Source organism: Enterovibrio sp. FF113, from assembly GCF_041439165.1.
In the GTDB taxonomy this organism is placed as follows: Bacteria; Pseudomonadota; Gammaproteobacteria; order Enterobacterales; family Vibrionaceae; genus Enterovibrio; species Enterovibrio norvegicus_A.
The window spans coordinates 57,672-115,342 of sequence record NZ_JBGONO010000016.1 but is presented as its reverse complement, the minus strand read 5'-3'; the positions used below and the strand labels follow the sequence as shown (position 1 = coordinate 115,342).

The following is a 57,671-nucleotide window of genomic DNA, read 5'->3' as shown; positions in this document are numbered from 1 at the left end:
CAAGGAAAAGCTTAAGTAAATGTAAATTGTCGCATTAACTGCCTGTACAGTGCCTGAGAACAAAGGCATGCAGTAAATGACCCCTTTCAAACTGTGGCTACTTATGCACTTTCAGTGAGTTATTACGCAGTCATATATCTCTAATCTAACGTTTATAATCGATTTATATGATGAAAGTTACCCATAAATTCCAATTTAAATGCTTAAAAATTGCCCTTTTAGGGTTTTTTATACAATTTTTCACTTTTTATTGAGTCTGCATTGAAGTATCCGTTCAACTTATCTCATAGGGTTGGTTGAACATGCTGGTTTTCTACTATTTGTTAGATACATGTGACTTTTTCTGTCGATTTTGTGGCAAATTACTTTGATGCTTGGTAATGTTCCAAGCAATTCTCCGTCGTCCACTCAAGTTTTTAGATGAAATACGACTTAGTTTTCTTCTCGATTTAAGAGTGCCGGAGAGTGTCATGGATGCAAGCACAGGATAAATTGGAGTATCTGCATGTATAAGAACAAAATCACTCAGGCCCTGTTGTTGGGCGCAGGAATGGCCGTATCGGCAACGTCTTTCACTTCTGTGGCAGCAGAAGTCCCCGCGGATGTAAAACTCGCACCGGTTCAAGAGTTGGTTCGTGGTAACGGCACTGAAGTTGCTTCGCTTGACCCGCACAAAGTCGAAGGTGTGCCAGAGGCTCATGTTCTGCGTGATCTGATGGAAGGTCTGGTTATTCAAGACGCATTGGGTAATACCATTCCAGGTGCCGCAGAGTCTTGGACAACAGAAGATAATCAAACTTTCACGTTTAAAATTCGCAAAGATGCCAAGTGGTCGAACGGTGACCCGGTAACGGCTCAGGATTTTGAGTACAGCTTCAAGCGTGCAGCCGATCCTGCAACAGCGTCGCCATATGCTTGGTATATTGAATACACCAAGCTTAAAAACGCAAAAGATGTCATTGCTGGTAAGAAGTCAGTAGATGAGTTAGCGGTTAAAGCTGTCGACGATCACACCCTCGTACTAGAAACCGAAGTGGCATTGCCGTACTTCGTGAAAATGTTAGCGCACACTACTATGTATCCGGTTCACAAGGCTTCAGTTGATAAGCATGGTGACTCATGGACTAAGCCTGATAATTTTATCGGCAACGGTGCATATAAACTGAGTGACTGGGTGGTGAACGAGAAGATCGTTCTAGAGCGAAATGGAAGCTATTGGGATAACGAAGATACTGTTATCGATAAAGTCAGCTTCCTGCCTATCGAAAACCAGAACGCGGAAATGAACCGCTTCCTATCCGGTGAAATCGACATCACGTATGAAGTGCCTAACGAGCAATTCCGTCGTCTTGAGAAACAATATCCTGATAACGTTGTTGTTTCACCAAACCTTTGTACTTACTACTATGGTTTCAACACGCAGCGCGCACCGTTTGATGACAACCGGGTTCGCAGTGCACTGTCTTACACCATCGATCGCGATATCATCGCCAAGGCTATCTTGGGTCAAGGTCAAAAACCAGCGTATGCACTCACTCACAGCGGCATTACTGGCTTTAACCCTGAGACACCTGAATATGCAACGATGAATCAAAAAGAGCGCATTGCAGAAGCGAAGGTATTGCTTACAGAAGCAGGCTTCGGTAAAGGCAATCCGCTTGATTTTACGCTGCTTTATAACACCAGTGAAAACCACAAGAAAATTGCAGTTGCGATTCAGTCAATGTGGAAAAAATCACTGGGTGACTTCGTCAATGTGACCTTGGAAAACCAAGAGTGGAAGACCTATCTGGATAGCAGTAAGCAAGGCGACTTTGATGTTCGTCGTGCAGGCTGGTGTGCAGACTACAACGAAGCGTCTACGTTCTTGGCGATTGCGATGACAGAGAATGGTTCTAACGACCAGAAGTACTCGAGTGCAATCTTTGATAAAGCGATGAACGATGCAGTGACCGTTGCAAAAACGGAAGCTGAGCGTAATAGCTACTACGCAATTGCTGAAGCGCAACTTGCCAAAGACATGCCAATTGCTCCTATCTATCAGTATGTCCAACCACGTCTGGTTGCGACATCCGTAGGCGGCTACCCAGATAAAAACCCTCAAGACAATATCTACACCAAAGATATGTTCATTATCGCAGAATAATAACAGGGTCACTCCATGCGCCCGTGGCTTGGCTGCGAGCGCATGTTTTTTTGAGCATATGTGAGATGCTTTATGTTTAGATTGATTTTTACTCGAACACTGGAAGCAATACCAACATTGTTGGTATTGATCACCATCTCCTTTTTCTTGATGCGTTTCGCGCCGGGAAATCCATTCTCTTCTGAAAAAACACTGCCTCCTCAGGTAATGGAAAACATCAATGCGAAATATGGTCTTGATAAGCCCGTATTCGAACAGTACACAACGTATCTAGGTAATATTCTGCAAGGCGATTTCGGACCGTCATTCAAATACAAAGACTATACAGTGAATGAGCTGGTTGCTACGGCCTTGCCTGTTTCGGCAAAAGTGGGTTTCTACGCCTTTATTCTGACGGTGATTGTAGGTGTCACTATCGGCACCATTGCTGCGTTGCGGCAAAACAGTTGGGTCGACTATCTCATTATGTCTACGTCCATGTTCGGGGTGGTGCTGCCTTCCTTTGTTTTGGCGCCGGTACTGATTTATGTCTTCTCCATCGGCTTGGGATGGCTGCCTGCGGGCGGTTGGAATGGCGGCGCAATTGAATTTATGGTCCTGCCAATCCTTGCCATGTCTTTCCTTTATATCGCGACATTTGCCCGTATTACGCGTGGCAGCATGATTGAAACGTTGAACAGCAATTTCATCCGTACCGCGAAAGCGAAAGGGTTGAGCATGAGCTACATCGTAGTGAAGCATGCGCTTCGTCCTGCAATGCTGCCGGTAGTGTCCTACATGGGCCCAGCGTTTGTCGGCATTATTACCGGCTCAGTGGTTATCGAAACAATATTCGGCCTTCCTGGGATTGGTAAGCTTTTCGTTAACGCCGCTTTCAACCGTGATTACTCATTGGTCATGGGTGTCACCATCTTGATTGGTACGCTGTTCATTATTTTTAACGCCGTTGTGGATATTTTGCTGGCGTGGCTTGATCCAAAGATTCGTTATTGAGGTTTGAAATATGCTATTAAAAAAAGAAGAAAATAACGAAGCTCTCGAGAATTTTTCGGCACAACTTGAAGTAGAAGGTCGCAGCTTGTGGCAAGACGCGCGCATTCGTTTTATGCGTAATAAAGCCGCAATGACGAGTCTAGCCATTTTGCTCTGTATCACCTTGTGGGTGATAGTCGGTCCATTGTTCGCGACTTATGCGTTTGATGATACGGATTGGTATGCCATGCATGCGGCTCCTTCATTGGGTGCAGAAGGACACATTTTTGGTACTGACGCACTAGGCCGAGACATTTATGTTCGTACCTTGGTTGGTGGCCAAATCTCGCTGATGGTTGGCCTAATGGGCGCCTTTGTTGCAGTACTGATTGGCACCGTTTACGGGGCTGCATCTGGTTACATTGGTGGTCGTACAGACCGTGTCATGATGCGTATTCTGGAAATATTGAACGCAATTCCATTCATGTTCTTAGTGATTGTATTGGTGACCTTCTTCGGACGAAATATCGTGCTGATCTTCGTCGCTATCGGCGCGATTGCTTGGCTCGATATGGCACGTATTGTGCGCGGTCAAACGTTGAGTTTACGAAACAAAGAGTTCATCGAAGCTGCCCACGTGAGTGGTGTCAGTACACGAAACATTATCCTCCGTCATATCATCCCGAATGTGCTAGGCATTGTGGCTGTGTATTCAACGCTGCTTATTCCAAGCATGATTTTAATTGAATCTTTCTTAAGCTTCTTGGGCTTAGGAGTACAAGAGCCAATGACCAGCTGGGGTGCGCTGTTGCAAGAAGGTTCTCAAACGATGGAACTGGCGATTTGGCAACTGGCGTTTCCAACCTTGTTCATGGTAACCACGCTGTTGTGTTTCAACTATGTGGGTGATGGTCTGCGTGACGCGCTAGATCCAAAGGATCGATAAGGAGGAAGTATGAGCCTATTAGATGTTAAAGATCTGCGTGTAGAATTCAAAACCCAAGATGGTTCTGTTACCGCAGTTAACGACCTGAACTTTTCACTCGAGCGTGGCGAAACGCTTGGCATTGTGGGTGAATCAGGTTCAGGTAAAAGCCAGACCGTGTTTGCGATTATGGGTCTACTTGCGAAAAATGGTGTCATTAAAGGCAGCGCTAAATTTGAAGGAAATGAAATTCTCAATCTGTCTGAAAAGGAACTGAACAAGATCCGAGCAGAGCAGATTGCGATGATTTTCCAAGATCCCATGACGTCGCTTAATCCGTATATGAAAGTCAGCGATCAGCTGATGGAAGTATTGATGCACCATAAGGGCATGGGTAAAACAGACGCATTTGAAGAATCTGTTCGTATGCTGGAAGCGGTGAAAATCCCTGAGGCGCGCAAGCGCATTACCATGTACCCGCACGAGTTTTCAGGCGGTATGCGCCAACGTGTGATGATTGCAATGGCGCTGTTGTGTCGTCCAAAGCTCTTGATTGCTGATGAGCCAACAACGGCATTGGACGTGACGGTTCAGGCGCAGATCATGGATCTGCTGAACGAACTGAAATCAGAATTCAACACCGCGATTATCATGATCACGCACGATCTGGGTGTGGTTGCAGGTTCGTGTGACAAAGTGCTGGTAATGTACGCGGGCCGTACGATGGAATACGGCAATGTGGATGATATCTTTTACAAACCTAGCCACCCCTACACTGAGGGCTTGCTAAGGGCCATTCCTCGCTTGGATGTGGAAGGCGATGTGTTACCAACCATTCCGGGTAATCCACCGAACTTGTTGAAGCTACCACCGGGCTGTCCATATCAAGATCGTTGCCATCGTGTTTCTGTCCGCTGTAAGAGCGAGTCACCGATTCTGACGCCATTTTCTGACGGTCGTCTTCGTGCGTGTTTTTCTGATCAGGGGACGTGGTAATGGGTGCAATGAACAAGAACTTACTGCTGGATATTGAAGATCTAAAAGTCTATTTCAATATCGCATCGAAATCACTGCTACCGTGGGCAAAACCTTCGGTACTCAAAGCGGTTGATGGTGTGAACATCAAACTGTACGAAGGGGAAACCCTTGGTGTCGTTGGTGAATCAGGGTGCGGAAAATCGACCTTTGCTCGCGCTGTGATTGGTTTGGTGGAAGCAACAGAAGGCCAAGTTGTGTGGTTGGGTCAAGATCTCACAAAACTGGGCGTCAATGATTTGCGAGAGAAACGCAAAGAAATCCAGATGATTTTTCAGGATCCGCTGGCATCGCTTAATCCGCGTATGACCATTGGCGATATCATTGCTGAACCGCTGAAAACTTTCTATCCCGAGCTATCTAAGGATGAAGTGAAGCAGCAGGTGCAAACCATGATGACGCGTGTTGGTTTATTGCCTAATGTGATTAACCGTTATCCGCATGAATTTTCCGGTGGCCAGTGTCAGCGTATTGGTATTGCGCGTGCGCTTATCTTAAAGCCAAAGCTGGTGATTTGTGATGAGCCTGTATCGGCACTGGACGTGTCTATTCAAGCGCAGGTAGTGAATCTACTAAAAGAACTGCAACAAGAGATGGGTCTAAGCCTCATCTTCATTGCGCATGACTTGTCCGTGGTAAAACACATCTCTGATCGGGTATTGGTGATGTATCTAGGGAATGCGGTTGAATTGGCCGAAGGGAAAGCACTGTTTGATAACCCACAGCACCCATATACGCGTGCGTTGATGTCAGCAGTGCCGGTTCCTGATCCGATCAAAGAACGTAACAAGAAGATCCAGTTGTTGGAAGGTGAATTACCCTCGCCAATGAATCCACCATCAGGTTGTGTATTCCGTACGCGTTGCCCTCAGGCAACAGAAGCGTGTGCGCAGAAAAAGCCAATGCTAGAAGGCACGGATTACCACTCAGCGGCTTGTTTGCAAGTTCATCTATAACCGTAGAACTTAACCAACCAGAACGAATCCACAAAAAAGCCTTCCAATCGGAAGGCTTTCATTTTTAATCTGGTTTTTTGTTGCGATTAGGCTTGAGGGTACCAGTAACCTTGGTTACACAGATCAAGCAGAAGCGCGAGCAGCGCAGGGTTGCTAGCCATCTCACCCAAGTCTTCACCAGTAAACGCTTCCTGATCGCAAAGGAGTCTCGCTGCAGCCTCGCAGCCTTCGGGTAATTCAATCGCTTCGCCGTTGACGTAAATGACGGATAAATCATTCTCGTGATACAGCGCTTTCATACCTGACACTTTTTCCAGCACCATGTTATCTTCGACGAATTGGAATAATTCATCTGCCTGCCATGGTGGCTCTGCTGCCATGATGTCCAGTTCGTGACGAGACTGACTCAATTGCTCACCTAACCAGCGAGCTTTGATTTTCGGGTCGTTGATCAGTTTCATTAGCATGTCATTGAGCGCCTCGGATTCAGACGTTGGGATCATGCCGTGCTCATCACGAGTTTGTAGGTTAGGGTCATAGAAGTGAACGTCACCCAGCTCATTGGTCAACACATAATCCGCAAGAGTACTTAGCAGTTCTTGCTTCTTCGGTGAACGGTAGCCAATTGAGTAGCTCATCGATACGTCGATGGTATTCCCTTCGTGCGGGAAACCAGGTGGGATATAAAGAATATCTCCCGGTTCTAAAACGTCATCGATGATCGGGTCAAAGCCTTCGATTTGGCGCAGACCTGAGTCATGGTTGGCGTCTTTGTATTCGCCTTTTTCACCCACACGCCAGCGACGCTTACCCATGCCTTGAATGATGAATACATCGTATTGGTCAATATGAGGGCCTACGCCGCCATTAGGCATTGAAAGGCAAATCATCACATCGTCAAACAACCAATTTGGCAGAACACGGAAAGGTTGAGCCAATTCGCGAAGCCCTGGGTGCCAATGGTTAGCCGCTTGAACGATTAACTGAGAATGTGTGTCGGGAAATTCGTCAAAGCTTTCGAATGGACCGTGCTGCGCCTTCCAATTGCCATCCAGATTCGTCACAAAGCGAGAATCGATTTCCTCTTCCATTGCCAGACCTGCAAGTTCATCTGGGCTAATCGGATCTTCAAAGTCGACAAAGCCTTTTTTGATCACAACCGGCTGTTTGTGCCAGTAGGTGGTAAGGAATTCGTTTAAGTCAAAATTTAGCTGATACATAGGAGATGCACGGTTTCTTTAAGTGAGGGGGCGATTATATACCCATGAGCCATAGAGGGGCAGGATTGCAAGAAATAAAAAGCCCGCCTAGTCAGCGGGCTTCTTTCTCAGGGTGTTTGCTTACAGCTGATCAGTCAGCTTGATCGCTTCACCAATGTAGTTAGCTGGGGTCATTTTCTTCAGACGTACTTTTTCTTCTTCAGGAAGATCCAGACCATCGATGAAGACGCGCATGCCTTCGCCGTCAACACGCTTACCACGCGTTAGCTCTTTTAGCTTTTCGTATGGCTTTTCAATGCCATAACGACGCATAACAGTTTGTACAGGCTCTGCCAATACTTCCCAGTTTTTGTCTAACTCAGCTTCAAGCGCAGCTTGGTTTATTTCTAATTTGCTGATGCCTTTTAGCGTCGACGTGTATGCAATGATCGCATAGCCACAACCCACACCTAGGTTACGCAAAACCGTAGAATCGGTTAGGTCACGCTGCCAGCGAGATACCGGCAATTTTTGTGCTAGGTGGCTAAAGATAGCATTAGCAAGACCTAGGTTGCCTTCTGAGTTTTCAAAGTCGATTGGGTTAACTTTATGCGGCATGGTTGAAGAACCAATTTCGCCTGCAATCGTTTTTTGTTTGAAGTGACCCAGTGCGATGTAGCCCCAAACGTCACGATCGAAATCAAGAAGGATGGTGTTGAATCGTGCAATCGCATCGAATAACTCAGCAATGTAGTCATGCGGTTCGATTTGCGTGGTATACGGGTTCCACGTCACGCCCAGTGATTCAGTAATGAATTCTTCGCTGAATGCGTGCCAGTCGATTTCTGGGTAAGCAGAAAGGTGAGCGTTGTAGTTGCCTACAGCACCATTGATTTTCGCCAGAATTTCAACGTTTTCGATTTGCTTGTACTGACGCTCCATACGGTATGCAACGTTAGCCATCTCTTTACCCATGGTAGAAGGAGAGGCGGGTTGGCCGTGGGTGCGAGACAGAAGAGGGACATCGCGATATTCAGCCGCCAGTGATTTAATTGCATCAATAACGTTGCGAATTTCTGGCAACAGCACTTGCTCGCGCGCTTCTTGAAGCATCAGAGCGTGAGACGTGTTGTTGATGTCTTCTGAGGTACACGCAAAGTGAATGAATTCATTCACTGCATGTAATTCGGCATTGTCAGCCACTTTTTCTTTCAGGAAATACTCAACCGCCTTAACGTCGTGGTTGGTCGTGCGCTCAATGTCTTTAATGCGCATCGCGTCGGCTTCGCTAAATTCGGCTGCGATTTTGTCCAGAATGGCGTTTGCTTCTGGGCTGAATGCCGGTACTTCCTTGATAGCATCTGTTGCTGCCAGTTTTTGTAACCAACGAACTTCGACGATTGTGCGGTACTTCAATAAGCCAAACTCACTGAAGATTGAACGCAACGCAATCGTTTTCGCTCCGTAACGGCCATCCACCGGTGAAACAGCTGTCAGCGCTGACAGTTCCATGGTCTCTCTCCTGAATTATTATTACGAATTTCGGGCTAAGATGATTTTGGCCTGCTCAATCATTTGTTTGCGGCCAAAGATAAGATGACGGCGCTTGCCGCCGACCTGACGCCATAATACGGCGCTGCGGATCCCAGATAGCAGTAAGGCACGGACTTTATGTTGCACGCCCGTTTGCTGCAATTGAGCTGGGTTACCAGTGACCTGAATTCGTGGACCTAACGGACTAATCGTATCCAAATATACACTGGCAAGGTTGCTGATCATTTGATCATCAAGCAGGTCAAAATGTTGCACCTGACGCTGGACGTTTTCCAGGCGATCAGACAATTGCGCGAGGCTATCACGACGGCCTGAAAGCTTACGTTCCAGTGCGAGCAGGTTAATGAGATAACGCGTAAGTTCGCTGCCACCAGGGCTGTTATCTAGTTCGCTAATGAGCGTGTTTAAACCCACTGTGAGGTTTTCTTCATTGCCGAAAACCTCCAGTGTGGAAGCAGGGTTAGTGACAATAATACTCTTCAAGCTGGCGCTGAGTGCATCTGGGTCACAGCTGCCTGTACGTGATATTTCCTGCACCAGTTTGACGGATTGACAGATACTTGCGAACGCGATGGTTCGATCAAATAAAGTATTAGCCACTGACGATTGCTCCTTAAATTCGCTGCTCAATGATGCCACCGCCTAGGCAAACATCACCGGAATAAAATACCGCTGATTGACCTGGAGTTACCGCAGCTTGCGGCTCATCAAAGATGACTTTGATTTGGTCTCCATCAATGGGCTCGATGGTACATGATATGTCTTGTTGGCGGTATCGCGTTTTTACGGTGCACTTCAATGGTTCGGTCATCGTATGACGATCGACCCAATGCAGTTGACCAGCAATCAACCCATCTGAAAATAGACGTGGGTGATCATGACCTTGTGCAACAATAAGCACGTTACGCTCGACATCTTTATCAACGACATACCAAGCCGCTTCTAGACCACCACCGCCTTTTTGCCCGCCAATATGCAAGCCTTTACGTTGACCCAATGTGTGGTACATCAAGCCTTGGTGTTCGCCTATTGCTTGACCTTCAGTGGTTTCGATAACACCCGGTTGTGCGGGTAAATATTTCGCCAAAAAGTCAGTGAATTTGCGCTCACCGATAAAGCAGATACCGGTTGAATCTTTCTTCTTCGCGGTGATCAGATCTTGCTCTTCTGCAATACGGCGTACTTCCGGTTTCTCTAGCTCGCCAACAGGGAACAGGCTGCGTGCAACTTGCTCGTGGCTCAGCGTATACAAGAAGTAGCTCTGGTCTTTGTTGTTATCGACGCCGCGAAGCATCTGTGCCGTTTCACCTTCCTGTGTAGGGAAGGTGCGGCGGACATAGTGACCCATTGCAATGTAATCAGCTTCTAGCACTTCGTCGGCAAATTCCAAGAAGGCTTTGAACTTGATTTCTTTGTTACAAAGAATGTCTGGGTTTGGCGTGCGCCCGGCTTTGTATTCAGTCAGGAAGTGCTCGAAGACGTTATCCCAGTATTCAGCTGCAAAGTTGATGGTGTGCATCTCAATACCAAGCTTGTCACAAACGGCTTGTGCATCGGCCAGATCTTCCGCTGCCGAGCAGTACTCGTCGTTATCGTCTTCTTCCCAGTTTTTCATGAAAAGGCCTTCTACCTGATAGCCTTGTTGCTTCAGTAAATAGGCGGACACTGAGGAGTCGACGCCGCCGGACATACCGACAATAACTTTTTTGCTGCTGTTATCTGACATGACGAAATTTCTAGCTCCAATTAAATCGGTGGCAGAGTTTACCAGAATCCTTTACGCGGTTACAGATGGGATGTTAGTCACAGTTTCACTCACGCGAAGGCGGTGAAACTTCTCGCCATTCACCAGGTTGCAGACCTTCAACGGTCCATCCTGCCATTTGATAACGCACCAAACGTAACGTCGGATGTCCAATGGCTGCGGTCATTCGACGAACCTGACGGTTTCGTCCTTCTTCTAACGTGATAGCAAGCCAAGTGGTTGGCACGGAAGGGCGGTGACGAATGGGCGGGTTTCGAGGCCACAATTCAGGCTCTTCCATCACTTCAACACCTGCTGGCAACGTCCAACCGTCATTGAGTTCCACGCCTTCACGAAGCTGTGTTATTGCTTCATTTGAAGGAATGCCTTCAACTTGTACCCAGTAGACTTTGGGTGACTTGGATTTTGGCTGAGTAAGACGTGCTTGCAAAATGCCGTCATTAGTAAGCACAAGTAGCCCTTCGCTGTCTTTGTCCAAGCGGCCGGCTGCATACACATCTTTGACAGAAATATAGTCTGCCAACGTCGAATCACTAGGCTCGCCGGTGAATTGTGTCAGGGTGTTGAAAGGTTTATTGAATATGATGACCTTTGTTGGCCCTTTTGGCCTTGCAGGTTTATCGGACCGACGACGTGAAGTGCGTCGGAAATCAGGGTTTGAAGCGGGCTTATTCACGCTTCTTTTCGATGTAGTTTTAAACGTCATGAAGTACTGTCAATCAGGTCTGGTAACAAATGAGACCTTGGTATTATACATGGAATAATGTGATTGGCGTGTTGCATGATTTACAGTATTCTTTTGCTCGCATGTTATACCAAACAGAACAATTACCTGACGTGCTACATCAGACTGTTAGCTCAATCTCAGCCTGTTGGGAAAATCGCAGCACGACGGCAAATTGTTCTGTTTGGTAAGCGCTAAATAGAAAATGGACGCTAGGAGAATTAAATGGAAAGCAAAGTAGTCGTACCAGCAGGTGAGAAAATTGCAGTTGAAAACGGCAAATTAGTCGTTCCTAACAATCCAATCATCCCTTACATCGAGGGTGACGGTATTGGTATTGATGTTAGCCCTGCAATGATCAAAGTTGTTGATGCGGCAGTAGAAAAAGCTTACGGCGGTGACCGTAAGATCTCCTGGATGGAAATCTACACCGGTGAGAAATCAACGCAGGTGTACGGTGAAGACCAGTGGTTGCCTACTGAAACACTGGATTTTGTGCGTGAATACAAAGTATCAATCAAAGGCCCTCTGACTACGCCAGTAGGCGGCGGCATTCGTTCTTTGAACGTGGCACTGCGCCAAGAGCTTGATCTGTACATTTGTGTTCGTCCAGTTCGTTACTTCTCTGGTGTACCAAGTCCAGTGAAGCAACCTGAACTGACTGACATGGTTATTTACCGTGAGAACTCAGAAGACATCTACGCAGGTGTTGAGTTTAAAGCAGGTACTGCAGAAGCCGATAAAGTTATCAAATTCCTGAAAGAAGAAATGGGTGCAACGAAAATCCGTTTTGACGAAGAATGTGGTATCGGTATCAAGCCTGTTTCTGAGCAAGGCACTAAGCGTTTGGTTCGCGCGGCGATTCAATACACGATTGACAACGATCGTGATTCAATGACGCTAGTTCACAAAGGCAACATCATGAAGTTCACCGAAGGTGCCTTCAAAGATTGGGGCTATGAAGTAGCAAAAGAAGAGTTTGGTGCAGAGTTGTTGGACGGTGGTCCATGGATGACGCTGAAAAACCCAAACACTGGCAAAGAAATTATCATTAAAGATGTCATTGCTGATGCGTTCCTACAGCAAATCCTTCTGCGCCCTGCAGAGTATGATGTCATTGCAACCATGAACCTAAACGGCGATTACATCTCTGATGCATTGGCTGCTCAAGTTGGTGGTATCGGTATTGCACCTGGTGCAAACATCGGTGACGGCATTGCATTGTTCGAAGCAACGCACGGTACGGCTCCTAAGTATGCAGGCCAGGACAAAGTAAACCCTGGTTCTTTGATCCTTTCTGCAGAAATGATGCTTCGCCACATGGGTTGGACAGAAGCGGCTGACCTCATCATCAGTTCAATGGAAAAAGCGATCAGCAACAAGACTGTGACTTATGACTTTGAGCGTCTGATGGACGGTGCAACACTGCGTAAGTGTTCTGAGTTCGCACAAGACATGGTCGATCAAATGTAATCCATCATTCATTTATTGAGTGAGCGTTTTGATTGAACAAACCCAGCCTCGGCTGGGTTTTTTTGTCTCTGTGTACTTGCCAACTAAAGATTGTGTGTTCAACAAGTATTTGTTGGCTTTTAAATAGGTGCGTGAACGCGTGTCGCTGCCCTAAAACATCATGATTTATATGCGTTGAAAATCATCAACAAAACAGGAAAGCAATAATATCTCTTGTAAACAGACTGACGTTGAAGACTAGATTGAAGGTTACGCTGGGATATGCAGACTCATATGAAGCGCTAGGCCTGCAGCGTGGGAATATTGGGTATAGATGTGGGTGATGAGCGATTAATGGCGAGAGCGTCGTTTTAGGGGGCTTTGAAAGTAAAAAGAGCGAACTTGAGTTCGCTCTTTAAATGTCGACCTTCGGGCAGCAAAAAGATTGTAGCAACACTATTTTATTTTAGGGCTTCGTTTTCTACTGGAACAATTTCACTTGCGTGATAGCCTTTGGGGCCCTCTTGCACTTCATAGTTCACTGTTTGACCAGCTTTCAAAGTGCGATATCCATCCATCTGGATTGTTGAGTAGTGCGCGAAGATATCACCATCACCCTCATCAGGGCAGATAAAACCAAACCCTTTAGCATTGTTAAACCATTTAACCGTACCAGTTGCCATGCGAAACATCCCTCTTGCATTCAAATTGCATAACTATGAGTAAAACCAACATTTGCAATCATGTTACTCAATCGTAATTGATGCTGTATGTTTTTACTTCAATTCCCACTCTAGTAGAAAGATTTAGACAGTCAAGCGTCTGAACGTCTATATAACAACATTTTAATAAAAATAACCAGTGATGTGACGGAAGGATGATATGAGTATCATTTTGGTAGAATTTGTTTCATTAATACGACCATGTGTTACATGTAATACTTTGATCTAGGAGTATAATTTACAAACCCATCAGTTGAAAACACTACCATGACGACATCTATGCTCTTGGGGTGTATTGATAATGTTATGAAAAATATGAATTTAAACTTGGGAGTGTGCTTTAGTGGCTTAATGACTAAATACACCAGTTCAGATATATTCCTAGGGTGAATAATTCATGCTGAAACATTAATTACGAAAATTAACTTTATATTCCTCGAGACATTTTGTCATTTTTGAGGCATTGAGATGTAATGTGTTTTTGTATGGAATTTTTGACATGCTAGGTGGTTCACTTTGTAGTGCTGCCGTGGCTTACATACGAATTGCAAAATTTGCAATGCGAGTGGTGTCGCTTCATATTGGGTGAGACAAGGTGAATTTCAGTGAGAGGGTTCGAGCAACATGGCATTGTTATGGTTGCTGGAATACAATCTGTGGATTACGTTTTAAGTAGTGGTAGCAAATCTTGTGTTTGATATCTCAATCTACAAACCTGACGTATAAAACCTTGTTTTGTAAAGAACACTTGAGCTACCTTAAAGATTGTAAGCAGTTATGAGCAAAAAGTACGAATGGATAGTTCCGGATTCTGATGTAAAAGAAGCGGAAGAAACTAAAGTAAAGCCGCCATCCTTATATAAAGTGATGTTGAATAATGATGATTACACCCCCATGGAGTTTGTTGTAGAGATTTTGCAGCGTTTTTTCACCATGGACATAGAGAAAGCAACGCAAGTGATGTTAGCAGTTCATTACGAAGGAAAGGCTGTTTGTGGCGTTTACAGTGCGGAAGTTGCCGAGATGAAAGTCGCCCAGGTAATGATGTACGCAAAAGAACATCAACACCCATTGTTGTGCACAATGGAGAAAGCCTAAGAAGGAGAACTTGGTTTTCTCCGGCACGCCATAATGTGGTATTTGAGGGAGGTGCCTTATGCTAAATAAAGAACTCGAAGCAAGCCTGAACGGGGCTTTTGCTAGAGCACGTGAAAAACGTCATGAGTTTATGACAGTGGAACATTTGCTATTGGCGCTTCTGGAAAATGTGGCTGCTCGCGAAGCTTTGCTTGCGTGCCGCGCTGACCTTGATGCTTTGCGTAAAGAGCTAGAAGCATTTATTGAACAAACAACACCGCTCATCCCTGTCGATGACGACAATCGCGAGACTCAGCCAACCCTGAGTTTCCAGCGCGTGCTTCAGCGTGCTGTCTTTCATGTTCAATCTTCAGGTCGCAGCGAAGTGAGTGGCGCTAATGTGCTGGTGGCTATCTTTAGTGAACAAGAGTCCCATGCGGCCTATTTGCTGAAGAAAAACGATATTAGCCGACTCGATGTTGTTAACTACATTTCCCATGGCACGACAAAATCTTCTAGCAGTGATGATGAATTGCCTGGTGCTGATTTGTCATCAGAAGAAGCGCCTGTTGAGGGTGGAGAAGAGCGTCTTGAAAATTTCGCGACAAATCTAAACCAACTTGCCCGTGTGGGTGGTATTGATCCTTTGATTGGTCGAGACAAAGAACTTGAGCGAACAATTCAAGTACTTTGTCGTCGCCGTAAAAACAACCCGCTACTCGTCGGTGAAGCTGGCGTCGGTAAGACGGCGATTGCTGAGGGGCTAGCATGGCGGATTGTTGAAGGCCAAGTGCCGGAGATTATTCAAAACTGCGTCATTTACTCGCTCGATATAGGCTCTTTGTTGGCGGGTACTAAATACCGTGGCGACTTCGAAAAGCGTTTCAAAGGCATTTTGAAGCAGCTTGAAAAAGAAGAGCATGCGGTACTATTTATTGATGAAATTCATACCATCATTGGTGCTGGCGCAGCGTCAGGTGGTCAGGTAGACGCCGCTAACCTAATTAAGCCACTGCTTTCTAGCGGCAAACTTCGTTGCATCGGTTCGACCACTTATCAGGAATACAGCAGTATTTTTGAAAAAGAGCGAGCACTTGCGCGTCGCTTCCAAAAGATTGATGTGATTGAGCCTTCGATTGATGACACCACTAAAATTTTGATGGGTCTGAAATCGAAATACGAAGCTCACCACGAAGTGAGATATACCAACAAAGCGATTCGCGCTGCAGTTGAGCTATCAGCGAAATACATTAATGACCGTCATTTGCCGGATAAAGCCATTGATGTGATTGATGAAGCGGGAGCTCGCTGCCGTTTGGCGCCTGCAAACAAGCGTAAGAAGACGGTAGGCGTGGGTGATATTGAATCCATGATCGCCAGAATGGCGCGTATCCCTGAGAAGTCTATTTCTTCATCGGATCGCGAAGTGCTTCAATCGCTTGAGCATAAATTGAAAATGCTGGTGTTTGGGCAAGACGATGCCATTGGTGCGCTGTGTGAAGCGATTAAGCTAAGCAGAGCCGGTCTGGGTGCAGAAAACAAACCAGTAGGTTCATTTTTGTTTGCGGGCCCGACAGGGGTAGGTAAAACCGAAGTGACGGTGCAACTGGCTCGCGCTATGGGCATTGAGCTTCAGCGTTTTGATATGTCTGAGTACATGGAGCGTCATACTGTCAGTCGTTTGATTGGTGCGCCTCCTGGCTATGTTGGCTACGATCAAGGCGGTTTATTGACCGATGCTGTGATCAAACACCCTCACAGTGTTGTGCTGCTTGATGAAATCGAGAAAGCGCACCCTGATGTGTTTAACTTGCTTTTGCAGGTGATGGATAACGGTACGCTGACGGACAACAATGGCCGAAAAGCAGATTTCCGAAATGTCATCCTTGTGATGACGACGAATGCGGGCGTAACCGAAACGGTTCGTAAATCGATTGGTCTGATTCAGCAAGATCATAGCCTTGATGCTATGGCTGAGATCAAGAAAATGTTCTCACCAGAGTTCCGTAACCGTCTCGATAACATCATCTGGTTCAATCATCTTGATAAAGAAGTCATTCTTCAAGTGGTTGATAAATTTGTGGTCGAACTGCAAGCTCAGCTGGATGTTCGCGGCGTGTCTTTGGAAGTCACCGACAAAGCGAAATTCTGGTTAGCAGAGAAGGGCTATGACAAGTCAATGGGCGCACGTCCAATGGCTCGTGTGATGCAAGAACACGTTAAGAAAAATCTGGCCAACGAGTTGTTGTTTGGGTGTCTGGTCAATGGTGGCACGGTGAAAGTGGACGTGAAAAGCGATGCACTGACATTTAGCTTCAGCGATGAGATGGAACCTGCCTGATACAACTAGGTAGATTTACAGATTATAAATATGACAAAACCCGGCCTGAAAGCCGGGTTTTTCGTGTTCGCGAGACGTGATGATTAGCGCGCGCGGAAGATAATGCGTCCCTTCGACAGATCGTAAGGCGTCATTTCAACGGTAACTTTGTCACCGGTAAGGATACGGATGTAGTTTTTGCGCATCTTACCAGAGATGTGAGCAGTTACTACGTGGCCGTTCTCTAGTTCTACGCGAAACATGGTGTTTGGCAGGGTGTCCAGTACGGTACCTTGCAATTCAATTACGTCTTCTTTTGCCATTTAATCCTCTTAGGCTATCAATCAGCCAATTTTTGACTGGCAGATAATGCCTTGATTCGTTAAGTCTGTAAAGTTCAAGGCCGAAATTTTACTCTTTTGCTCTCTGGCTGACCAGTAAAAATCGGCTATCGGTTGCGGTTTGGGCTAAATACTTCATTATGTGAAAGCCAAAGTGGGCATTCTGGCCGATTGACGTTGGGGTGATGTTTACTTTAAACCCTAGGGAGTTTGTTGCCATTGTCCCGCGACAAAACGCTGATGGGGTTTGAATTTTTGTTTATAACGCATTGCATCGCATTCATCTATTTGAAAACCTAAATAAAGCCAAGGCGTTTTGTTTTCTATGGCCACTTTTATTTGTGCTAACACGCACAGTGAGCCAAGTGACCAAGGGTGGTCTGGGTCAAAAAAGCTGTAGATAGCGCTGTATCCCTGCTCCAGAACATCCGTGACGGCAATCGCTATTAATTTCCCTTGGTCAAAAAGGTGAAGGAATTTTGAGTCTTGCCAGTCACTTTGCACAAAAGAAAGAAAATCATGTTTGTTTGCAGGATACATAGAGCCCTGCTGATGACGCTTGTTGATGTAGCGTTCGTACAATGAGAACCATTCATCATCTAACGTGTCTTGAAGTCGAACATCAAGGCGAGAGAGCTGGTTAATTTGACGTTTCTGGCTTTTGGACGGTGTGAAACCAAACGTGTCTACGCGCAGTGAATGGCATGCACTGCATTCACCGCAGTGAGGACGATAGATGTTGCTGCCACTGCGGCGAAAGCCAGACTGAATGAGGGCATTGTAGCCATCCATGTTGTGAAGTTCGGGATCTAGCACAACCGCGATGGACTCTTGCCTGTCCGGCAGATAGGAACACGACGACGGCGCCATGACTCCAACACGAAACGATCGTTTCACCATGGTGTTATTGTCCATTGAGATCACCACTGATCCACTGAGACTGAAAAAGCGTGGCATCAGTAATGCGATGTTTCAGCTGGTTAAGTCGTTGGATGAAATCAGCACGTGGCAGAGGTTGTGCGCCTAAAGAGGCGAGGTGCTCAGTCATCATTTGGCAGTCGATCAATCGGCCGCCATGTTGCTTGAAGTGTTCGCAGAAACGCCAAAGTGCTGTTTTAGATGCGTTGGTTTGTAGGGAGAACATAGATTCTCCGCAAAACAGTCCTCCTATTCCCACACCGTATAAGCCGCCTACCAATGTGTCACCTTGCCAAACTTCGACACTGTGTGCACCACCAAGTCGATGCAGTTTTTTGTAGGCTTCGCGCATTTCGTGCGTGATCCAAACTTGATGGGCTCCACGGATCAGCGCGCATTGCTCGATAACGTCGTCAAATCGATGATTGATCGAAACACGAAAGCCTTGCTTACGTGCAAACTTCCTCAGGCTTTTGCTAGGGACGAACGTTGTCGGGTCGATGACTGCCCGCTCAGACGGTGACCACCAAAGATAAGGTTCTTCATTGCCAAACCATGGAAAGATTCCATGCTCATAAGCCGCCCTAAGGCGTTGTGGTGACAGATCACCACCAATGGCAAGAAGTCCATCAGGATCATCCAACGCGCTGCTCACAGGCGGAAATAGCTCTGGGTCGTTGTCATCCAGTGGCGGTAAATATATGGTCATAGCTAGTATGGGTTCCTGTTCCCGGTTGCAAAAAAGGGAGCCGAGGCTCCCTTAATTATACAAACTCATGCCGATTACTGAATACGTTGAAGCAGGTTAGTGTAACGCCCACCGGCAGCCTTCAAGCTTTGATGGTCACCTTGCTCAATAATTCGGCCTTCATCCATTAAACACACAGTGTCCATGTCTTTGAGGCCAACTAAGCGATGGGTGATAAACAGAACCGTTTTGCCTTTTGCATGCTCAAGAAGCAAAGACAGAATCTGCTGCTCGGTTTTGACATCAAGCCCTTCGGTTGGCTCGTCCAGCAGCAAGATAGGCGCATCGCGCAATAGTGCACGCGCAATCCCTAAGCGGCGGCGTTCTCCCCCTGATAATTGTCGACCTCCGTCGCCAAGCCAAACGTCCAAGCCTGGACCATCCAAAAGATCGGAAAGTCCGACTTGCTCAATCACTGAGATCAATTCTTCGTCTGTTGCAGTTGGCTTTGCCATAGAGAGGTTGTTACGCAATGCACCATTAAAGATGTCGACACGTTGGCTAACAACAGCGATGGACGCTCTAAGCGCCGACTCACGCCACGCAGTTAGAGGTTGACCATCTATGCTAACCGTTCCTTGTGAGGGGTCCCAAGAGCGTGTGAGGAGCTGCAGCAGGGTTGACTTACCACACCCGGTGCGACCAAGCAGCGCCACTTTCTCACCGACTTTGATGGTAAGCGATACGGAATCAACCGCAGGCTTATCTGCGCAATGGTAAGAATAGCTTACGTCTTGGAACTCAATTTGCCCCTTAGCCGTATTGTTGTAACCCATTGGGTCGAATTGAGTTTCAGGCGTTGCTTCGATGATCTCGTTCAATCGTTTAGCAGAGGTCATTGTTTGGCTTAAATACTGGAATGCGCCGGCAACGGGCATCATCAACTCAAAGCTTGCCATCGTCGTAAACGCCACCATCGCCACCATCGGGTTCGGGAAGTTCCCGCCTACACCATCAGCAGCTATCCAAAGCATCAACACCAAGGTTAATCCATTTGCGGCGAGCAATATCCCATTCGCTAAACCCGTCACGCCTGCCATTTGACGTTGCGCGCCAAGTAGCCGCTTTTCAGCATCATGCGCGCGTTCGCGGAACCTATCTGCTGCACCAAAGATTTGCAGTTCAGCGTGCCCTTGGAGCCAATCAACGAGTGAAATTCGAAGATCAGACTTTGCACGTGTAATTTCTTCCCCATGTGGGGCACCAAGACGGTAAAACACCACGGGCAGTATTAACATGAGCGACAGAAGAATCACACCGAGCGTGAGTCCCAGTTTTGGATCGAACCAATATAGGAAGCCGCTAACACAAAATATGCCGAGCACGCCGACAAACAATGGGCTGATAAGGCGAAGATAGACATGGTCCATCGCATCCACATCGGCAACCAATCGATTGAGAATATCGGCATCACGTAAATTACCCATTTTGCCAGGGATCAGCGGTGTGAGTTTGTCGAAGAAGAAAATACGAAGATCTGCGAGCAGTTTGAATGTGGCGTTGTGGCTGACAACGCGTTCGCCCCATCGCCCAGCAGTACGTGCAATCGAAAAACCACGAACACCCGCAGCGGGTAACATGTAATTAAAATTGCTCGCCGCCGCAAGTCCCGCTACCGCCGACGCGGCAATAAACCAACCGGACAGAGTGAGTAGACTGATCGCAGAGGCCAGGGTCGCAAACGAAAGTAGCATGCCTAACAGCAAACCAAACCAATGCTTTTTGTAGAGTTTAAGAAAAGGAATGAGATCACGCATCAAGGTCACTCCGGTCAACCGCTTGGATCATTTCAGCAAATGTACCTTCGTGTTTAAGCGCTTCAAATGGGCCTTGTTGTACCAACTTACCTTTGCTCATCACCAAAATGTTATCTGTGGTACCAAGCTGATCGATACGATGGCTCACGAGCAATGTGGTGGTGTCTTTCGTGGCTTTGTTCAGACTGTCCATCACTAATCGCTCGCTCGACGCATCAAGACTCGCTGTCGGTTCATCTAATAACCAGAACTGACCATTTTGTAGCAGCGCACGTGCCACCGCAATACGTTGCGCTTGGCCGACGGACAAACCACTTGCGCGATCGCCCACGTGGTGCAAGTAGCCTTGGTCAAGGTGTTGAATGAACTCATCAGCATAGGCGGCTTTTGTTGCACGTTGGATCTGATCATCGGTCGCCAATGGTGCAGGAAGACAGATATTGTCCTTGATACTGCCATGGAAAAGTTGAGGGTTTTGACCAACCCAGCTGACTTGTTTACGCCAATGCGCTAAATCAGCCTGATTAAGTTCTATACCGTTGATTTTCAGGCTACCACGATAAGGCAAAAAGCCAAGTAGGGCGTTAATAAGGCTGGTTTTACCGGCTCCGCTTTGGCCAACTAAAGCCACGCGCTCGCCAGCTTTGATGTCAAAGCTAAGCGGGCCGGCCAATATCACGCCATCAGGACTGAGTACTTCAAGATCTGTTGCTTTGATTGCCACGATATTTGCGGGGATTTTTGCTGTACCTGATGCTTGATGCTCTGGCTCGGCATCGAGGAAATTAACAATAGATTCTGCTGCACCAATCGCTTGCGCTTTCGCGTGGTAATACGTACCGAGATCGCGCAAAGGCTGGTAAAACTCAGGGGCGAGAACCAGAACGAAAACACCAACAAACAGTGAAATGCCTAAGCCATAGTGACCGAAATTCAGCTCGCCAATGTAACTAAAACCAAAGTAAACAGCCGTGATAGCAATGGACAGTGATGTAAAGAACTCTAGTACTGCTGATGAGAGAAACGCCAAGCGCAATACTTCCATTGTGCGTTTGCGAAAATCTTCAGAGGCGACCTTGAGATAGTTACTTTCAGCTTCAGCCTGATCAAATAGTCTGATGGTAGCGAGACCTCGTAGACGATCATAAAAGTGGCCAGAAAGGCGTTGTAGTGCCTTAAAGTTGCGTCGGTTTGCGTCAGCAGCTCCCATACCAACCAGTGCCATGAAAAACGGCACTAATGGCGCTGTAAGCATGAAGATAAGCCCAGCGGCCCAGTTAAGGGGGAAGACGACGAGCAGGATGACAAAAGGTATGAGACCTGCGATTGCCATTTGCGGTAAATAACGCGCAAAGAAATCTTGCATATCTTCGACTTGCTCTAGCACCAAGCTTGCCCAAGAACCGGCAGGTTTACCTTGGATAGTTGCAGGTCCCAGTGTCTGGAGCTTATCAAGAATAAGATGACGAACGTGAAGACGCACGGCTTCCCCTGCGCGATAGCCGGCTTGTTCTTTACCCCAACTGCAAACTGCACGAAGACAAACAATGATCGCCAATCCGACGAAAGAAAGCCAAATATCGGATTTGTCGGTTTTCTCTATGATGAGTTCGTGAAGAATATTGGCAAGTAATGCGGCTTGGGCGATCAAAAAAAGACCAGACAGAAATGCCAAGCCAATCGCTGCGATGAGCCAGGTTTTGCCAAGCTTACTTTGCCCTTTGAGCCACTGGACAAGCGAGCGTTGTTTCTTTTTATCCATAGTACTTCTTGGTTTTATTATTCCACGGCACTTGAGCATGACTTCAGTGATGCAATCTCAATGGTTGCCTTGGAGTAAAGGAAGGCTAAATTGGCAAAAATATAGGCCCATAAATGGGCCTAGAAACGCGAATTACTTATTGCTTTCTAACGCATCAAGGAAGCGTTCTGCATCCAGTGCAGCCATGCAACCTGTACCTGCAGAGGTGATGGCTTGGCGATAGATGTGATCCATGACGTCACCCGCCGCAAAAACACCGTCAACGCTGGTTTGAGTCGCGTTGCCTTCAAGGCCTGATTGCACTTTGATGTAACCATTGTGCATGTCCAGTTGGCCTTCAAAGATGCTGGTATTTGGTTTATGGCCAATGGCCACGAACAAGCCCATGACTTCCAGATCTTGCGTTACGTCAGATTGGGTTTCTTTGATTCGAACGCCAGTCACGCCCATGTCGTCACCCAAGACTTCGTCAAGGACACGATCGGTGTGAAGAGTAATGTTACCGTTCTCGACTTTATCCATCAGGCGACTAACCAAGATCTTTTCGGCACGGAAAGTGTCACGACGGTGAATAAGGTGTACTTCAGAAGCAATATTAGACAAGTACAGTGCTTCTTCAACTGCCGTGTTACCACCACCGATGACCGCGACTTTTTGATTGCGATAAAAGAAGCCATCACACGTTGCGCACGCTGAAACGCCGCGACCTTTGAATTTTTCCTCAGACTCCATACCCAAGTATTGAGCAGAAGCGCCGGTTGCAATGATGAGTGCATCACAGGTGTATTCGGCACTGTCGCCTTTTAGGCGAAAAGGACGCTGAGTCAGATCGGTTTCATTGATGTGATCGAAAATGATTTCGGTATCAAATTTTTCCGCATGCTCTTTCATGCGCTCCATCAGAGCGGGACCAGTTAACCCTTCAGCATCCCCTGGCCAGTTCTCGACCTCTGTGGTGGTCGTTAGCTGACCGCCCTGTTGCATCCCTGTCACCATGACTGGCGTAAGGTTAGCGCGCGCAGCATAGACTGCAGCGGTGTAACCTGCAGGACCTGAACCTAAGATAAGAAGGCTTGAATGCTTTACGTTGCTCATTATTTCTCCGGATGGATTGAGTGTTATGTAATGAGAGAGATTGTAGGGAAAATGTGTTGCTAAAGAAAGAGCACCTTGCGGTGCCCTTCATGGAATTGTGTTATCTGTTATTACTTGAAGATTATGCGAGCGCAACTCTTGGATCGAGGTAATCGAGATCAAAGGCTTCTGCAACTTCTTTGATGGTGACGTTGCCGTTAATCACATTTAGACCTTTCAGCAGACCTTCATCACTAAGCAGTGCATCTCGATACCCCATATTTGCCAGTTTCACAATGTAGGGCAAGGTAGCGTTATTCAATGCAAAGGTAGAAGTTCGTGCTACGGCTCCTGGCATGTTTGCTACGCAATAATGAACGACATCGTCCACGATATATGTCGGATCAGCGTGGGTTGTTGCATGCGAAGTCTCGAAACAACCACCTTGGTCAATCGCAACGTCGACAACGGCAGAGCCCGGTTTCATTCTTGCGATGTGATCGGCCGTCACCAATTTTGGTGCTGCTGCACCGGGAATTAGCACTGCTCCGATGACCAAATCTGCGGCGAGAACGTGTTTTTCAAGAATTTCTTCTGTGGAATAGAGTACTTTCGCGCGTCCCTGAAACTCTTCATCTAATGATCTTAGCGTATCAATGTTGCGATCTAAGATGGAAACATCAGCGCGCATACCCACTGCCATACGCGCTGCATTGGAGCCAACAACGCCACCACCCAAGACCACAATTTTCGCGGGTTCTACGCCTGGTACGCCGCCTAGAAGCATTCCTGCGCCACCACGAGATTTTTCTAGTGCCTGTGCACCTGCCTGAATCGACATGCGACCAGCGACTTCTGACATCGGCGCCAAAAGTGGTAGTCGACCTTTAGAATCTGTTACGGTTTCATAGGCTATACAGACAGCTTTGCTCTTGATAAGGTCTTGTGTCTGTGGAAAATCTGGTGCAAGGTGCAAATAGGTAAACAAAATTTGCCCTTCGCGAAGTAAGGCTCGTTCAACGGCCTGCGGCTCTTTAACTTTGACAATCATTTCAGCAGTGGCAAACACTTCTTCTGCGCTTGGAAGAATAGAAGCACCAGCATTGATGTAATCGTCATCGCTAAAGCCAATGCCCATGCCTGCCTGTGACTGGACGTACACAGCGTGGCCACGGGAAACAAGCTCGCGTACGCTGGCAGGAACCATGCCGACTCGATACTCGTGGTTCTTAATCTCTTTAGGTACACCAATGATCATCCTGATTCCTCGCTTCTTTATAGAGTTATTAGCTGTTGTTTTGTAGTATTATTGTATTTAGAGCTAGTATAGTTCGCGGAAAGCCAGATTTGATGCTAAAAATATAAGTTATGTTAATGAAAATGGCATTTTACATTGCAAGGACGTAAGAAGGTGGAATAAAAAATGGTTGACGCCAAAAAGAAACCCTCCAAGGAATTGGATCGCATTGACAGAAATATCCTTAATGAGCTTCAAAAAGATGGTCGCGTATCAAACGTTGAACTGTCTAAGCGAGTAGGACTGTCGCCAACACCCTGTCTTGAGCGCGTTCGTCGCCTAGAAAGACAAGGTTATATCAGTGGTTACACTGCGTTGTTGAACCCTCAGTTCCTCGATGCATCACTGTTGGTATTTGTAGAAATCACACTTAACCGTGGTGCACCGGATGTGTTCGAACAGTTTAACAAGGCCGTTCAGCAGCTCGAAGATATCCAGGAGTGTCATTTGGTATCGGGCGATTTCGACTATTTGCTTAAAACCCGCGTATCGGACATGTCGGCGTATCGTAAACTTTTGGGTGAGACGTTACTTCGTCTGCCAGGTGTGAACGACACTCGTACGTATGTCGTCATGGAAGAAGTGAAGCAAACTAACCATTTGGTCATCAAAACGCGTTAAAAAGCTCACATCCCTCAAACAAAGAGGGCTGACATTAGTGTTATATTCGATAAACCGAGTAGCTTGCTGCTCGGTTTGTTTTTTTGTTTGGTGTACACTTTTGCAAGTAAAGGGCGTTGAAAGAGGAAATAAGGCTATTTCTTCCTTCGTGTCTTCGGCAAATAATGAATAATTACAAAGCCATCGCGTCCATTTTGGGGCTTAAATTTAGAAAGATAGGTGATAATGGAGTTCTTCTTGCGTCAGGAGCAGAAACAGACAGACACCTCACGTCGTTTAAACGGGAAACAACGTTTAAAAGAAAGCGCACTTATTCTCGCGCTCTTGTCTGCTGTGTTCATGTTAGTGTCCCTTCTTAGTTACGACTCCTCCGATCCTTCATGGTCACAGACCGCTTGGGATGGACCGGTGCAAAACGCAGCAGGCAGTACAGGCGCATGGGTTGCAGACACGTTTTTCTTTGCGCTGGGTACGTTGGCGTATCCCATGCCATTCTTGCTTCTTCTTGGTGGTTGGGTTGTATTTCGTCGTCGTGGCGAATCGGAGCCACTGAACTACACCATCTTGGCCACCAAAATCTTGGGTGTTGCTCTGCTTCTATTAACGAGTACCGCGTTGGCAGATCTGAATTTCGATGACTTCTGGTATTTTTCTTCCGGTGGCGTTGTGGGTGATGTACTGACGGCACTCTCTTTGCCGTTGTTTAACCTACTAGGTTCCACACTGATATTGATGTTTCTGTGGGCGGCCGGTTTTACCTTGTTTACAGGTATATCATGGTTAACCATCGTCGATACGCTGGGGGAGAAAACCCTCTCTTCTATCACATGGGTTGTGAATCGTATTCGCGGTGATAAACCTCAAACATTGGGTGCCACGATAGATACAACAAATGTCGACGTGTCTGATCCACTGTTTGCTGATCCAACGAGAGATGGCGACCAGCGTGAGCTGGTAGACATTGCAGCGCTGAGCAAAGTCCAACGTGTGAATGAACCGGTTGATTCAAGTGCGCGCAGTGGCATGCCAGTAATCCATTCACCAGCACCAGTGATTGTCGAACGTAAAGAACCAAGCATGACGATGGAATCCAGCCCTGAGGTTGTGATTGCCCCGTCACCAGCTCCGGTCTTTGAAAGCGTTGTTGATAATAACGCTGACGTTGAAGTTAGTCATGACGACATCAGCAATGATGACGTGGAGACATCTGTTCAGCCTAGCGGTGACGTCGATGCCTTGATGATGGATGCACCTACGCCTTCTGAATCGATAGTTGAAACACCGCCTGTTGATCTTGGTGAGAGTGCTATTGAAGCCGAGACAGCGGAAGGAACGTCGATGAATGTCGATGTTGTCGAACTTAACGACGAGTCTCGTCCTGACGTCGCTATTGGCAACACAGATGGTCTATCAGAACTAGATAGGGCACAAGCCATGTCCGTGATCCCTGATGATGAAGACCCATTCCAGCAGACTATCCGTGAAGCTCAGAAGAATGCCGCTGGTGCGTTACACCCATTCTTGGTCAAAGATGAGCCGAACGTACCCAGACCTAAAGAACCTCTGCCAACCCTTGATTTGTTGGACCCGCCGCGTAACACCGCGACACGGGCAACAGACGAAGAACTTCAGTACCAAGCGCGTCTTATCGAAACGCGATTGGAAGAGTACAAGATTAAAGTGACCGTGATGGGTATATTCCCAGGCCCAGTTATCACACGTTTCGAATTAGAACTTGCACCAGGCGTCAAAGTCAGCCGCATCATGGGACTATCAAAAGACATCGCCCGCTCTCTTTCGACGAGCGCCGTGCGTGTAGTCGATGTGATCCCAGGCAAACCCTATATCGGTCTAGAGTTACCGAACACCAGTCGTGAAACTGTGTTTATGTCAGATGTGGTGGCGAGCGAGCGCTTCCAATCGTCGAAATCACCGCTTTCTGTGGTATTGGGTAAAGATATTGCAGGCGAAGCGATTGTGACTGATCTTGCCAAAGCGCCTCACATGCTGGTGGCAGGTACCACAGGTTCAGGTAAATCGGTCGGTGTGAATGTCATGATCGTCAGCATGTTGTACAAAGCGGGCCCAGAAGATGTTCGCTTCATCATGATTGACCCGAAAATGCTCGAATTGTCCGTCTATGAAGGTATCCCGCATCTGCTAACCGAAGTGGTTACTGACATGAAAGACGCGGGCAACGCGTTGCGTTGGTGTGTGGCCGAGATGGAACGCCGCTACAAACTCATGTCTATGCTCGGTGTGAGAAACATCGGTGGCTTCAACGAAAAAGTGAAAGAAGCTGCTGATGCCAATCATCCTATTCCCGATCCACTGTGGAGTCCGGGTGACAGCATGGACGAGACGGCGCCTTCACTGGAAAAACTGCCTTATATCGTTGTGATTGTCGATGAGTTCGCTGATCTGATGATGGTTGTGGGCAAGAAGGTCGAAGAGCTAATTGCTCGTCTGGCGCAAAAAGCGCGTGCCGCAGGTATTCACCTTGTGTTGGCTACGCAGCGCCCGTCAGTGGATGTGATCACGGGTCTTATCAAAGCCAATATTCCAACACGTGTGGCCTTTACGGTATCAACCAAAACTGACTCACGCACCATTCTTGACCAAGGTGGCGCTGAATCATTGCTGGGTATGGGTGACATGCTCTTTATGCCAAACGGCTCGAACCATCCAGCACGTGTCCATGGTGCTTTCGTCAATGATGATGAAGTTCACCGTGTTGTGAGTAACTGGAAAGCACGGGGTAAACCGCAATACATTACCGACATTACCAATGGTGACCAAGGCTCAGAAGGCTTGTTACCGGGCGAAGCTGCCGAAGGTGGTGAAGAGTTGGATCAACTGTTCGATCAGGTGGTTGAATTTGTGACTGAATCTCGCCGTGCGTCAGTCTCTGGCGTACAGCGTCGCTTTAAAATTGGTTACAACCGTGCTGCGCGAATCGTAGAACAACTGGAAGTGCAGGGCATTGTCAGCGCACCAGGCCATAATTCAAATCGAGAGGTGTTGGCTCCGCCACCACCGCCAAGAGATTGATTGGAAAAATAGAATGAGAAAGATGTTGATGTCCTTACTGCTGGTAGCGCCAGCAGTATTTGCAACACCCCAGCAAGAATTAAACACTCGCTTAGGTAAATTAAACAACTTTACGGCTAGCTTCGAGCAGAGAGTGACGAGCCCTGAAGGAGAGCTGATCAGTGAAGGCGAAGGCAAACTTGCCATGAAACGTCCTAACTTGTTCAACTGGGAAACGGTGCGACCGGATGAAAACATCCTTGTTTCAGACGGTAAAACCTTGTGGTACTACAGCCCGTTTATTGAGCAAGTCACTGCCATGTGGTTGGAAGATGCAACGTCGCAAACACCGTTTGTTCTGCTAACGCGTAATGACCCGAAAGACTGGAACAATTACAACGTGAAGCAAGACGGAGATACTTTCGTTTTGTCGCCAAAGCAAGCCAGTAATCTGGGTGAGTTTATCGTCGATGTGCGCACCGATGGGCGTATCACAGAGTTTGCTGTTGTAGAACAAGATGGCCAAACCAGTCGTTTTGAGCTTGAAAATATCAAGAATGTGTCGCCAAGTGCTTCACTTTTCAGCTTTACTGTTCCTGAAGGCGTAGAGCTGGACGATCAACGTCAATAATCTCGACAGGCGCTGGTCCTCTTAGCGCCTTTTGCACTCAATCGCATTTTTATTATTGAGTGAGGTGTTTGCCTTAGCCATGCTAAGTTAACACCTTGCAACCCCTAACCGAGAGTCCTGTTTGTGAGTAATTTCAGTCTGGAATTTGCGGACGATTTTCGCCCCCTCGCTGCCCGTATGCGGCCGACCAACCTTTCCGAATACATTGGCCAAAAACACCTTTTAAGCGAAGGTAAACCGTTGCGTCGCGCACTCGAAAGCGGTCAACTGCATTCCATGATTTTATGGGGACCGCCAGGCACCGGGAAAACCACGTTAGCGGAAGTCGCTGCGGGTTATGCCGATGCTGAAATCGAGCGTGTTTCGGCTGTGACCTCTGGGGTTAAAGACATACGTATTGCGATTGATAAGGCCAAAGAAAGCAAGCTGGTTGGGCGCAGGACCATACTGTTTGTTGATGAGGTGCATCGCTTTAACAAAAGCCAGCAAGATGCATTTCTGCCACATATAGAAGATGGCACCGTCACCTTTATTGGTGCAACAACGGAAAACCCTTCGTTTGAACTGAATAATGCACTGCTTTCGCGTGCACGGGTTTACAAACTCAAGTCGCTCGACAAAGAAGATATTCTTGAAGTCATTGAACAAGCCCTGACGGACAAAACCCGTGGCTTGGGCAATGAAAAATTGAGTTTTCCGTCAGATGTTAAAGAACAGTTGGCCAACTTTACCTCGGGTGATGCGCGGATGACGCTCAACTACCTTGAAATGTTGTCTGATATGGCAGAAGCGGATGACAAAGGCGACAAGCTCATCACGCTAGAGCTGTTGGCAGAAGTGGCAGGTGAAAAAGTTGCAAGGTTCGATAACAAAGGCGATCTTTGGTACGACTTGATTTCGGCGTTTCATAAATCTGTCCGAGGCTCTGATCCTGACGCTGCATTGTATTGGTATGCGCGAATTATTACTGCAGGTGGTGATCCTCTATACGTGGCAAGACGTTTGCTAGCGATAGCCTCGGAAGACATAGGGAATGCCGACCCAAGAGCGATGCAAATTGCCATCAGTGCGTGGGATTGTTTCACGCGCGTGGGTCCGTCGGAAGGCGAGCGAGCCATTGCACAAGCGACGGTTTATTTGGCCTGCGCTCCGAAAAGCAATGCGGTATACACGGCCTGGAAACAAGCCCTGTCAGATGCCAAAATGCACCCAGACTATGAAGTACCCAACCATCTGCGTAATGCCCCCACGAATTTAATGAAAGACTTGGGTTACGGTGAAGGGTACCGCTACGCCCATGATGAGCCAAATGCTTACGCGGCTGGTGAGAGCTATTTCCCTCAAGAAATGAAAGGTACGCGATACTACCAACCCGTAAATCGTGGCCTTGAAATTAAAATCGCTGAGAAGTTGGCATTTCTTGACCAGTTAGATGTAAATAGCCCGCAAAAACGCTAGGAAAAAGAGGGTATTTTGGGTATTGTTTAAGCCAATTAATACCCTCTATTTTCAATGGTAATATCATCAAATAGTGGGCTAAGCACCTTTCATATTGGCGTTGTCATAGTAGTGCGTGGCAGCGTTAAATTTTTCAGGCACTGTTAGATAACGATTCACAGGATTAACATGCTGGATTCTAAACTACTTCGTACCGAGTTGGACGCAACCGCTGAAAAGCTAGCGCGTCGTGGCTTTAAGCTTGACGTTGACACACTTCGCGACTTAGAAGAAAAGCGTAAATCGCTACAAGTTCGCACTGAAGAGCTGCAGGCTGAGCGTAATTCGCGTTCTAAGTCCATTGGTCAGGCGAAGGCGAAAGGCGAAGATATCCAGCCTTTGCTGGCGGAAGTTGAAAACTTAGGCGATGAGCTAAACAAAGCAAAAGCGGAATTGTCTGAGCTTCAAAATGAACTGAATACGATTGTACAAATGGTACCAAACGTTGCAGATGATGCTGTGCCTGTTGGTAAAGATGAGTCTGAAAACGTTGAAATTTCTGTTTGGGGCGAACCTAAAACTTACGATTTTGAAGTGAAAGATCACGTTGATCTGGGCGAAATGTCTGGTGGCCTTGATTTCGCAAGTGCCGTGAAACTGTCAGGTTCTCGCTTCATCGTCATGAAAGGACAGATGGCACGTTTGCACCGTGCCATCGCACAATTCATGCTTGATCTTCATACTACTGAGCACGGCTACACAGAAATGTATGTGCCGTATTTGGTAAATGCAGATAGCTTGTTCGGTACGGGCCAGCTACCTAAGTTTGGTGAAGACCTGTTCCATACTCAGCCAGCGACAGAAGAAGGCGTTGGCATGTCGCTGATCCCAACTGCTGAAGTGCCGCTGACTAACATGGTACGCGATACGATTGTTGACGAAGCAGATTTGCCAATTCGAATGACAGCACATACACCGTGTTTCCGTTCTGAAGCGGGCTCTTATGGTCGTGATACACGCGGTTTGATCCGCATGCACCAATTTGACAAAGTTGAGTTGGTTCAAATCGTGAAGCCAGAAGATTCAATGGCGGCACTGGAAGAACTAACGGGTCATGCTGAGAAAGTTCTTCAGCTTCTGAACTTGCCTTATCGTAAAGTGATCCTGTGTACAGGTGATATGGGCTTTGGTGCTGCGAAAACATATGACTTAGAAGTCTGGGTTCCTGCTCAAAACACGTATCGCGAGATTTCATCATGTTCAAACATGACTGACTTCCAAGCTCGCCGCATGCAAGCGCGTTTCCGTCGCAAAGCAGAGAAGAAGCCAGAACTGCTTCATACGTTGAATGGTTCAGGTTTGGCGGTTGGTCGCACCATGGTTGCGATTCTAGAGAATTATCAGTTAGAAGATGGTCGAATTGAAGTACCAGAAGTGCTGCGCCCATATATGGGTGGTTTGACTCAGATTGGCTGATTAATATAGCTATTTAGAAGGCCGGCATATCATTGCCGGTTTTTTTATATCTCCATTTTGCTATTCAATAAAATGTCTTTTGGCTTGGGCACTGTTTCCTTATTTTCCCATGCAATCACATGTTCTATGGAATTGATGTAAACAAATTTCCCTGACATGGAATTTTTTAAATGATTGAAAAATAAACACTATCACTTCAACGACGACGTAAGTCATCAATTAGGCGCAACCTTCTCATTTCATTCCAAATTATTGGACTAATATTACTTATTAGAGATATGTATCACTCACAAAAAAGGTAGCGTTGTATGCGAGTCAACAATCCGGTAACAGACAAGGAAATACGCTTTCCTGCTGATTACAACCTGCTCTCTACCACCGACACGCGCGGTATCATTAAATATGTAAGTAAAGAGTTCTGCGAAGTCGCTGGATATACTCAAGAAGAGTTGATTGGGCAACCCCATAATATGGTTCGCCATCCATCAATGCCCCCAGCAGCATTCCAGAACATGTGGGACTTCATAAAAAATGGTCAGTCGTGGATGGGCATGGTGAAAAACCGTTCCCAAAATGGTGATCACTATTGGGTCAACGCGTTTGCTTCCCCCATCAAACAAAATGGCCAGATTGTGGAATTCCAGTCTGTGCGTATGGTACCTGATCGAATAGCTGTTGATCGCGCAGAAAAAGTTTACCCACTTCTCCTAGCCGGTAAGACACCATCGGCATTGAAAATGCCACGTACTCGCCTTTGGCAGCGAGCCGCCATGTGGTTTGTTCCTGGGGCTATTTTAGCGGGGGCTGCGGGTTTCTTTGCTGGTTTCGCCGCGTCAGTTGCCGTGCAATTGGTCTTTTCGATGGTGGCTGTTTTCATGCTGACTCGTCGGTTGGAAAGCGTTACCAAGCTAGCGAGAGAAGCCTATGACAACCCATTGATGGAGTATATCTATAATGGGGCGATTGATGATGTGTCAGAAATAGAGCTCGCATTAAAAATGCGTGCAGCTGAATTGAATGCTGTGGTCGGTCGAATCATGGACGGTAGTGATCAGGTTCTTGATGCTGCGAATACAGCGAAAGGCAATGGTCAAAGGACGGCGGATAACCTTGATAGACAAAATGCTGAGACCGATCAAATAGCCGCGGCAATCAATGAAATGTCAGCGACTGCAAATGACATGTCGGGTAACACGCAAAGTGCCTCTGATGCAGCGACCGAAGCCCAAGATGCGACGTTAGCGGGTATGGAAACCGTTGGTAAAACTGTCGACGCGATTCAGAATCTTGCGAAGCAGCTTAGTTCTGCATCCAGTGTTATTTCTGAACTTGAAGAGCACGGCAAGCGAATTGGTGCTGTGTCGGACGTGATTCAAGGAATTGCAGAACAGACCAACTTGTTGGCATTGAACGCTGCGATCGAAGCGGCACGTGCCGGTGAGCAAGGTCGGGGCTTTGCGGTGGTTGCTGATGAAGTGCGGGCACTGGCTCAGCGTACGCAAGAATCGACATCAGAGATCCAAGATGTTATCTCGAAAATCCAAAACGGTACGCAACTGGCTGTTGATGCGATGGAACGAGGAACAACCTTGTCAGAAGATTGTGTCGCTAGCGCAGAGCAAGCGGGGGATGTACTTCGTCGTTCACAAGAGCTAGTCACAGACATTAACGACCGAAACCATCAAATCGCGACTGCGGTGCAAGAACAGGCTGCTGTGTCTAACGAAATGAATGGTAACATTCAGTCGGTCTCAGAGCTGTCCCAGGAAACCATTAATATTGCTCGAGAATCTGTGGTGGAAGCGCAAAATTTGTTTGATGCGCTGGGTGATCAGAAGCGATTAGTGATGCAGTTCCGTCGTACATCTTAGCGGGACTTTTGTTAAAGAATTTAAAGGCCAGCATTGCTGGCCTTTTTTTGTTTCTGTTGATTCAGTCGTCGCCGCCAAAGGATAGTGAGAATTACGCAGTTTGGCGTGGGCTTGGTAATGTATGCATTGTGTTCTTCGCTTCGTGCATCTTTTCTACCAAGGCATCGTCGGTGCGTATCGTGAGTTCACGATCAAAAAGGTGGAGCAATACAACACTAAGATCCTGGGAGATTTTGACCAAAGAAGACGCTGGAATATCCCCATTTTCAGAACCAATCACCGAGTCAAAACGGCTGTCGATACGGTCAAAAGCAAGCGACGCTTCAGCGCTGGATATCAGCGACAGTTGATACAGGCGCTTTTGCAGAATTCGACTTTGTAAGCTGACAGATTGCCATGCCGCGGTTTTACCTTCAATCAAGCGCATCGTGGCTTGCTCAAAGCGCAGCTGAGACTCTTTGGTATCAATCCATGTTTGCCAAAATGCCTGATACTCTTCATACATTGCATCATGTTTGCTCTCTGCAATGTATGAACGAGCAATTTCATCGATGATATAAATAAGGTGGTCAGAAGTGCGGTGATGTATCGCATACCAACCTGCCTTTGACTGGCTGGGCAGTGACGAAAGAGCCTGCTCCATCCTAGCACTCAAAACGCGAAAAAGAGGACGCTGAGGATTGTTGCAAGACGTTTGCAACTCTTCACAAAACTCGCGTATCTCATCTCTTGCTTTAGATGCTTGTGGCGACTGAGGGCAGCGAACATAGCGTGTATTGTGTTCGTGCAGCATCCACAATAAAGAGCGAAGACTGTTGATCTGTGAGCGGTAATGTTCTCGACGGGTCTCTTTGGTACTTGAGACGCTTTTACTTAGCTGTACTAACCAAGTTGGGGTAATTGCGCGTAGTAGTGACATATCTTTTTCCTCACATTGAGAGCCTGTACAGATACTGCAGGGGATATGCCAATTGTTGATATCAATAAAAACAATACCTTAGGCTCAGCGTGGCTGTTTATTGTACATCGCTGATGCATCTTTGAACCAATACGGTGCAATAAGTGTGTGAAGAAATAGACAAATCGACTTGTAAGGTTGTACCAATCGAAATAAGTATTCAGTCATTCTTACTGGTTAAAATCGACAATAGTTGCGTCAGAGATTTTATTAGTAGAATAACCAGTTACTGCAATCTCTTCCTTGCTCTTGACGATTTTTCCGCGCAAATTTATGACGGTTTACTTATTCCGATTGGTATTACTTGGATATAGAACGCTTTGTTCTTATTACTTAATCAAGCGATATGACAGATAAAGAAGAGGGAGCCAAACTGGCTCCCTCTTCTTTTGTCTTTTGTATTCGTGACAAATGACGGTGTGGTTACATCACACGCATACCAGCTTGTGCACCTTCATGTGGTTCAAGGAGCCACAAGTCTTTACCACCAGGGCCAGCAGCCAAAATCATACCTTCTGACATACCGAACTTCATTTTGCGTGGTTTAAGATTAGCAACAACGACGGTGTATTTACCGACCAAATCTTCAGGGTTATACGCAGATTTGATACCAGAGAATACTTGGCGTGTTTCTCCACCAAGGTCCAGTTGGAATTTCAGCAATTTATCCGCTTTAGGCACTGATTCACACGAGATGATTTTTGCGATACGAAGGTCTACTTTGGCAAAGTCATCAAACTCGATTTCAGCTGCGATAGGCTCGTCTGCTAGCGGGCTTTTTGCTTTTGCAGCCTCTGCTTTTTCCGCGAGCGCTTTCTCTGCTGCAGCATCTTCTTTTGAAGTTTCTACCATCGCTTCTACATGCTTTGGATCGATACGACTGAACAGCGCTTTGAACGGGCTGACGGTATGGTCAGTCAGCGGTTGTGCGATGCCTTCCCATGTCAGTGTTTCATTCAAGAATGCTTCAGTACGCAACGCTAGCTCAGGCATGACAGGTTTCAGGTATGCCATCAGCACACGGAACAAGTTAATGCCCATAGAGCATATCGCTTGAAGCTCGGCATCTTTGCCTTCTTCTTTCGCGACAACCCATGGCGCTTTTTCATCAACGTACTGATTCGCTTTGTCAGCCAGCGCCATGATTTCACGGACTGCACGGCTAAACTCACGTTTCTCGTACATGTCACCGATGCGTTCTACTGCACCAGCAAACTCAGCGTAAAGCTCAGGCTCTGCGCATTCTGCTGATAACTTACCGTCGAAACGTTTGGCAATGAAGCCCGCGTTACGTGAAGCAAGGTTAACCACTTTGTTCACGATGTCTGAGTTTACGCGCTGAACGAAATCGTCCAGATTTAAATCTAGGTCATCAATACGGTTATTGAGTTTTGCTGTGTAGTAGTAGCGCAGACACTCTGGATCCAAATGCTTCAAATAGGTGCTCGCTTTCACGAACGTTCCTTTTGATTTAGACATTTTGGCGCCATTCACTGTCACGTAACCATGAACGAACACATTGGTTGGTTTACGGAAACCTGAGCCTTCAAGCATCGCTGGCCAGAAAAGGCTGTGGAAATAGACAATGTCTTTACCGATGAAGTGATACAGCTCTGTGGTGCTGTCTTTCTTCCAATATTCGTCAAAGTCCACGTTGCTATTTTTGTCACAGTAGTTCTTGAACGAACCCATGTAACCAATTGGTGCGTCTAGCCAAACGTAGAAATATTTACCAGGTTCACCTGGGATTTCGAAACCGAAGTAAGGGGCATCGCGTGAGATATCCCACTGTTGTAAGCCCGTTTCAAACCACTCAGCCATTTTGTTGGCGGTTTCGTCTTGTAGCGCACCAGAAGTGGTCCATGCTTTCAACATGTCTGCGAATTGCGGCAAGTCGAAGAAGAAATGTACCGAGTCTTTCATGACTGGGGTTGCGCCGCTAACCGCTGATTTTGGATTGATCAAATCGGTTGGGCTGTAGGTTTCACCGCAGTTGTCGCAGTTGTCACCGTACTGATCTTCAGCGCCACATTTCGGACAGGTGCCTTTAACGAAACGATCAGGCAGGAACATTTCTTTTTCAGGATCGAACAGTTGCGAAATGGTGCGACTGTTGATGAAACCTTTGTTTTTCAGCTCAGTATAGATGTACGAAGCCAGCTCACGGTTTTCGTCACTGTGAGTGCTATGGTAGTTGTCAAAACTGATGTCAAAGCCTGCGAAGTCTGTTTCATGCTCTTTCTGCATTGCCGCAATCATGGCTTCCGGTTCAATACCCAATTGCTGTGCTTTCAGCATGATTGGAGTACCGTGTGCATCGTCGGCACAAATGAAGTTGACAATGTTGCCACGTAGGCGCTGATAACGCACCCATACGTCTGCCTGAATATGCTCAAGCATATGACCTAAATGGATAGAGCCATTCGCGTAAGGCAGGGCACAGGTAACCAGAATTTTACGTTGGTTTGCAGCCATAATTTAGTTAGTTCGCTTTTGATAAATGAATCGAAAGAATGGCGCAAATATTACCTGATACACGTTGGAATGCCTAGCGCACATTAAGTTTGCCGCTTCTAAAGAGGCGGTTTGAATGCGACAGAACGGCAGTAGGTTTAAGCGACGAAAACCGTGCGATTTGGTTTGAATTTCATTAGGCTAACAACGAACACGAATGAATTACGCTTCGAACACGGAGAACGCGACTGCCTTGAGTGGGGGTCGTAACAATATTATAGAGGGATTGATATGTCTGACGTCATTGCTTTGCTTAACCAGTTTCAACACCCCGCTTTGATCCCCGACTGGGCTAGCCACGCCGGTATTGTGACCGAATCAAAACAGGGAGAGGTGACGCTGACTTTCCCCTTTGCTGCCAAAGACCTGATTGCTGAACTAAACGCTTGGTTAGAAGCGCAAAAAGCCAATGGGCATGTGATTCCTCCTATCTCGATTCAACAGCGCGTTGTTCCACTGAAGGCCGGTGATAAATCCCCGATAAAGGGTGTGAAGAACGTGATTGTTGTCAGTTCTGCAAAAGGCGGGGTGGGGAAATCGACGACTTCAGTGAACCTTGCATTGGCACTGAGCGCACAGGGTGCGAAAGTCGGCATCTTGGACGCAGATATTTACGGCCCATCTGTACCTATTATGCTAGGTACAAAGGGGAAGCAGCCAGTCACGCTGGATGGCAAGAATATGGAACCCGTTGAAGCGCATGGTCTGTTTAGCAATTCTATTGGCTATCTCGTGCCCGACGAAAACGCCATGGTCTGGCGTGGCCCTATGGCATCTAAAGCGTTTGCGCAGTTGGTGAATGAAACGCGTTGGCCTGATTTGGATTATCTGGTGGTGGATATGCCACCGGGTACCGGCGATATTGCGCTAAGTATGGCGCAGCAATTCCCTATCACGGGGGCTGTGGTGGTGACAACGCCTCAGGATCTGGCATTAGCGGATGCGATTAAAGGCGTGACCATGTTTGATAAAGTGGCGGTTCCGGTGCTCGGTGTTATCGAGAACATGAGTTATCACATTTGTAGTCAATGTGGGCATCACGAAGCGATATTCGGTCAGGGCGGTGCTGAAAAGATGGCGAAGAACCTCGACTTGTCGATACTCGCACAAGTGCCACTACACATGAGTATTCGCGAAGACATCGATGCCGGGTGTCCGACTGTCGTTTCGAAGCCTGAAAGTGAGCATGCAGCGGTATATCGTCAACTTGCACTAAGAATCGCGTGCCATCTTTACTGGAGCGGTGAGCCCATCGCAGAGCAGATTTCGATTACCACCTTGAAGGATTAGGGCTGTAAATAAAGAGTGAATTGATGCGCAAATCACTTGAGAGTTGATGAAACATTGTGCGGATTACTTTTAATTGAGATGTTCATCACATATTTAGATGGCGTCCGTGCATCCAACTCCCTATAATCAGGCGGTTTATTTCTCGCCAAACTTCCGGGTATTCATATATGAGTGACAACAACCAATGTGTCATTATCGGTATTGCAGGCGCATCTGCATCCGGTAAAAGTCTGATCGCCAGCACCATTTATCAGGAATTAAAGGAAAAAGTCGGCGATCATCAGATCGGTGTTATCACGGAAGACCGCTACTATCGCGATCAAAGCCACCTAAGCATGGAAGATCGTGTTAAAACAAACTATGACCATCCGCAAGCGCTTGACCATGATCTACTTTGTAAACACCTTCAAACCCTCATGGAAGGTAAAGCGGTAGAAGTGCCACAATATAGTTATGGTGAGCATACTCGGCTGAATGAGACCACCACGTTGACGCCAAAGAAGGTGATCATTTTGGAAGGGATTTTGTTGCTGACAGACCCTCGTCTTCGTGAGTTGATGCATGCAAGCATCTTTATGGATACCCCATTAGATATTTGTTTGCTGCGTCGCGTTAAGCGTGATGTGGCAGAAAGAGGCCGTACCATGGAATCTGTGCTGGCTCAGTATCAGAAGACAGTGCGTCCGATGTTCATGCAGTTCATTGAGCCCTCCAAACAGTATGCGGACATTATTGTCCCACGCGGCGGCAAGAACCGCATTGCTATTGATGTGCTGAAAGCACACATTGCGAAACTGCTAAAATCATAATCAAGAAGCCGGCGAAGTCCGGCTTTTTGCTATCTGTTACTGAGATAAACGTAATGACACGACTCTGTGCCAATGCGCCGGACAAATGTGACTTTAAGCCGATCGTTTGGGTATTCAACGGATAGAATGCATCGAGTTTTCAAACCCTGCTACCGCGCTGTGCCCCTCCAATCGTAAATGACAAACGTGAACCACCAAGATCAGCTGGGTTCTGTGGCTTCATGGCTTCACTAAGATTGATTTTACGCGTTTTATCATGCGAAAAAGCGGAAACGAGAATATGTGATGCAGCATTTTGCTTCATAATTCGTTAGGCTTTTACTGTTATTTAAAATGCATCTCACAAGGAACTGATTGTCATCATGAAAAAGCTACTCTATATCCTTTTTGGACTGGTGCTGTTGGTAGTAATAGCGATAGGCGTGCTTGTTGCTGTTATTAACCCCAATGATTTTAAGCCGCTGATTGCTGATGAAGTCAAAAAAGCAACGGGTCGCGAACTGGTGATCGACGGTGACATGAGCTGGCGCTTTTGGCCAAGCCTAGGCTTATCGGTCGAAAAGTTAGCCTTTAAGAACCCACAAGGGTTTGCCGAGCCAGATATGCTCAAACTTGATCGCGCGGAGATGTCAGTCGCCGTGATGCCACTCATGTCCGACACTCTCGATATTGGTGTGGTCACTCTGTATGGCGCGCATGTATTCATTCAAACGTTGCCGAATGGCAAAAGTAACCTCGACGGTTTAACGGGGGAAGCACAACCCGCGCAAAAAGACACGGACACGGCTGCTCACGAGCCTGCATCTTCTTCTGCTTCTGAACCAGTCGAAGACACTGGAACAGCAACCGCATGGACGATCGCAATTGGTGGTGTAGATTTGGTCGATGCCAGCGCTATTGTGCGCGATGACCAAACTCATGCTGTGAGTGAAATCAGTAAGCTGAATCTGAATGTTGGAAAGCTGGAAATGGGTCTTTGGGTACCCGTAGAGTTTAATGTTGAAGGTAAGCAAAATGCGATGGCGTTCACGGCCAAGGGCAGTACCGAAGCCATGTTGGAAAAAGTGGTGATGGACTCTCAGCTTCGCAAGCTTTCGCTCTCGGCGACGTTAGATGATGCGAGCATGAAACTGGAAAGCGTTTCGCTTACTGCGGATCAAGTGGCTTTGGCGATGCCAGCTGCCATTGAGTTCTCCGCTAAAGGTCAGGCGAGTGACTTGGCGTTTGATACATCAGGCAAGGTCACTGTGACGGTTGATAAAGCCATCGAAATTATCCGTGCCTCTGGTATTGATATTGCCACGACGCTGGCAGGTTCAACGCTGCCACGTCCAGAAATGAAAATCGGACTAAAAGGTGATGCAGTCTTTGATAACAAAGCACAAAAACTGACGCTAAGTCAGCTTGTTGCCAACCTTGATGAGCTGGTGGTCGATGGCAGTGCGTCGGTTGCTTTGGCCGATATTCCTGCCGTGCGTTTTGAACTGCATAGTCCAATCATTAATGTCGATGCATTTCTGGGTAACAAGCAAGCGGCAGCTAAACCTACAGATTCAACACCGAGCAAACCTTCAGAATCTGGTTCAGGTGAGCAAGCTCCAACCGGACAGAAAGCCCCATTGAGTGATGTCGAGCCGGATTTGTCAGCCCTGAAAGGGCTGGATGTAGCAGGCAAAATTGCGATTGACCAATTTGTGGCAAACAACGTCAAAGTCAGCGATGTGATCACAACGTTTGCAGTGAATCGCGGCAAAGTGACGCTGAGTCAATTTGATGCCAAGCTTTATGGCGGCACGATAGCGGCACAGGGTTCATTGGATGCAACCGCGTCACCTGCGCGTTATAACGTCACGAAAGGTATTAAGAACATCAATGTTCAACCATTGCTGATGGATGCCGCCAATGAAGACATGTTATCTGGTCGAGGCAGTATTGATGTTAACGTCAATGGTGTTGGCTTGTCAGACAAACGTCTTCGCACGGGCATTGCCGGTACGGTTGCTATCGACTTTGCTGATGGTTCAGTTGACGGCATCAACATCCCAGAAATGATCCGTGAAGCCAAAGCAGCATTAAAAGGTAAACGTGCAGACTACGTTGAAGAAACTCGTAAAACAGATTTCAGCGGATTAACCGCCACGTTCAACCTCGGCAAAGGCATTGCTTCGACCCGCAATATGAAGATGGAAGCACCAGCATTGCGTATCCGCAGTGAAGGTCAAACAAACTTGGTCAAAGAAAATCTAGATTTTGACGTGTTTGTTTCTGTTGTCGGTACCAGCAAAGGACAAGGTGGTAAAGATATCGATGAGCTAAAAGATGTCACCATACCTGTCGAAATTGGTGGCACTTGGCAAGCGCCTAGCTATAACCTTGACGTTAAAGCATTGCTGACCAACAACAAGGTATTAGAAGACAAAGTGCGCAAAGAAGCTCAGCGTGGTTTGGAAAAACTGTTGGGTGATAAAGCAGGAGACGACAAAGTGAAGCAGGCGGCAGACAAACTGTTAAAAGGTCTGTTTAACTAATGCTTGTTGTCAATCTATCTGTTTGATCTATTAAGTTAATCAAAAAAGAAGCCGCATGATGCGGCTTCTTTTTTAGATTCATATTGATCACTGTTGTTTCGCAAAGCGCGGTGTGACTTAGGCATGCTTCTTCTTGAGGCTTTTTTCTCGTTTTAAGAGATCTTGCAATGCTGTCAGTAAATCAACAGCAGAAAGGATACCCACGAGCTCGTCGGTTTTATCCAAAACGGGCAGCGCCCCAACATTGTGATCTAGCAATGCTTGATTGGCTTTCGACAGCGTTTCGTACGTTCTGCAAGTGATCACATCTTTAATCATTACATCACCAACGGTCAGGTCGTCTGACAGAAGGTAGGGGTGTTCAATATCGGGTGCCTCATCGGCCCAGTTTGGACGACGTAACTGTCTATCGCTGATAATACCGACCAGTTGTTTATCTTTGGTGACAGGTAAATGGCGAATTTCGCTATCTCGCATAAGAAAGTATGCTTCACGCACGCCCATCTCTGCGCTGACGGTGATCAGCTTTCGCGTCATGTAATCCGAAACTTTTCCTGGCATCGTATTGAATCCTCCATAGGGTGATTTAAGGTGACACCAATATAAAGCTACAGAATGTATGGTGATGATGTTGAGAGCCGTAACGCAGAAATTTTGAGGCGACACAATAATTAACGGTTTCATCGCACGGAATGACTTTCACTATCGGTAGGGATCGCTAGAATCGTGGGTTCTGTTCCCGAAAACCAAAACAACAAGGAATATCAGCGGCAATGGATTCAATCTCTCAAGCAGCTTTAGGCGCTGCAGTTGCAGGCTTAGTCGCAGGCAAGCGGTGCACACCGAAAGTACTGATAGCAGGGGCAGCTCTGGGAACACTTCCTGATCTGGATGTGCTGCTGGACTATGGTGATCCTGTTTCCAACATGATCAAGCATCGAGGCTTTAGCCACTCCCTGTTTGTGTTGTTCCCATTTGCGCTGCTGCTTACTCTGGTTTGGAAGCGATTCTTTGCCTCGTCATGGCCTTTCGTACAATTGCTGACACTCATCTCGGCGGCGTTGATTACCCATCCTCTCTTGGATTCTTTTACCTCTTACGGTACGCAACTATTCTGGCCGTTAGATGTTGCACCTGTTGCGATTTCCAGCGTATTCATCATCGATCCCCTTTATACCTTGCCACTGCTTGTTCCGGTGTTGGCCGCGTTTATCTGGCGAAGCCGTGCAGCCAAGCTGTGTGGGGCAGGTTTGGCGCTATCAAGCCTTTATTTGATGTGGTCGTTAGTTGCGCTTGGGCAAATCCAAGATCGCGTCGAAGAGAACGTGGCGGGCACGCATCTGGAAGGTCAACCTGTGTTTATTTCACCAACGCCATTCAATACTGTGTTGTGGCGTGTGGTGGTGCTTGATGATGACAAATATTGGGAAGGGTTAGCGTCATTACATGATGAAGACCCAACCATTGATTGGATGCCAATGGTTCGAGGAGAATGGCCGTTTCCGAGTGAGCCCGAGCTGCTGTCACAATTCAATGCATTTAGTCGTGGTTTTGTTCAGTTCAAACAAGAGGGGGATAAACTGACGGTGACCGACCTTCGTTTGGGCATGGCGATGTATCATCCTTTCCGTTTTGTGATGGCGAAAAAGAGTGATCAACAGGTTTGGCAGTTAGTTGAGCCGGAGCAATTAGATCCCGGCCCATTGCTACCAAGACAGATACCTGCCCTTTGGATGCGACTGTTAGGCGAGCAGAGCATTGATGCTTTGCTTTGCAATGAATTCGACTGCTATCGTGATGAATTGGTTGATATGACGAAATAATGATCAACAGTTAGTGGTCAACGAACCCGCTAAACAGGTTTGGATTCACATGAAAACGCCCCGCATTTTGCGGGGCGTTTTCTTTAGTGATTTTTTTGTGTTACCAGTCGATGCCTTTGCGCACTTTAACGCCTGAATCGAAAGCGTGTTTCACGTTTCGAACTTCTGATACGGTATCTGCCATATCAGTTAGCGTTCGGTGTGCTGCTCTGCCTGTGATAACCACAGACTGCTCGCTTGGGCGGTTTTCCAATGCCGTCACGACCTCATCAAGGTCGATATAGCCATACGTCACCATGTAAGTCATTTCGTCAAGCAAGACCACATCGTAGCTTGGGTCAGCCAGCATGCGTTTGCACTCAGCCCAAATTTCTTGAGCAACGCGGGTGTCATTTTCTTTATCTTGTGTATCCCAGGTAAATCCTGTTGCCATCACATGGAACTCAACGCCACATTTTTGCAGCAGATTACGTTCGCCGCATTCCCATGTGCCTTTGATAAATTGTGCCACGCCACATTTTTGACCATGGCCTGTCGCGCGAGTGATCATGCCAAAACCTGAGGTCGATTTGCCTTTGCCGTTACCTGTAATCACCAGCAGCAAGCCCTTTTCTATTTGTGCAGCAGCAACACGCTCGTCCACTTTCTCTTTCACTTTTTGTTGTCGGGCTTTGTAGCGCTCGTCGCTCATTCTGCATTCCTTTCTTAAATCGTCGGTTTTTCATTTGGCTCAAACAGTATGAGCACCCTCGAAATTTGGATCACAACATAACAAACCTCACCGTATTTGGAAGTGTTGAAATGCTGTCGGTTGTAAATGATGTCTTATGTAACTGAACGCTTTGTTTCTCTGCTTCGTACGGAAACTGAACAACTAAGCTTGAATGTGGGCACACACGGAGGATCGAGAGATGAAACGACTAGCACTGGTGATATTGGGATTATCGTTTAATGCGTTTGCGGGCCAGAGTGTTGATTATCAATCTGATGGCGTGGAATTGGAAGGCTATTACGCACAAGCACAGGGGACACCCAAAGGGTCGGTGATACTTATTCACGATTGGGATGGCTTGACAGAATACGAGCAAAAGCGCGTAAACATGCTGTCCGAAATGGGCTACAACGCATTTGCGGTTGATCTTTATGGCAAAGGTAATCGCCCTGTTGATACTAACGCGAAAAAAGCCGAAACAGGAAAGCTCTACAAAGATAGGGAAAAAATGCGCACGCTCATTATAGCGGGCCTGGAAAAGGCGCGTGAAATGGGTGTCGAAGAGGTGGTGGTGGCGGGCTATTGCTTTGGCGGAGCCGCAACACTAGAACTCGCACGTTCTGGCAAGGCTGCAGGCGTTAATGGGTATGCGACATTTCACGGTGGGCTAAAAACGCCAGCCCAGCAAAGTTATCCTGAAAATACGGCACCGATTTTTATAGCGCATGGGGGGGCTGATACAGGGATCCCGATGACGGATGTCGCCGATCTTTCTGTGCAACTGGAGACAGCAAAAGTCCCTTATTTGATAGAAGTATATTCAGGGGCGCCACATGCCTTTACGGTGTTTGAATCCCCACGTTATCGTGAGGCAGCAGACACGCGTTCTTGGGCGACATTTGGTACATTCTTGGATCAAAATTTCTAACATAGGTTCATGTGCGATTTTGCGCTCTGTTCCTGCATTCGTTACAGTGTTTGCAACGTGATGAAGGAATGGAGTGCCAATGTCTGTAAGCAATGATAATAAACCGAAAATTCTTGTCGTTTGTATGGGCAATATATGCCGATCTCCTACTGGAGAAGCAGTTTTAAGGGCCAAAGCGACGGCTCGTGGTTTAAATGTGATTGTCGATTCGGCTGGGACTATTGGATACCACACTGGCGCAAAGCCAGATCCTCGCAGTCGTGAAGCTGGGGAGGCGAGGGGATATGACTTTTCGGGTATTTCATCACGTCAGGTTGAAGTCGCAGATTTTGAACGCTTTGATCTGATCCTTGCCGCCGATAAAGCGAATCTGGCTGATTTAATCGATATTTGTCCGCCTGAGTATCGTCATAAAGTATCTCTGTTTCTCAGCCATGGTAAGTGCGAATTAAATGAAATTCCTGATCCTTACTTTGGCGGTAAGCGCGGTTTTGAACATGCACTGGATTTAATTGAGCAAGCGAGTGACTGCATTCTCGACAATTTTGAATAAAGGCATCGATACTTTTTGCTACTAACAGATTTGAAGCCCGTGAAATACGGGCTTTTTAATGCCGGATCTAGTCATGAAAAGCGAAATATTTGCCATAAATAGATCATTTTTAGGGGATGCTGCTTGTTTAAAATAGACGGCTCTTATAAATTTAAGATCTAAAGCGAATGTCTTTGTGTGAGGTAAGGGATTGAAACTTCAACAGCTCAAATATCTAAAAGCGATAAAGGACAACAATTTAAACGTGTCCGCTGCATCGCAGTCGATGTTCACGACGCAACCGGGTGTGAGTAAACAAGTCGGGTTGTTAGAAAAAGAATTGGGTGTTCGGATTTTTGAGCGACGTGGTAAAAATTTAAGTGGTGTGACACCAATTGGTGAGCAAATTCTCGAGCAAGTTGAGCGTATGCTGGCACTTGAGCAAAAAATAAAGGCGCTGGCGAATGAGCATCTTGATCCCAGTGTCGGCACACTGAATATTTACACCACGCACACGATAGCTCGATATTTACTGCCAAACAGTGTTTCTTACTTCACGCAAAAGTACCCAAATATCAATTTCCATCTGCATCCGACTCTGCCTTTGCAAACCAAAGGGATTATCAGTAAAGGGCATTCTGACTTTTCAATTGTTGCCCACGATGTGGGGGCGGATAACGATTTGATTGTGTTGCCAGCGTACCTTTGGACGTTGGGGCTGGTGGTACCGGATGAGCACCCTCTTGCGCATGTACGCAAGCCAACATTAAAGCAATTGGCGGAATATCCTATCTTGAGTTACGAACCGGGCTCAACAGGGCGCAGAACGCAAGATGAAGCCTTTGGCCGTCTTGGTATTTCTCCGAACTACTTTATGACGGTGATGGATGCCGATGTCATCAAACGATATGTCCAGCTCGGTTTTGGTATTGGTATCGTTTCTACGTTAGCGGCTCGAGACATCGAAAATACCGGGCTGACATACATCAACCTTGATCATTTGTTTGAGCCATCTAGCGCATGGATCTGCTTTTCTAAAGATATTTTGCTGCAAAACTATATGTATGATTTCTTGTTGTCGTTCTCGCCGCACTTAACCAAGATATTGATGGAAAGTGTGTTGATGCAAAACAGTAGCGAGAAGGTCGATAAGTTGTTTGAAGGCCTTGAATTGCCCGTTTACTGATAACGAAACCTAGCCGCGAAAGGCTAGCGAGTTGTTACTGTTAGCGAGCAGAAACATCGATAATGAAAAGCCATTTCAAGAAACAAAACGCCAGCGGTTAGACGCTGGCGTTTTTTATTAGATAGTCATCTAGTGACCATAGCGCGTAAAACGTTAGTTATTCGAGCTATCACCTGTGTTTGAATCCGTAGAACCGCTGCCTGGCGGGGTACGGATGATCCTTCCCTGATTGTTGTTCAGTTCCGGATGGTCGACAAGCAAATGCTTGGTGATCTTAGGTGGAACCGGCTCATTTTCAGGATGATGGTGATGAAAGATCGGGGTGCGGGGCCGATAAACATGCGGCGGTCGCTCGCCTTCTATTACGGTATCAGGAATTCGTTTTCCAATGATAACTTCGATTGCCGTCATTGGGCCGGATTCCACTTCAACCACTTCGCTCACATCCACTTCTTCCGCTGCGTACGCAGAAACAACGCCACTCATCAGAAATAACGACAGGCTCAATAATGCCAATCGTGTACTGGTTTTAGTGAGGTTTGCCATGTCATTCATAATGCACCTCCTAGGCGACTGAACCATCTTTGGTGTCGCGCGCAGCAATAAAGCCATAGAAAATGTAACCAATCAGCGTCAATATTGCGCCATAGAATACGGCAGATTGACCACAGGCATACACACCGTAGATGCTGTAGATGACAGCGAAAGTCCCGATAGCCGCCCCAGTTTTGTATTCTTTAGCACTTAAATTTTGCTTGCGCAGAATGACTTCAAGCCCAGTGAGCGACAAGATGTAAGGCACCATATTAATAAACACGGCCAGATTTAGCAGGATATTGAATTGACTGACCAAGTTTGGCGAAATCGTCATGATGGCGAGTACGAGCTCTAAACCCAACATGATCAACATGCCTTTGATAGGGGCATTTGATTTGCTTACTTCACCAAAGATTTTAGGGAAAAGACGAATATCTGCTGCAGCCTTTGACACTTGGGCATTGGTAAATTGCCAACCAAGCAATGAACCAATACATGCGATCACCGCAAGGGCAGTAATAACTTGTCCAACTGTTTCATTAAACATGTAGGTGTAGACAAGCCCAAACGGGGCATCAGATTTTGCCAATTCTTCATTGGGAATAATGCCCTGAATAACCGACGTTGATGCAATGTAAACGATGGCTGTAAAGCTGGTGGCGAGCATACAGGCTAAGGGGACATTCTTTTTGGGGTTTTCTACCGCCCCAGAGTTTGCCCCTGCTGATTCAATGCCCAAAAAGGCCCAGAGGGTTAACGCTATACCGGAAGATATCGCGGTGACCGTCGTATCTTGGTGGGGGTTCCACGCTTCTGCAAACACCTTAGGCTCAAACCAAAACCAACCTGCGACAGATAGACCTACCACTGGGATGATAATCCCCCAGACCGTTACGGCTGAGATTTGACCGGTGAGCTTTGGACCCCAAAAATTAGCAACCATAGTGACAACAAGGATGCCCACGACAGCAATAAAAGTGTGATAAGGGGTTGTTTTGATCCAAGGAAAGAAGGGCACCAAATAACCTGCCGCAGACACGGCAATTGCTACTGCACTGATAACCAAACAGACGTAGTAAGTGTATGACGCAATGAAGAATGCTGACTTTCCATGTGCTTCATCAGCATATGCAGACATCCCTCCATCTCTATTGCAGTACATGCCGCATTTAGCAAAAGCATAGGCAATACACATTGCGCCTATTGCAGTCACAATCCACGACAACAGCGATATGGCCCCAGTTTGGGCCAGACTGGCAGGCAGCATGATGATGCCTGACCCCATCATATTGACGGTCACGATTGTTGTGAGACCGACCAATCCCATTTTATTTTTTTCAGATGCCATGCTAATTCTCCACCTCGTGATTTTTTGGTGCGAAATACGGTAACACTCTATTTTCTAATCATTTTTCGGACGGTCATAGCATTGCTACGTTAACGAGAACTGAGTTAGAAACCATGTGAAAACGTGATTACCGTCGAATTGAAAGTAGATGTTGTCATCATGACAAATTGATTCTTTTACAAGACAGATCAGCGATAAAACGATTGGGAGGATAATTTCTTTTCGGATCGTTCAGGTTCAATCGCGTGCTAGATTTCTGAACTGACCATGCCCAAAAAGCTGTTATTCACCTTTTTACTTAAAATGTCTATTTTGCGACTTTGTCTTATCCCGCGCTCTTCTATGTTGAAGATGTCTTAACGACAATTGAGTCAACTCTTCTTCAAGTACAGTGCCGGAGCAGGGCTATGAAAACCTATGGAAAGAAATTTAACGTATTGATTCTAGAAGAGGCCCATAGAGAGGGTGTCGTCGGCAACGCTATTGAAAGGCTGATTGCTGAACTCGAAAACAGTGGTGCCCGAGTCATGGTCGCAAACAGTTTCGATGATTGTTACTCCATGATTAATTCAAACACAGCGCTAGATTGTCTCATGCTGACATCGGCCATGAGCGGCTCTCAAAGCGAAGAGAATGAGCGTTTCTATGTGCTCATCGAAAAGTTAAACAAAAGACAGCAAAACGTTCCGGTTTTCTTGCTAGCGGAGCGTAAAAAAATCACTCTTCATGTCACTCGCGAGATGATGGAGAATGTTGATGAGTTCGCATGGATCCTTGAAGATACGCCCGATTTCATTGCAGGCCGTGCAGTGGCCGCAATCACTCGTTATCGCGCACAGCTTCTGCCGCCACTGATGGCAGCATTGATGAATTATGATGATATTCATGAGTATTCGTGGGCAGCCCCTGGGCACCAAGGTGGCGTGGGCTTCACTAAAACGCCAGCAGGTCAGCGGTTTTATAATTACTACGGTGAAGGTCTGTTTCGCACAGACATGGGGATCGAACGCGGCAGTTTAGGCTCTTTGCTTGACCATACGGGTTCATTTGGTGAAAGTGAACGTTATGCTGCACGTGTGTTTGGCGCGCACCAATCTTACTCGCTGGTGACCGGGACATCGGGTTCTAACCGCACCATCATGTCAGCTTGTATGAAAGCGAACGACTTGGTCATTTGTGACCGTAACTGTCACAAATCTATCGAGCAGGGGCTCATGATTTCCGGTGCTAGACCCGTTTATCTGGTGCCAACACGTAATCGGTACGGAATTATAGGACCTATCTTTCCGGATCAATTGTCGAAGAGCGTATTGCAGCAACGCGCAAAAGCGGAACCATTGACCAAAGATTATGCCGACCAACGCGCGGTGTATGCCGTTCTCACGAACTGTACTTACGATGGGCTTTGCTACAACGCTAAAAAAGCACAGGACATTCTTGCAGAGAGTAGTGATCGTATTCACTTCGATGAAGCATGGTATGGTTATGCGCGCTTCAACCCTATTTATGAAGATCACTTCGCTATGCGCGGCGATCCTGTTGAAGACCCTGATGGGCCAACGGTGTTTGCAACGCATTCAACGCATAAACTATTGAATGCACTCTCTCAGGCTTCGTTCCTGCATGTCCGTAACGGTAAAGGCGCGATCAGTTTCGAACGATTCAACCAAGCCTATATGATGCATGCTACGACATCCCCTTTGTACGCAATCTGCGCCTCGAATGATATCGCAGCGTCCATGATGGACGGCAACCGCGGACACTCTTTGACGCTGGAAGTAATCCGTGAAGCGGTGGATTTCCGTCAAGCGATGGGTCGACTCAATCGTGAGTTTAATCAAGACGGTGATTGGTTCTTCAAACCGTGGAATGCGGAAACAGTCAAGGATCCTGTATCAGGGCAGAGTTACGCATTTGAAGATGCACCAGCTGACCTATTGTGCGAAAACCAAGACGCATGGGTCATGCACCCGAATGACAATTGGCACGGCTTCAAAGATATGCCAGCCGATTGGTGCATGCTCGATCCGATCAAGGTCAGCATTCTCGCCCCAGGTATGGGTGATGATGGTCATCTCCTTGATGCAGGTGTCCCAGCAGCCTTGGTGACCTTGTACCTTGGTCGCTTTGGTATCGTGCCAACCCGTACTACGGATTTCCAAGTGATGTTCCTGTTCTCTATGGGTATTACCAAAGGTAAATGGGCAACCTTGGTTAACACTTTAATGGCGTTTAAACGCCATTATGATGACAACACACCGCTCGAAGAAGCATTGCCAGATCTGGTTGCTGATTTCCCTGATTTTTACGGAAATATGGGTTTGAAAGAGCTAGGCGATAAAATTTTCGGCTACCTGAAACAACATAATCCTGGTGAAGTGCTCAATGCAGCGTATGAAACCTTACCTGAAGCGGTGATGACACCTCATGCAGCATTTGAAGCGATTGTTGCTGATAATGTTGAAATGGTGCCATCGTCTCAATTGGTTGGACGTGTAGCAGCAAATGCGGTTATCCCGTATCCACCGGGTATCCCAATGTTGATGTCTGGAGAAAGCTTTGGCGATGAGACAAGCCCGCAGATCAAGTACCTTAAGAGTCTAGAAGTGTGGGATGAAGAGTTCCCTGGCTTCGAGAAGGAGACGGAAGGTACTGAGTTGCACGACGGCATTTACCACGTCATGTGTGTTAAAAACGTTTGAGCCTTTGCTGAGATTTAGACAGCCTTAGCGGGTGAAAAAATGAAGAAGGCCTGATGGAGACATCAGGCCTTCTTTTTATTTGTGTTTCTTTTTATCAGCGAAACCTTTCTTTACGCAGCCAGTACCATAACGATTTTGGTGTTATGAACAGGCGATACGAATAAAGATCTGAGCACCCACAAGAAGGAAATCATCATCAACATAGTAAGGGTTAGCATGCAGGTAGTTACAAATGCCAGCTTCTTTGTTGCCGCTACCTAGGAAGAACATTGCACCTTTTTGGTTTTCAGCCGCGTTGACCATAAGACTGAAATCTTCAGAGCCCGTCATTGGATTGCCGTTTGGATCTAGGCGGTCTGCAGGCACGGTGTCACGCGCTGCATCGATAACACGCTGATACGCATCGGCGTGGTTAATCACCGCAGGATAGCCTTCACAAACCATGGTGGTTTTGAAACCACGGATTTCGCTTTCTTTCACGATGCTGCCAAAGCTGTCTTTCAGGATCTGATCGGTTTCTGCATCCATGGCACGAATGGTGCCTCGTGCTTGCACATAGTCAGGGATAGCGTTAGGAATACTGCCGCCATTGAACATGCCACAACCAAATACCGCAGGGCTGAATGGATTGGTACGTTTCGCAACGATGTAATCCATGTCCATAATGATGCGGCTCGCTTCGCGGATCGCATCTAGGCCTTTCTGTGGGGTTGAACCATGTGCAGAGACGCCGTGAACATCCAGTGTCCACGCAGAACCGTAAGACGACATAATGCCGTTGTTGATTTTTACCATGCCGTATTCGAGTGCCGCGTCGTTATGCAGGGCATACACTTCTGCAACACCTTCCATGCAACCAAGCTCTACCATTTTACTGGCGCCTGGAACACGCATGTCTTCTTCCGCCATTTGGAACACAAAGCGAACGTTGTGTTTCAGTGAATCCTTGTTTTCTGACAGATACTTAGCGGTGGTCAGAATGATTGCCATGTGGGTGTCGTGACCACAGTTGTGTGAACGGCCATCATGCTGAGAGCGGTAGTCGTTCTCTGTCATGTCGTCCATTTCCAGTGCATCCATGTCAGCACGGAAAGCCACTCGACCCAAGCTCTCGTCGATAGTCAGGTCAGCGATAAAGCCGGTAAAACCTTCGTACGTGGTAAGTGCGTAGCCGAGCTCAGTCATCAACGCTTGGCAGTATGCGGTGGTTTTAAATTCTTGGCCTGATGCTTCTGGGATCTGGTGCAAATCACGGCGAGTGTTCACGCTGAAAGCGTGTAGTTCGAGCAGTTTGCTGTCTAGATTAAATTGGCTGTATTTCGCTGACATTAGATGATTCCTTTCATTTCAAAGCCGATCTGCGCAATCATCGACGCGCCAAAGAAACAGCAAGTGGCGACGATAAGGAAGATAACGATAACCTTCCAAGACATCTTCTTCAGTTCTTCCATTTGACCGCCCACAGACAGACCTGCAAATGCTAGCAGTGGCACACACACTGATAGGAATTGGATCTTACCGACTGACTCAAGGAAGTAAGTACGGATAACGGTGTCAGGCAGACAGATTAAAATGCCGATAATGGTTGCGTAGGCAAACGTGGGTAGCGACGACGGAATAAACTTCTTTGCCACGAGTGATAAGAAAACAATCACAGACATGGCAATAAAGCTGTTTACCATTTCTAGTGGTGCTGTGCCGTTAGTCAGGAACTGGGTAAAACCAGCTAGTACAATCGCGAGAGAGACCAGCTTCATATCATTCAGAATGACTTTCATGGCTTATTTACCTTTGTTGCAGATTTTGTAAACGAACTCAGCGAGCGGTAGACCCAAGAAGGTCAGTGACAGTGCGCCAAGTACAGAAGAAAGTAGGTTCGATGCAGCAGCAATACTCAGTACTTGCTTCGCCATTTCAGGCTCCAGACCCGAAACCAATGCGCCAGATGCAGCACTCAGCATTGAGCCACTACCCACGCCTGAACCTGCAGCCAGTGCGAGTGGGTGAAGACCTGTAAGTGGGGCAATACTGCCTAGTACGCTGAACCACAAGGTACCGATAACCGAACCACACAAGTAAATCGCCAATACGCCAACGTACTCAGGACTACCTGTGCCAAATTTACCTTGAACCACCGCAATGGAAGGCTCGCGGCTGATTGATGAACATGCGCCAATGGTTTTGCGGCCAAAGCCGAACTTAACAGCGAGCGGAACGGCAATGAGGATAGGAAGTAGGTTGCCCAACTCTTGGAAAAGGAGAGGTACGCCAGCATCGATGATCATGTCCAGGTTAGGGATGATCATTCCCGCATATTGGGTGCCAAGAACCAGCAGGCAGTAACCCACCATTTTGCCGCAGAAACCTTCTTCTTTAGCAGTAAAGACCTTGCCCCATGCTTTGATTTTTGTTTTGGTCCAATTCACTGATAGAGCCATACCAAGCATGACGGCAAACAGCATAGGGAGTATGGAAATGGTGGCGAATCCCATATCAATTTTTTGGGTGCCAATAATAAACTGAGAAACGAAAATCAGCGCTGATACAGCGATAACACTTGTCATTACAACGCGAGCTTGACCGCTCTTGTTTTCTTCTGTGTTCATAGGTCATCATCATTAATAGTTGAAATCGAGGCTGATTATAGAGAGGCCCGAAAAACGAAACGTGAATGAGATCAACTGTTGCTGTGAGTCATTAGATGAAAACTAAATATCTTATTCCCTTACGGAATTAAGGGTTATTTTTAGGTGAAAAGACGATGACTTTGGTGTGTATTGTGTTGGTCTTTAGCGCCTAGGCGCAACAGTGGTAACCCGTTGACACCTAACTGCAACAAGCGTCAGTCAGTGCAATGCTTACCTGCTGGATACGAAAAACCCGACGTAAGGTCGGGTTTGAGGTAGGAGCTACTTTGATTTCTTTTGGATGCTATTGAACCACAGGCGAGCAGTTACATGCAGCGTTAGACACAGACTTGGTGCTGTTTCTTTGCGGCAAATACCAGCTTTCTAGGCCTTTTTGTAATTGATTGGCAGCCTGTGAGGGCGACATTTGTCCCGCCATGACGCCGACCGACGTTTCCCAAATCTCCAGCTCCAAGTTTGGCTCACCACGGGATAGCACTTGTGCAGAATTACGAATGGTAGAATCACACTGATCGCGCCAAGAGATCATCTCTTGCGCAATAGGGTCTTTCACATCGAAGAAGTGGTTAGAAAGCGAAAAGAATCCTGATATTTCATTGGTGAGCAACTCGGCAAACTCTGCCGTGGTCATCCATTTCAGGAATAGTTCTGCGGCCTCAGGATTTTTGGATTTCGAATAAATACCCATGCCCAAATCTGTGTGATCGCTGAAGTAGCAAGCATCACCTTTCTTTTCAACAGGCGGCGGAAACACTCCCATGTCAATTTTGCCGGCGAAGGTCATGATGTCCCATGAGCCTGCAGGGTAGATAGCAGCTTTACCGTTAGCAAATGCCGAGATTGAGTCAGCGTAGCTGCGCTGTTCAAAATCGTCACCCATGTACTTCGACCACTTGGCTAGCTCACTCAGGGTCTGGCGATAGGGTTTGCTATCCATACGCTCTTTGCCTGTAAGCAGGGCGTCTCGGCCATCTTCACCTTTCCAATAGGTAGGGCCGATATTCTGAAAGCCCATGGTGGCGGCTTCCCATTTATCTTTTGTTCCCATTGCCAGTGGCAAATATCCAGCACGCTTGGCTTTCTCTAATGCCCAGTAAAAATCCGCATTGGTAACAGGCTCGTTCACCCCTAATTCTTTGAAAATATCTTTGTTATAGAAAAATCCATGAATGACGGAAGCCATCGGCAGGCAGAAGGTTTGTGCACCAGAGTCTGTCTGCCAAGGAGCAAGGGCAAAACTCGGGAAGTTTTCCATCCCTTCCATTTCAGTAACTTCTTTGAGCAAGCCACGTTGGAAAAGTGCTTGCGACCCATCAAACGGGCGGCAAGCTATCAAGTCACCCGAGGAGCCTTGCTCGAAGCGTTGCTCCATATCGCTGTTCCACGTTGATGCATCCATATCTGAAGGTGAGCGGTACTCAACCTTGATGTTCGGATAATGCTTGTTGAAAGCAGGGATGATTTTCTCGTTCCATACCGCGTCGTCGCTGCGCCAAGAATCAATCACCAGTGTCGTTTGAGCATGTGCAAATGATGTGACGGTAAGCGCTAAGGCCGCGAGAGATAGTTTGGCTATATGTTTCATTCTCAATTCCTTAAACGCGGAAGTTTGATATTAGGTTTTGCTGATCTTGAGCCAGATTGGCCAAAGACTCGCTGCTTGATGCTGACTCACGGGCATCTTTTTCTGCTTCATAAGCAACGTGGGCAATGCCATTAATGTGTTCTGCTACTTCATGGCTGACTTTGATCTGTTCTTCGGTTGCTTGGGCGACATGCACGGCCATATCTTGTATCGCTTCCATACGCGCCACAATGTCTTGCAAAGTTTCATCGGTCAACCGCGTTTGGATTAAACAATCATCCATTTGCTTCTGGCTAGCACTCATGGTTTCAGCCATACGTGATGCGTTGCCTTGCAGGTTATTGATCATCTGCTGGATTTCTTCAGTGGACTGCTGTGTGCGTGTTGCCAGTGCGCGTACTTCATCGGCAACCACGGCAAAACCGCGACCGTGAGAGCCTGCGCGTGCAGCTTCAATGGCGGCATTTAGGGCAAGCAAGTTAGTTTGCTCGGCAATATCTTGAATGACATGCAAGATCGAGCCGATATTGTTGGAATATTGGTTCAACTGCTGAGTATTAGATACGGCTTCACCGATATTACTCGAAAGCTGCTCAGTCAGTTGACGGCTAAGAGACACTTGCGCACGTCCACTGTTCGCTGTTTGGTTGGTGTTTTCGACTTCTGCGACGGTAAGTTCTGTCGAACGAGAAATCTCTTTGGCACTGACTTCCATTTCTGAAATCGCCGCGGCCACTTGGTCGGTACGGGATTTCTGGTCTTCAACTCGGGTCATGGCGCTGTCACTGACGAGGGCTGCACGGCTCGCTTCACTAAGCAAATGCTTCGCGCCATCACCAAATTTCGCCAAGGTGCGTGACATGGTGTCTGCCAGCATATCGATAGAGCGACTTAGCTCGCCGAATTCATCGTTGGCGTGATAGTTAGCGCGTGTACGCATATCACCGTCGGTCATTTTGTGTAAGACGTTGGTGATAAGTGCGAGCGGCTTTTGAATGCTGCGCGTTGTGCTAACGCCAACCCACAAGCTAATGGCCGCGGCGACAGAGGTCATCACAATGATGTAAAGCAAGGCTTCACTCACTGCGGTTTCTGCGTCATCTCGGCTGGTCTGCGCCAATTGTTGTGCATAGTCTGCGTAAGCTTGCAGGCGAGATTGAATGTCGTTCATCTGCTTGTCTGTCTGCGTGCTTTCACGTTGAAGCTGGGCGTTAACTTGCTGTTGGCGGCTCATCACATCCAATACGCCACTTTCAGCTAAAGTCAGCTGCTCTACCTTTTTCAGGTTCCGTGAATAACGCGCTTTAACATCGTCTTCAACGGAAATGCGCTCAAGACGTTTGAATGCAATCTCGATATCTTTCGCCAATGCTGACCTTAGTTGGTTGAGGTCAGTATCTTGATCGGCACGACGCAACATTTTCATGTCTCGTGCGATACCACTGGTAATGAGTTCGGCGCGGTTATGCAGTGAACGTTTTACTGCGGCTTTTTGTAGTAAAAGATTCGCAGCCCACTGATAAGTGTCTTCAAGGCGAAGAAATTGCAGATCCAGCGTTTGACGTTGAGCAATCAGTGTATCTGATTGCTTTTGTAGGTTGATAAGCGTGCGTGCTTGTTCAAAGTATCGGGTTGAAGCCTGATGGATAGCATTAACTTGTCTACGTTCGTCGTCGTGCTGTGCGTTTTGTTGAGCCTGGCTTAACGTTTGAAAGAAGCTTTGCTTTTGACGATCAAATTGTTGGTCAACACGGTTAGCGT

The 57,671-nt window shown here is 47.0% G+C and carries 46 protein-coding genes (1 of these 46 only partly in view); 22 read left to right on the top strand and 24 right to left on the bottom strand.

Annotation, left to right across the window (positions count from 1 at the left end; translation table 11 throughout):
• The first annotated feature begins 505 nt into the window (after positions 1-505).
• From ACED36_RS14195 to oppF, 5 genes are all read left to right on the top strand, one after another.
• A complete protein-coding gene (locus ACED36_RS14195) occupies positions 506-2,146 on the top strand; it encodes an ABC transporter substrate-binding protein (protein ID WP_016961503.1) in 1,641 nt (546 codons plus the stop codon).
• Positions 2,147-2,218: 72 nt separating this feature from the next.
• Entirely contained in the window at positions 2,219-3,139 is a 921-nt protein-coding gene (gene oppB / locus ACED36_RS14190; RefSeq protein WP_016961504.1) for an oligopeptide ABC transporter permease OppB, read from the top strand.
• Between the two features lie 10 nt (positions 3,140-3,149).
• A complete protein-coding gene (oppC, locus tag ACED36_RS14185) occupies positions 3,150-4,064 on the top strand; it encodes an oligopeptide ABC transporter permease OppC (protein WP_016961505.1) in 915 nt (304 codons plus the stop codon).
• A gap of 9 nt (positions 4,065-4,073) precedes the next feature.
• Complete coding sequence (locus ACED36_RS14180; protein ID WP_016961506.1) at positions 4,074-5,039, top strand: ABC transporter ATP-binding protein; 966 nt, start codon at positions 4,074-4,076, stop codon at positions 5,037-5,039.
• Complete coding sequence (gene oppF / locus ACED36_RS14175; protein ID WP_016961507.1) at positions 5,039-6,034, top strand: murein tripeptide/oligopeptide ABC transporter ATP binding protein OppF; 996 nt, start codon at positions 5,039-5,041, stop codon at positions 6,032-6,034. Before ACED36_RS14180 ends, oppF begins: the two co-directional genes overlap by 1 nt.
• An 86-nt stretch (positions 6,035-6,120) precedes the next feature.
• Here the strand turns inward: oppF and ACED36_RS14170 are convergent, their stop codons facing one another.
• The 5 genes from ACED36_RS14170 to ACED36_RS14150 form a co-directional block, all read right to left on the bottom strand.
• Complete coding sequence (locus ACED36_RS14170; protein ID WP_016961508.1) at positions 6,121-7,254, bottom strand: cupin domain-containing protein; 1,134 nt, start codon at positions 7,252-7,254, stop codon at positions 6,121-6,123.
• 120 nt (positions 7,255-7,374) lie between these two features.
• The gene (gene purB, locus ACED36_RS14165; RefSeq protein WP_016961509.1) at positions 7,375-8,745 is read right to left on the bottom strand and encodes an adenylosuccinate lyase; all 1,371 of its coding nucleotides are present in this window, start codon (positions 8,743-8,745) and stop codon (positions 7,375-7,377) included.
• 21 nt (positions 8,746-8,766) lie between these two features.
• Positions 8,767-9,387, bottom strand: a complete 621-nt coding sequence (gene hflD, locus ACED36_RS14160) for a high frequency lysogenization protein HflD (protein ID WP_016961510.1) — start codon at positions 9,385-9,387, stop codon at positions 8,767-8,769.
• 13 nt (positions 9,388-9,400) lie between these two features.
• A complete protein-coding gene (mnmA, locus tag ACED36_RS14155; protein ID WP_016961511.1) occupies positions 9,401-10,513 on the bottom strand; it encodes a tRNA 2-thiouridine(34) synthase MnmA in 1,113 nt (370 codons plus the stop codon).
• An 85-nt stretch (positions 10,514-10,598) separates the two neighbouring features.
• Complete coding sequence (locus ACED36_RS14150; protein ID WP_016961512.1) at positions 10,599-11,258, bottom strand: pseudouridine synthase; 660 nt, start codon at positions 11,256-11,258, stop codon at positions 10,599-10,601.
• Positions 11,259-11,501: 243 nt separating this feature from the next.
• Between ACED36_RS14150 and icd the strand changes: the two genes are divergently transcribed.
• Positions 11,502-12,749, top strand: a complete 1,248-nt coding sequence (gene icd, locus ACED36_RS14145; protein WP_016961513.1) for an NADP-dependent isocitrate dehydrogenase — start codon at positions 11,502-11,504, stop codon at positions 12,747-12,749.
• A 440-nt stretch (positions 12,750-13,189) separates the two neighbouring features.
• On the opposite strand, the gene cspD is transcribed toward icd, so the two are convergent.
• A complete protein-coding gene (gene cspD / locus ACED36_RS14140; RefSeq protein WP_016961514.1) occupies positions 13,190-13,411 on the bottom strand; it encodes a cold shock domain-containing protein CspD in 222 nt (73 codons plus the stop codon).
• A gap of 816 nt (positions 13,412-14,227) precedes the next feature.
• Here cspD and clpS point away from each other — a divergent pair.
• Positions 14,228-14,548: an ATP-dependent Clp protease adapter ClpS gene (gene clpS / locus ACED36_RS14135; RefSeq protein ID WP_016961515.1), complete on the top strand. Its 321-nt coding sequence runs from the start codon at positions 14,228-14,230 to the stop codon at positions 14,546-14,548.
• 58 nt (positions 14,549-14,606) lie between these two features.
• Positions 14,607-16,868, top strand: a complete 2,262-nt coding sequence (gene clpA / locus ACED36_RS14130; RefSeq protein ID WP_371733441.1) for an ATP-dependent Clp protease ATP-binding subunit ClpA — start codon at positions 14,607-14,609, stop codon at positions 16,866-16,868.
• A gap of 83 nt (positions 16,869-16,951) precedes the next feature.
• Here clpA and infA read toward each other — a convergent pair whose 3' ends face one another.
• The 7 genes from infA to ald form a co-directional block, all read right to left on the bottom strand.
• Positions 16,952-17,170 carry a translation initiation factor IF-1 gene (gene infA, locus ACED36_RS14125; RefSeq protein WP_016961517.1) on the bottom strand — a complete coding sequence of 73 codons (219 nt, stop codon included), beginning with the start codon at positions 17,168-17,170 and terminating at the stop codon, positions 16,952-16,954.
• 219 nt (positions 17,171-17,389) lie between these two features.
• Entirely contained in the window at positions 17,390-18,103 is a 714-nt protein-coding gene (locus tag ACED36_RS14120; protein WP_016961518.1) for an arginyltransferase, read from the bottom strand.
• Positions 18,093-18,815 (bottom strand): leucyl/phenylalanyl-tRNA--protein transferase, encoded by a 723-nt coding sequence (gene aat, locus ACED36_RS14115; RefSeq protein ID WP_016961519.1) that lies wholly within the window; start codon positions 18,813-18,815, stop codon positions 18,093-18,095. Before aat ends, ACED36_RS14120 begins: the two co-directional genes overlap by 11 nt.
• 74 nt (positions 18,816-18,889) lie before the next feature.
• Positions 18,890-20,611: a cysteine/glutathione ABC transporter ATP-binding protein/permease CydC gene (gene cydC / locus ACED36_RS14110; protein ID WP_016961520.1), complete on the bottom strand. Its 1,722-nt coding sequence runs from the start codon at positions 20,609-20,611 to the stop codon at positions 18,890-18,892.
• The gene (gene cydD, locus ACED36_RS14105; RefSeq protein ID WP_017007038.1) at positions 20,604-22,373 is read right to left on the bottom strand and encodes a cysteine/glutathione ABC transporter permease/ATP-binding protein CydD; all 1,770 of its coding nucleotides are present in this window, start codon (positions 22,371-22,373) and stop codon (positions 20,604-20,606) included. The genes cydC and cydD overlap by 8 nt, the downstream gene beginning before the upstream one ends.
• A 132-nt stretch (positions 22,374-22,505) precedes the next feature.
• Positions 22,506-23,468 carry a thioredoxin-disulfide reductase gene (gene trxB, locus ACED36_RS14100; protein ID WP_016961522.1) on the bottom strand — a complete coding sequence of 321 codons (963 nt, stop codon included), beginning with the start codon at positions 23,466-23,468 and terminating at the stop codon, positions 22,506-22,508.
• Positions 23,469-23,589: 121 nt separating this feature from the next.
• Entirely contained in the window at positions 23,590-24,705 is a 1,116-nt protein-coding gene (gene ald, locus ACED36_RS14095) for an alanine dehydrogenase (RefSeq protein WP_017007040.1), read from the bottom strand.
• Positions 24,706-24,870: 165 nt separating this feature from the next.
• Here ald and lrp point away from each other — a divergent pair, with 165 nt between their 5' ends.
• From lrp to ACED36_RS14065, 6 genes are all read left to right on the top strand, one after another.
• A complete protein-coding gene (gene lrp, locus ACED36_RS14090) occupies positions 24,871-25,365 on the top strand; it encodes a leucine-responsive transcriptional regulator Lrp (RefSeq protein ID WP_016961524.1) in 495 nt (164 codons plus the stop codon).
• A gap of 225 nt (positions 25,366-25,590) precedes the next feature.
• The gene (locus tag ACED36_RS14085) at positions 25,591-28,416 is read left to right on the top strand and encodes a DNA translocase FtsK (RefSeq protein WP_016961525.1); all 2,826 of its coding nucleotides are present in this window, start codon (positions 25,591-25,593) and stop codon (positions 28,414-28,416) included.
• Positions 28,417-28,429: 13 nt separating this feature from the next.
• On the top strand, positions 28,430-29,026 hold the full coding sequence (gene lolA, locus ACED36_RS14080) for an outer membrane lipoprotein chaperone LolA (protein WP_026024052.1): 597 nt from the start codon (positions 28,430-28,432) through the stop codon (positions 29,024-29,026).
• 123 nt (positions 29,027-29,149) lie between these two features.
• The gene (locus ACED36_RS14075; protein WP_026024053.1) at positions 29,150-30,484 is read left to right on the top strand and encodes a replication-associated recombination protein A; all 1,335 of its coding nucleotides are present in this window, start codon (positions 29,150-29,152) and stop codon (positions 30,482-30,484) included.
• 168 nt (positions 30,485-30,652) lie between these two features.
• Positions 30,653-31,939, top strand: a complete 1,287-nt coding sequence (gene serS / locus ACED36_RS14070; protein ID WP_016961528.1) for a serine--tRNA ligase — start codon at positions 30,653-30,655, stop codon at positions 31,937-31,939.
• A 308-nt stretch (positions 31,940-32,247) separates the two neighbouring features.
• A complete protein-coding gene (locus ACED36_RS14065; RefSeq protein ID WP_016961529.1) occupies positions 32,248-33,810 on the top strand; it encodes a PAS domain-containing methyl-accepting chemotaxis protein in 1,563 nt (520 codons plus the stop codon).
• Positions 33,811-33,901: 91 nt separating this feature from the next.
• Here ACED36_RS14065 and ACED36_RS14060 read toward each other — a convergent pair whose 3' ends face one another.
• Positions 33,902-34,729 carry a hypothetical protein gene (locus tag ACED36_RS14060; RefSeq protein ID WP_017004822.1) on the bottom strand — a complete coding sequence of 276 codons (828 nt, stop codon included), beginning with the start codon at positions 34,727-34,729 and terminating at the stop codon, positions 33,902-33,904.
• A 462-nt stretch (positions 34,730-35,191) separates the two neighbouring features.
• A complete protein-coding gene (metG, locus tag ACED36_RS14055; RefSeq protein ID WP_016961531.1) occupies positions 35,192-37,243 on the bottom strand; it encodes a methionine--tRNA ligase in 2,052 nt (683 codons plus the stop codon).
• Between the two features lie 270 nt (positions 37,244-37,513).
• On the opposite strand from metG, the gene apbC reads away from it, so the two are divergent.
• The 3 genes from apbC to ACED36_RS14040 all read left to right on the top strand — a co-directional run bounded on the left by apbC (position 37,514) and on the right by ACED36_RS14040 (position 41,909).
• Entirely contained in the window at positions 37,514-38,572 is a 1,059-nt protein-coding gene (gene apbC, locus ACED36_RS14050) for an iron-sulfur cluster carrier protein ApbC (RefSeq protein ID WP_017004823.1), read from the top strand.
• Between the two features lie 167 nt (positions 38,573-38,739).
• Entirely contained in the window at positions 38,740-39,381 is a 642-nt protein-coding gene (gene udk / locus ACED36_RS14045) for a uridine kinase (RefSeq protein ID WP_017004824.1), read from the top strand.
• Between the two features lie 362 nt (positions 39,382-39,743).
• A complete protein-coding gene (locus ACED36_RS14040; RefSeq protein ID WP_016960540.1) occupies positions 39,744-41,909 on the top strand; it encodes an AsmA family protein in 2,166 nt (721 codons plus the stop codon).
• 117 nt (positions 41,910-42,026) lie between these two features.
• Here the strand turns inward: ACED36_RS14040 and ACED36_RS14035 are convergent, their stop codons facing one another.
• Positions 42,027-42,470, bottom strand: a complete 444-nt coding sequence (locus ACED36_RS14035) for a CBS domain-containing protein (RefSeq protein ID WP_017004827.1) — start codon at positions 42,468-42,470, stop codon at positions 42,027-42,029.
• A gap of 212 nt (positions 42,471-42,682) precedes the next feature.
• On the opposite strand from ACED36_RS14035, the gene ACED36_RS14030 reads away from it, so the two are divergent.
• Positions 42,683-43,732, top strand: a complete 1,050-nt coding sequence (locus ACED36_RS14030; RefSeq protein WP_017007048.1) for a metal-dependent hydrolase — start codon at positions 42,683-42,685, stop codon at positions 43,730-43,732.
• Between the two features lie 100 nt (positions 43,733-43,832).
• Here ACED36_RS14030 and cobO read toward each other — a convergent pair whose 3' ends face one another.
• A complete protein-coding gene (cobO, locus tag ACED36_RS14025; RefSeq protein WP_016960536.1) occupies positions 43,833-44,423 on the bottom strand; it encodes a cob(I)yrinic acid a,c-diamide adenosyltransferase in 591 nt (196 codons plus the stop codon).
• A 220-nt stretch (positions 44,424-44,643) separates the two neighbouring features.
• Here cobO and ACED36_RS14020 point away from each other — a divergent pair, with 220 nt between their 5' ends.
• From ACED36_RS14020 to ACED36_RS14010, 3 genes are all read left to right on the top strand, one after another.
• A complete protein-coding gene (locus ACED36_RS14020; protein WP_371733438.1) occupies positions 44,644-45,372 on the top strand; it encodes a dienelactone hydrolase family protein in 729 nt (242 codons plus the stop codon).
• A 79-nt stretch (positions 45,373-45,451) separates the two neighbouring features.
• Positions 45,452-45,925: a low molecular weight protein-tyrosine-phosphatase gene (locus ACED36_RS14015; RefSeq protein ID WP_016960532.1), complete on the top strand. Its 474-nt coding sequence runs from the start codon at positions 45,452-45,454 to the stop codon at positions 45,923-45,925.
• Positions 45,926-46,115: 190 nt separating this feature from the next.
• Positions 46,116-47,090, top strand: coding sequence for a LysR substrate-binding domain-containing protein (locus ACED36_RS14010; RefSeq protein ID WP_026024055.1), 975 nt, complete (start codon positions 46,116-46,118; stop codon positions 47,088-47,090).
• 153 nt (positions 47,091-47,243) lie between these two features.
• Here ACED36_RS14010 and ACED36_RS14005 read toward each other — a convergent pair whose 3' ends face one another.
• Positions 47,244-47,645: a hypothetical protein gene (locus ACED36_RS14005; protein WP_016960530.1), complete on the bottom strand. Its 402-nt coding sequence runs from the start codon at positions 47,643-47,645 to the stop codon at positions 47,244-47,246.
• Positions 47,646-47,655: 10 nt separating this feature from the next.
• Entirely contained in the window at positions 47,656-48,975 is a 1,320-nt protein-coding gene (gene potE / locus ACED36_RS14000) for a putrescine-ornithine antiporter (protein WP_016960529.1), read from the bottom strand.
• 407 nt (positions 48,976-49,382) lie between these two features.
• Between potE and adiA the strand changes: the two genes are divergently transcribed.
• Positions 49,383-51,677 (top strand): arginine decarboxylase, encoded by a 2,295-nt coding sequence (gene adiA / locus ACED36_RS13995; RefSeq protein ID WP_016960528.1) that lies wholly within the window; start codon positions 49,383-49,385, stop codon positions 51,675-51,677.
• Positions 51,678-51,818: 141 nt separating this feature from the next.
• Here adiA and ACED36_RS13990 read toward each other — a convergent pair whose 3' ends face one another.
• The 5 genes from ACED36_RS13990 to ACED36_RS13970 form a co-directional block, all read right to left on the bottom strand.
• The gene (locus ACED36_RS13990) at positions 51,819-53,006 is read right to left on the bottom strand and encodes a M20 family metallopeptidase (protein ID WP_016960527.1); all 1,188 of its coding nucleotides are present in this window, start codon (positions 53,004-53,006) and stop codon (positions 51,819-51,821) included.
• A complete protein-coding gene (locus tag ACED36_RS13985) occupies positions 53,006-53,455 on the bottom strand; it encodes a hypothetical protein (protein ID WP_016960526.1) in 450 nt (149 codons plus the stop codon). Before ACED36_RS13985 ends, ACED36_RS13990 begins: the two co-directional genes overlap by 1 nt.
• A 3-nt stretch (positions 53,456-53,458) precedes the next feature.
• On the bottom strand, positions 53,459-54,283 hold the full coding sequence (locus tag ACED36_RS13980; RefSeq protein WP_016960525.1) for a DUF3100 domain-containing protein: 825 nt from the start codon (positions 54,281-54,283) through the stop codon (positions 53,459-53,461).
• Between the two features lie 325 nt (positions 54,284-54,608).
• Complete coding sequence (locus tag ACED36_RS13975) at positions 54,609-55,910, bottom strand: ABC transporter substrate-binding protein (RefSeq protein ID WP_016960524.1); 1,302 nt, start codon at positions 55,908-55,910, stop codon at positions 54,609-54,611.
• 10 nt (positions 55,911-55,920) lie between these two features.
• On the bottom strand, positions 55,921-57,671 hold the 3' portion of the coding sequence (locus tag ACED36_RS13970) for a methyl-accepting chemotaxis protein (RefSeq protein ID WP_016960523.1). The gene runs 223 nt beyond the window's last position; the window shows 1,751 of its 1,974 coding nt (coding positions 224-1,974); its start codon lies off the right edge, out of view; its stop codon occupies positions 55,921-55,923.

Bases quoted from the DNA above. Each gene is read 5' to 3' on its own strand.
- ACED36_RS14195 (WP_016961503.1), top strand. From the start codon at position 506: ATGTATAAGAACAAAATCACTCAGGCCCTGTTGTTGGGCGCAGGAATG.
- oppB (WP_016961504.1), top strand. From the start codon at position 2,219: ATGTTTAGATTGATTTTTACTCGAACACTGGAAGCAATACCAACATTG.
- oppC (WP_016961505.1), top strand. From the start codon at position 3,150: ATGCTATTAAAAAAAGAAGAAAATAACGAAGCTCTCGAGAATTTTTCG.
- ACED36_RS14180 (WP_016961506.1), top strand. From the start codon at position 4,074: ATGAGCCTATTAGATGTTAAAGATCTGCGTGTAGAATTCAAAACCCAA.
- oppF (WP_016961507.1), top strand. From the start codon at position 5,039: ATGGGTGCAATGAACAAGAACTTACTGCTGGATATTGAAGATCTAAAA.
- ACED36_RS14170 (WP_016961508.1), bottom strand. From the start codon at position 7,254: ATGTATCAGCTAAATTTTGACTTAAACGAATTCCTTACCACCTACTGG.
- purB (WP_016961509.1), bottom strand. From the start codon at position 8,745: ATGGAACTGTCAGCGCTGACAGCTGTTTCACCGGTGGATGGCCGTTAC.
- mnmA (WP_016961511.1), bottom strand. From the start codon at position 10,513: ATGTCAGATAACAGCAGCAAAAAAGTTATTGTCGGTATGTCCGGCGGC.
- ACED36_RS14150 (WP_016961512.1), bottom strand. From the start codon at position 11,258: ATGACGTTTAAAACTACATCGAAAAGAAGCGTGAATAAGCCCGCTTCA.
- icd (WP_016961513.1), top strand. From the start codon at position 11,502: ATGGAAAGCAAAGTAGTCGTACCAGCAGGTGAGAAAATTGCAGTTGAA.
- cspD (WP_016961514.1), bottom strand. From the start codon at position 13,411: ATGGCAACTGGTACGGTTAAATGGTTTAACAATGCTAAAGGGTTTGGT.
- clpS (WP_016961515.1), top strand. From the start codon at position 14,228: ATGAGCAAAAAGTACGAATGGATAGTTCCGGATTCTGATGTAAAAGAA.
- clpA (WP_371733441.1), top strand. From the start codon at position 14,607: ATGCTAAATAAAGAACTCGAAGCAAGCCTGAACGGGGCTTTTGCTAGA.
- infA (WP_016961517.1), bottom strand. From the start codon at position 17,170: ATGGCAAAAGAAGACGTAATTGAATTGCAAGGTACCGTACTGGACACC.
- ACED36_RS14120 (WP_016961518.1), bottom strand. From the start codon at position 18,103: ATGGACAATAACACCATGGTGAAACGATCGTTTCGTGTTGGAGTCATG.
- aat (WP_016961519.1), bottom strand. From the start codon at position 18,815: ATGACCATATATTTACCGCCACTGGATGACAACGACCCAGAGCTATTT.
- cydC (WP_016961520.1), bottom strand. From the start codon at position 20,611: ATGCGTGATCTCATTCCTTTTCTTAAACTCTACAAAAAGCATTGGTTT.
- cydD (WP_017007038.1), bottom strand. From the start codon at position 22,373: ATGGATAAAAAGAAACAACGCTCGCTTGTCCAGTGGCTCAAAGGGCAA.
- trxB (WP_016961522.1), bottom strand. From the start codon at position 23,468: ATGAGCAACGTAAAGCATTCAAGCCTTCTTATCTTAGGTTCAGGTCCT.
- ald (WP_017007040.1), bottom strand. From the start codon at position 24,705: ATGATCATTGGTGTACCTAAAGAGATTAAGAACCACGAGTATCGAGTC.
- lrp (WP_016961524.1), top strand. From the start codon at position 24,871: ATGGTTGACGCCAAAAAGAAACCCTCCAAGGAATTGGATCGCATTGAC.
- ACED36_RS14085 (WP_016961525.1), top strand. From the start codon at position 25,591: ATGGAGTTCTTCTTGCGTCAGGAGCAGAAACAGACAGACACCTCACGT.
- lolA (WP_026024052.1), top strand. From the start codon at position 28,430: ATGAGAAAGATGTTGATGTCCTTACTGCTGGTAGCGCCAGCAGTATTT.
- serS (WP_016961528.1), top strand. From the start codon at position 30,653: ATGCTGGATTCTAAACTACTTCGTACCGAGTTGGACGCAACCGCTGAA.
- ACED36_RS14065 (WP_016961529.1), top strand. From the start codon at position 32,248: ATGCGAGTCAACAATCCGGTAACAGACAAGGAAATACGCTTTCCTGCT.
- ACED36_RS14060 (WP_017004822.1), bottom strand. From the start codon at position 34,729: ATGTCACTACTACGCGCAATTACCCCAACTTGGTTAGTACAGCTAAGT.
- metG (WP_016961531.1), bottom strand. From the start codon at position 37,243: ATGGCTGCAAACCAACGTAAAATTCTGGTTACCTGTGCCCTGCCTTAC.
- apbC (WP_017004823.1), top strand. From the start codon at position 37,514: ATGTCTGACGTCATTGCTTTGCTTAACCAGTTTCAACACCCCGCTTTG.
- udk (WP_017004824.1), top strand. From the start codon at position 38,740: ATGAGTGACAACAACCAATGTGTCATTATCGGTATTGCAGGCGCATCT.
- ACED36_RS14040 (WP_016960540.1), top strand. From the start codon at position 39,744: ATGAAAAAGCTACTCTATATCCTTTTTGGACTGGTGCTGTTGGTAGTA.
- ACED36_RS14035 (WP_017004827.1), bottom strand. From the start codon at position 42,470: ATGCCAGGAAAAGTTTCGGATTACATGACGCGAAAGCTGATCACCGTC.
- ACED36_RS14030 (WP_017007048.1), top strand. From the start codon at position 42,683: ATGGATTCAATCTCTCAAGCAGCTTTAGGCGCTGCAGTTGCAGGCTTA.
- cobO (WP_016960536.1), bottom strand. From the start codon at position 44,423: ATGAGCGACGAGCGCTACAAAGCCCGACAACAAAAAGTGAAAGAGAAA.
- ACED36_RS14020 (WP_371733438.1), top strand. From the start codon at position 44,644: ATGAAACGACTAGCACTGGTGATATTGGGATTATCGTTTAATGCGTTT.
- ACED36_RS14015 (WP_016960532.1), top strand. From the start codon at position 45,452: ATGTCTGTAAGCAATGATAATAAACCGAAAATTCTTGTCGTTTGTATG.
- ACED36_RS14005 (WP_016960530.1), bottom strand. From the start codon at position 47,645: ATGAATGACATGGCAAACCTCACTAAAACCAGTACACGATTGGCATTA.
- potE (WP_016960529.1), bottom strand. From the start codon at position 48,975: ATGGCATCTGAAAAAAATAAAATGGGATTGGTCGGTCTCACAACAATC.
- adiA (WP_016960528.1), top strand. From the start codon at position 49,383: ATGAAAACCTATGGAAAGAAATTTAACGTATTGATTCTAGAAGAGGCC.
- ACED36_RS13990 (WP_016960527.1), bottom strand. From the start codon at position 53,006: ATGTCAGCGAAATACAGCCAATTTAATCTAGACAGCAAACTGCTCGAA.
- ACED36_RS13985 (WP_016960526.1), bottom strand. From the start codon at position 53,455: ATGAAAGTCATTCTGAATGATATGAAGCTGGTCTCTCTCGCGATTGTA.
- ACED36_RS13980 (WP_016960525.1), bottom strand. From the start codon at position 54,283: ATGAACACAGAAGAAAACAAGAGCGGTCAAGCTCGCGTTGTAATGACA.
- ACED36_RS13975 (WP_016960524.1), bottom strand. From the start codon at position 55,910: ATGAAACATATAGCCAAACTATCTCTCGCGGCCTTAGCGCTTACCGTC.